This is a genomic window from Paenibacillus auburnensis (assembly GCF_927798115.1).
GTDB classification, from domain to species: Bacteria; Bacillota; Bacilli; order Paenibacillales; family Paenibacillaceae; genus Paenibacillus_AQ; species Paenibacillus_AQ auburnensis.
Window position 1 is genome coordinate 1 of record NZ_CAKMMG010000010.1, and the last position, 55408, is coordinate 55408.

The window sequence follows — 55408 nt, forward strand, 5'->3', positions numbered from 1 at the left end:
ATCTCATATGAATACGTTGTGAACTTTTGTCCTTTTTTCACCATAAAAAATGCACCCCTTAGATTTCATCGGATAAACCAGGGGTTTATTCCAATGTCTATTCTAAGGGGTGCACTTCACAGAGAAGGAGGGGCTTTGTTTGTCGTCCTGCCTGTAAGCCGGTCAGACGCTGCCTACCGCGGCAATCAGCACCGGGAGTACAAGGAAGGAAGCCAGCGTGGTCCAGACTATACAGCGCGAGACCAGCGAAGGCGAGCTGCCGAAGCGTTCAGCCAGCACGACGGAATTGACAGCGACCGGCATGGAAGCCAGGATGAGCAGCACCGAGAACAGTGTGCCGGTGATATTCAGCAGGAGCAGAACGAGCAAGGCGATTAGCGGAGCCAGCAGTAGCCGGACGGTCAAGCCCGTCCAGAAGGCGAGCTGCACATTGCGCTCCGTGTGGGCAGCCTTGACCTTGACCATCTGGGCACCGAGGATTGCCAGGACCACCGGCGAATACGCCCCGGCCACCATGGACACCCCTGTGGCCAGCTCATGCGGCAGCTGCAGGCCGAGCGCCCGCAGCAGAAAAGCCAGAATCGCCGCGTAGATGGCCGGCAGGGCGAACACCGATTTCACGGCGCTGCGGACGTTAAACTGCGACCTAGCCGCGAAATACACGCCGATCGTATTGACGATGACCATCTGGGCGATGACATAGACGGATGCCTTGTCGAGACCCAGCTGGCCGAAGGCCAGCAGTACGAGCGGCAGCCCGTAATTCACGCTGTTGGTAAAGGTGGAGATCAGGGTCAGTCCGGCTGCTTCCGGCGGGGCCAGTCTCAGGATCCGGCCGAGCAGTACCGCCACGATCCATAAGAACAGCAGGTTCAGCAGCGCAAAGGCAAGCGTTTTATACACATCATCAAGGGAAATCTCAGCCTTAGCCAGCGTATCCAGAATGATCGCGGGGCTCAAAAAATACAGATAAAGCGTCAGCAACGGCTTAGTGTCTAAATTCTTGTAACGGCCCAGCAGCGCACCGGCAGTGACGGGAATGGACAGCGGCACAATGACCTCTACTAAAGTTGACAACACAGTCTGAATCACGGCCAGGACTCCTCTGTTCTATAGTTAATCCTTACTATACCTCCGTGAACAGGAGCCGTCTAAGATATGGAAACAATATGCTTAATAGACACTGCCTATGGCCGCACATTACTTCCCATAAGATAGTATTGTGCTATGATAGACAAAAACATCGTTTCCAGGAGGAGACTGAATGAATATGAACGGACCAGAGCCTGTCATTCTGACCAAAGGCGTACCGGGCGAGCCCTGCCCCATTGCCAAGACACTTGATGTCATCGGCACTAAGTGGACCTTTCTGATAATCCGTGACCTGCTGATCGAAGGCACCCTGCGGTTCAGTGATCTGCTGAAATCGCTGGAGGGGATCAGCCCGAAGACACTGTCGCTGCGGCTCCGCGAGCTGGAGAACCACGGCATCGTTGAACGGACGGTGTATCCCGAGGTTCCGCCGCGCGTGGAATATACGTTGACCCCTAAAGGCATACAGCTGGAAGGGATTTTTATCGAGCTCAAAAGATACGGCCTGGCGCTCTAAGAAGAAACAGCTTCGCCTTCCGCTCAGACATTTAAAATTCCCTAAAAAAAGTTTTAGTCCGCAGCGCAGCGGCAGCACAAAACTAACCTTTCGGAAACTGTATGTCGAAAAGGTAACTACTTCCCTAAAGGAAGTTATGGGAATATACTCTCCTCAAAGAGCAGCACAAACTTATCTTTAGAGGAGGAATCATTATGTTAGCAGGACAAAAGATAGTTATTATCGGCGGGAGTTCGGGGATTGGACTGGAGACGGCAAAACGCGCGGCATCCCAAGGCGCGGAGCTTATTATCGCCAGCCGCTCCCGGCAGAAGCTGGAGCAGGCCAAGGCGGTAATCGGTGATAACGCGAAAGTCAGCACCTATACGCTGGATGTGACGGATGAGGAGCAGGTGCAGTCTTTTTTTGCGGAAACTGGAGTCTTCGATCATCTGGTTGTCAGCGCAGCGGAAACGGGCGGCGGGGCTTTTCTGACTACGCCTACGAGTGCTGCGCGCGGGCTGTTCGAGAATAAATTCTGGGGCCAGTATTATGCGGCCAAGTATGGAGCGCCGAAGCTGAACCCGCAGGGGTCCATTACCCTGTTCTCAGGTATTGTGGCCTTCAAGTCCATGTCCGGCTCATCAGTGCTTGGTGCGGTGAACGCCGCGGTTGCCAATCTGGGACAGACTTTGGCTCTGGAGCTGGCTCCGCTGCGGGTGAATGTGGTCTCCCCGGGAATTATCGATACCCCTTCCCGCGCAGGAATGGCGGAAGCAGCCCGCAGCGCGTTCTACAGCAGTACGGCTGCCAAGCTGCCGGTGCAGCGCATTGGTACAGCAGAGGATGTGGCGGAAGCGGTTCTTTATCTGATTCATAACGGCTTTGTAACAGGCACGGTACTCCATGCAGATGGCGGGCACCGCCTGATTTAAGACCATATATTTAGACAAAAATCCCTGTCCCCCGGCATGTAGTCAGGGAACAGGGATTTTTCATTACAGGGCTTTGATCTCCAGCAGCTCATATTTAATGACGCCCATTGGAGCATTCACGCTGATAATGTCGCCTACTTTTTTACCGATAAGCTCTTTGCCCAGCGGGCTTTCGTACGAAATCTTATTGTCCAGCACATCAGCCTCAGCCGGTCCGACCACTCTATATTCGATTCTTTCCGAGTATTCCACATCATTCAGAATCACGATGGAACCTACGCTTACTGCACTCAGATCCATGCTGCTGGCATCGACGATCTGGGCTTTGGTCAGCATTTTCTCCAGAATCATGATGCGGGTCTCCATGAATGACTGATCTTCCTTGGCCGAGTGATATTCACTGTTCTCCTTCAGGTCCCCATAGCTGATCGCCAGCTTAAGCCGGGCCGCAAGCTCTTTGCGCCCTACTTCCTTGAGTTCCCTAAGCTCTTCCTCGAGCTTGGCCAAACCTTCTTTGGTCAAGAATACTTCTTCATTGGACATGTCTCACAACTCCTATTTTTGCCTGCTTTATTGTATTCTACCCCATATTTCCTAAACATGCGAAATAATAAGTGGAGAACACACTACAGAGGCGTCCAATCCTTACACATTCACTTCCTGGTTGGCGGATGCAGATTTCACTGCGGCTGCGGAGGCTCCGCCCTGCCCTCCGCCAGTTCTGAGCAGGAAGGTCAGCGGAATGGCGAGCAGGCCGACTACGGTGGCAATGAGGAAGATGTCCTGCACGCTCATTGTCATTCCTTGTGCTTTCAGCAAGGAGCCGGCAGCAGAAGCCGATCCACCCGTCAGCTCCTTCAGATGCACAAGGGACCGCGAAGACAGCAGTGAGCTGAACACGGCTATGGATAGTGCCCCCGTCGCCTGGCGGACCCAGTTCGTAACGGAAGAGGCATGGCCGGTGATCTGTTTCGGCACGGCAGACATCCCGGCGTTAGTCACCGGCATAAAAGCCAGGGCAATCCCTATATTGCGCAGTGTCATCAGCAGGGCAATATACGTATGGGTAGCAGCCAGTGTAATGTGGCTGAGCTCCCAGGTCGAAATGCTAAGCAGCAGAATACCGCTGAGAATCAGCCAGAACGGGCCGACTTTGGAATACAGCTTGCCGACCACGGGCGACAATACCGCCATGACGATGGAACCGGGCAGCAGTACCAGTGCGGTCTTCAGCGGAGTAGACTGCTGGATATCCTGCAGGAATACCGGAATCAGGAACGTCCCCGAATAGAGGGCGACGGTGATGATGCAGTTAATGATCAGGCTGTACGTGAAGCGGTTCTGCCGGAAGACGGTCAGGTTCAGCAGCGGCTCCTTCAGGGACAGCTCTCTGCGGATGAAATAAGCCAGGGTGATGCACCCGGTAACCAGCAGCGAGAGCGTCTTCCAGGAGGTCCAGCCCCAGGCATTGCCTTTATTAAAGGCCAGAATAATGAAGGCACTGCTGAGAATAACTGTTACAAAGCCCGGCAGATCGAAGCTTCTGGAAACTCCGGCGCTCCGCTGGAAAGGCAGGCATTTAAGGGCTACTACAATGGCTATAATCCCTATAGGCAGGTTAATGAGGAACAGGGACTCCCAGCCGAAATAGCCGGTCAGCCAGCCGCCCAGCGTGGGTCCGAATGCCGGGGCCAGCATGGAGGAAAGACTCCACAGGCTCATGGCGAAGGCCTGCTTCTCCTTGGCGATGAACTGATAGATCATCGTCATGGTCGTAGGAATAATCAGCCCCCCGAAAACCCCCTGGAGAATCCGGAAGGTAATGAGTGAATGAATGCTCCAGGATACGGTACACAGTCCGGAGAACAGGGTAAAGCCCGACAACGCAAATACGTACAAATATTTGTAGCTCCACTTGTCGCCAAAATAGCCGACAACCGGAGCAACCACTCCGGTGGCCAGCAGGTAACCGGTAATCATCCACTGGACGGTGCTGATTTCCGCATGAAAATCCTTCAGGAATACCGGAAAAGCTACATTAATGGTCGTAGTGCTCAGGATCGCCATGAAATTGCCGAAAAATATCGCCAGTATAATAAGCCAGAACGATGAAGCATTTGCCTTTTGCTGATTCAATGGGTTCACTTCAGCTTTCTATAATAAAATAGGTGTATAATACAATTAATAATATATGTGTATTATACAACTATTGATTTGAAAGTCAATGTGACTTGTTTCATGGCACTTTCAAAACAGCCGGCCATTTTTAACCGTGCACCTGTATTTTCACTTATACTATGGAGAAGAGTATTGAACAAAGGACTGAATAATCCAATGGATGAAAAAAATCTTGATGCCCTTAACAATGAAATGATGACCCTGATACGCCGTTCCACGCTGGACAAGAAGCATGGCGGGCTGGACCGCTCGTCCTATACCCTGCTCCATTATCTCTCCAGGCACGATAAGGCCGGCGTTAAGGCGCTGGCCGAAGAGCTTGGACTGGACACCTCAACCATCAGCAGACAGACCGCTGTGCTGGAGAGCAAGGACTATGTCGTACGCATTCCTGATCCGCAGGACGGAAGATCAAGCTATTTTCAGATTACAGAGTTTGGGACGCAGACCCTAGCCAATGCCCGGCGGCTCCGCCTGCAGCGGTATGAGGAGATTTTCGAAGATTGGTCACCTGAGGAATGCCAAACATTCCGCATGTTGCTGGCCAAACTTAACCGTAAGCTGACGGAATAGTTCCTCTCCCTTAAAAGGATTGACGAAAGCAGATCCAGCTGGTAGATTAGATTAAATTAATCATACGATTCGACTCGGAATTACATTTTAGCCAAAGGGGCTGATCCCTATTAACTTTGTTTTCTTTTCCCCTCATTTCCCTAAGAACAGTGCCGACTTCTGTACCCAGCTGCAGCGCCAGGGGGTCATCGTGCTCGGGATTGGTGACGCCGAATACGCCCATTTAGAGGACAAGCTGCAGCTCGCGCTTACGGAATATTACAAGGTGTCAGATCTGGAGAATTATGAGGAGATTCTGCGGGCCGTCGGCTATTTCACACATAAATACGGCAAAATCGACCGCTTCGAGTCGCTGAACGAATACTGGCTGGAGCAGGACGCGAATATCCGGACCGACTTCAACATTTACGGCACGAAGAACGATTTCGTCGCTAACCTGAAGCAGAAGTCCAAGATGAAAGAGTTTTTCCGCAAAAGCGGGGTAAGCACCGTCCAGTTTTCGACCGGAACTACCCGCGACAGTGTAGATGAATTCATTCGCAGTGCCGGATTCCCGCTGGTGGTGAAGCCGGACCTCGGTTCCGGAGCCAGCAATACTTACAAAATCAGCAATGAGGATGAGCTGCAGCACTTTTTTGATACGAAGCCGGAGGGTGTTTCCTTTATTATCGAGGAATTCATTGACGGGGTAATCCTCACCTATGACGGGCTGGTGGATATCCACGGGGAAGTGCGGTTCGCCGTCAGCCATCTGTTCGAGAACAGCGTGATGGAGGTCGTCAACACCGATAACCATCTCTACTATTTCTGTCTGAAGGAGATCAGTCCTGAGGTCGAGGAGGCCGGACGGAGTATCCTGAAGGCTTTTGACATCCGGGAGCGCTTCTTCCATATTGAGCTGTTCAAGTCGAATAAAGACGGCCGGATCATCGCACTTGAGGTGAATATGCGTCCGCCCGGTGCGTGGATGACCGATGCCATTAACTTCTCATACGATATCGATGTGTATAAGGAATGGGCGGGTATGATCGCAAAGGATGAAGTCGGCGGCCCGTATGAAGGCAAATATTATACCGGCTATGCCAGCCGCAAGCGGCACAAGCATTACACGCACAGCCATGAAGACATTTACCGTACCTACGGCGATAAGATTGTGAATTACGCCGAGATCGAAGAGGTATTCAGCAGAGCGATGGGCAACAGCGCCTATCAGTTCCGTTCTCCATCCTTAGAGGATGTCAGGGAGATCGTAAGGTATATACAACAAGAAGAGGGATAGGATGTGTTAATGGATGAAGACAAGCTACCGCAAGGAATACAGCCGTCACCTGCAGAGGGACATGGAGTATAAAGTATACGGCCACGCCGGCAAACCGATGCTTGTCTTCCCTACCTCGCTCGGAAGATTCTATCAGTACGAGGATTCCGGGATGATCGAAACGCTCTCCGAATTTATCGAAGCCGGTAAGCTGCAGATCTGGGCCTGTGACAGCATTGATGAGGAGACCTTTTTCTCCTCCCACTGGAACCATGAGGACAAGGCCATCCGGCATGAGCAGTACGATAAGTATATTACGCAGGAGCTGATTCCAGGCATTCTGGGCGAGAGCAAATGGAACAATGGCGGGGACGACCAGAAAATCCTCATTTCCGGCTGCTCCATGGGCGCGTACTACAGCGCCAGCTTCTTTTTCCGTTATCCGCACTTTTTCGATACCTTAATTGCCCTGAGCGGCGTCTATTCCACCTATTATTTCTTCGGCGACTATATGAGCGAGAACGTCTACTTCAATTCTCCGCTCCACTACCTGCCCGGCCTGAATGATGAGCATTATCTCGGTCAATACCGCAGCAGCAATATCATCCTCTGTGTCGGACAAGGAGCCTATGAAGACGAGATGCTTCATGAGACGCGTCTGCTCCAGGACCTGCTGCAGCGCAAGGGCATTCCTGCACGGATTGACTATTGGGGCCATGATGTGAACCACGACTGGCCCTGGTGGAACAAGCAGATTCATTATTATGTCAGCAGTTGTCTCTGATCTTCGCTTATCGCAGCCAAAAAGCCCCGGGCTAGATGCCCGGGGCTTTCTTGTGTTCTGTTATTCCGGCAGATGCTCTTTGCAGAACTGAGCCAGCTCAGCTTCCTCGTCCTCTTCCAGATCGAACTCCAGCAGCTTGCCGGTGGTCGTTTCCAGCAGATCGCAGGAGACTACCTTAACGTCTCCCTCTTCGACTTTGATCACTGCCCGGGCAGATACGCCGTTCTCTTCGTATAACTCGTCCTCTTCCGGCACATCCAGATTGACGACGAACTCATATCGCTTGCCGCTCAGAATACCAAAAGGGTCTTTAATATTCTCAACGGTGTAACTCGTAAATGTCAGCACTGCGCATTCCTCTTTTCCTGAATCTCTGCTGAGGCTATTGTATCACAAAATCAGGAACGGGCAATGATGCCCGGGCAGAGCAGCTTCAGCTTACCCGACCACCGCTGTATCCGCTTTGGTCTTCCTGATCTGCTTGCTGCGCAGCTGGCCGCAGGCGGCGTCGATGTCTGTGCCATGCTCCAGCCGGGTGCTGACGCTGACGCCCTGCTTCTTCAAAGTGTCAAAAAAGGCCCGCACTGTCTCCCGCTCCGTCCGCTGGTATTGGCTGTGCTCATCCACCGGGTTGTACGGAATCAGGTTCACATTCACAAGCTGCCGGCGGCTGCCGATCAGTTCGGCCAGCTCCAGGGCATGCTCCTGGCGGTCATTGATATCCTTCAACAGAATATACTCCAGCGTAATCCGCCGGTTCGTCTTCTCCAGATAGTAATCAATAGCCGGCATTAACTTCTCTATAGGAATCGCGCGGTTGATCTTCATGATCCGGGTCCGCAGCTCATTATTCGGCGCATGTAAGGAAATCGCCAGATTCACCTGCATATTGGCATCGGCGAATTCTCTGATTTTGTCGGCCAGACCGCTCGTGGAGACGGTGATGCCTTTGCCGGCAATCGCCAGTCCTTTATGATCCTTAATTGTGGTCAGGAAGTTCAGCAAGTGCGTAAAATTATCGAACGGCTCGCCGATGCCCATTACCACGACATGGCTGACCCGTTGTCCAAGCCCGGCCTGATCCAGATGCTGCTGGACCTTCATAATCTGCTCCACAATTTCTCCGCTCGACAGGTCACGGCTCTTAGCCAAAAGCCCGCTGGCACAAAAGCTGCATCCGATATTACAGCCAACCTGAGTGGTCACGCAGACGGACAGGCCATACTTCTGGCGCATCAGTACGGTTTCTATCAGGTTGCCGTCATTCAAGCGGAACAGGAACTTGATCGTGCCGTCGGCCGATTCCTGCTTCACATGCTCTTCCATGGTATGAAACACAAAATGCTCCGACAGCAGCCGGACGCAGTCCTGATTCATCTCCGACATCTCTTCAAAGCCGTTGACCCGCTTGCGATACAGAAACTCCCATACTTGTGAGGCGCGTGACTTTTTATGCCCGTGCTCCAGCAGCCATGACGCCAGTTGCTCCAGGGTTAATCCATAAATGGATTGTTTATTCATTATTTATCCTCTTTTCAAAACATTAAAGTTCGGTCTATAATACTCATTCTCTCAAATTTATTTTATTAAAACAAGGGGAATTACCGCCTGCGGCCCCGGTATATGACAATTTCAGGCCCGCAAACCGTCCACATACAGCCGCCGCAGTCCTGCATGGATCTGTTCCAGTGAAAATCCGTGATCCAGCGTATGAAAATCAATATTGTTCACCGTCGCCAGCAGCGTTTCCACCGTAAAGGCCGTGTCCACATTCACGACCTCCCCCTGCTCCAGCGCTTGCTCCAGCAGGCCTCTGCATGCGCTCCGCATGGACTGATAGAGAGGGGACTGCAGCGGACGATAACCCGAGGAAGCCCGGCTGACCGCACAGAGCCAGGATGATTTCTGCGCCAGATAATCGACATATTTGAGGATGACGCCATAAAATTGTTCAAGCGGAGAAATATCCGCTGCCGATGCCTGCTCCAAATATGCCTGCACCTCCGAGAAAAGCGGCACGCATTCCTCCCGGATAATATCGAGGCAGATGTCCCCCTTCTCCGAATAACGGCGGTATACACTGGCCTGGCCGACTCCGGCGTGCTTAACGATCTGATGAATATTGACATTCTCCACCCCATGCCGGGTAAAAAGCTCTTTGGCCGCGGCCAGAATCCGCTGCCTGGTTACCTCTTCCCGCGGAAGCTTGGCAGCAGCCGGCGTTGTCTCTGTTTTCATGGGAATCTCCCTCCATTACAGCCTGAATAAAGTTCTATTTGACATTCGGACAATTTGTCCGTTATATTATTTTTGTCAAACGGACAAATTGTCCGATATTCTTTTTTATTATAAAAGACTTTACTGTACAATACAACCGCGGCCTGCAGCCGCAGTTCACAGGAGGAGATTCCCCATGCAAGAACAAAACGCAATATTGGTCATTGTAGCCCATCCGGAGCTTGAAGCCTCCCGGATCAACAAACGTCTGGCGGCCGCCCTTGAGCATCAGGAGAACATTACGGTACACAAGCTATATGAGGTCTATCCGGAAGGGAAGATTGATATATTGCGCGAGCAGCAGCTTCTGCTGGAGCACCAGCGGGTCGTGCTGCAGTTCCCGCTCTTCTGGTACAGCTCTCCACCGCTGCTCAAGGCCTGGATGGATGAGACATTCCAGCGCGGCTGGGCCCACGGCACCGGGGGCGATAAGCTGCACGGCAAAGAGCTGATGCTGGCTGTCTCCTCGGGAAGTCCGGATTATATGTACCAGGCCGGAGGCGTGCACAACTTCTCCTATAGCGAGCTTCTGCGACCCTTCCAGCAGACTGCCAACCGACTCGGTATGGCCTACCTCCCGCCTTATATCGTCAGTGGCATTCGTGAAGTGACCGATGATCAGCTAGAGCAGTATGCGGACGGTTATATCACTTATGTCCGGAGCGCCGCACCCGCCGCAATGATCCGTTAATTCTGCTGACAGGCGGTGCTGCAACGCCATTTCTACACACAAAAAGCGCACCCCGGCCAAGAGTACGCTCTTCCTGCTGATCTTATTTGAAAATAGCGAATTTCAGCCCTTTTCCCTTTAGGTAAGCAATAATTTCGGGAAGCACTTGAACCGTAATGCTCTTCTCATGCAGCAGATAAATGCCGCCGGAAGGATCGGTGTCATGGAAATAGTCCACGATCTTTTCCGGGCTGTCCGCCTTCCAGTCCTCCGGATCACGGTTCCAGAGAAGCACCTTCAGATGCTGTCTCCCGGCCTCTTCCGCCAGCTGCTGATTCACCGCTCCATAAGGAGGACGGAAGATCGTGACCGGACCGGTAATCAGCTGCTCCAGTGACTGGTTCGCCCGGGCCAGATTATCCCGGTTCTCCTCTGCACTGTTTGCCGTCAGATCGCTGTGGTCCCAGGAATGGTTGCCGACCGGCATCCCATGCAGATCCGCATAACGGACCGCCCCCGGGTAACGGCTGACATTCTGGCCAATGAACAGAAAATTCGCTGCTACGCCTTCCTTCACTAGAATATCCACGAGCTGTTCAGTGTAGCGCGACGGGCCGTCATCGAAGGATAAAGCAACATAGCCTTCCGGCAGACTATATTCATAGCTGTCTCCGGTAAGCTCAATCGCCTCATAGGACAGCTCCGGCTGTTCAGGGACTGCCACAGGTACCGGGGCTGCCTCCGTTTGTCCGCTCTGGAGAGCAGCCAGCCGGACATCCGGGATATAAGCGGCTGGCACTATTTCCTCTACTTCTGATCCGGCCGCTTCCAGGGAGGCATCCTGCTTCGCTTCCGCGCTGTTCGTAAACAGCTCCACCTCGCCATCCATGCGCAGCAGGAACACCGCAAGCAGAAGGCTGAATACGAGGCCCCGCAGGAGGATAGGCCGGCTCCACAGCGCGGTCCGTTCGCGCTTCTGCCGTGGAGATGCTGCCGGAACAGTCACTTCAGCCACTTGCGGAGCGGGTTCAGCGGAAGGCGTTTCTTCTGGCTGCTTAAGCAGGGACAGCAGCGATTTATAGCTATCCGAACAGGCAAAATACAGCGTTTCGCTGAATGTCCTGTTCATTTTGACCAGGCTGCTAAATTGGGTTCCGCGAAACGGGTCCCACTTCGTGTAGAGGGACAGCCTTACTCTTTGCCCTTCAAATGGGCCTAATGCAAGGAGTTGCAGGTATGTATATTCATCGATGCTTATTATTTGTCTCTTATGTGATCCGCCGCCGCGGGTTAGACCTACCTCCATCTGACAGCCATCCGCACTGTGCTCAAGCGATAGCAGCTCAACCATCAGAGTGGCGCTTATGTCATGAACCGGCATAGGCTCTAGGTATCCCCGTTTCCTTCATTGCGCTCTGCAGCAGGCATGTTGCCGCCAAAAGGAACCGTCATCCGGTTGGTGAAATCGCTGATCATGCTGGAGAGGTAGGCTTTCTCCTGCCGGACCGTTTCGTACTTCTGTCTTAAATGGCTGTTTTCCGTTTCCAGCCTTCCGATCTTTTCTTCCAGCTCGTTCATCTTTTTCAGCTTTTCCGCATGGGCCTCGTTATGCTTCTGCACCAGATTGGCGTACTTTTGCTGCTCCAGATCAATCGTGCTCTTCAGTTCATCCATTTCGCCTGACAAGGACGCATGCAGCTCGCGGTAGTCCTCAAGCACCTGGTCGACCTTCAGATTCCTCTCCACCAGCTTCTGCTCAAGCTCCATAATGTTCTTTTCCCGGTCTTCAATCACCTTATTCAGGTTCTTCAGATCCTTATTCAGCCGCTCCACATGTCCGCTGGAATGGGTCAGCCGGTCCTGCAGCTCATGATTATTGGTCTCGGTATGTGCTCTGGCCTGGATCATCTGCTCCACGGCAAAGATCAGATCGAGCGATTTCTTGTCCAGCTGCGCTTTGCCTGTAGAGATCAGGCCGGCCGGACTCTCACTCTTCTCATAGCTGTCCAGGACTTCCGGAGGGGCTTCCTCTACTTGCATCTTTGGAACCATGCCCGGCCTCAGCGTTTTATCCACCGCATCTCTTTTCTTGAAAAAAGGAGCAGCCATCTATAAATCACCTCATTATAATGTCAAAAAATGTCGAGCATATACGAGATTATTATAGATGATTTGCCCGGTGTATAAGTGAGCCTTAATGTCTAACTTTGTTAAATATATCCTAAGGCCCAGTTTATCTATGAAGGAAGGATTACCCAAGTCTTTGGAACGACTTATGAACACAAACACAGCAAAAAGCGCAGCCCCAAAGGACTACGCTTATGCATCGACAGCTTATTTATACAGTACTTTATCTACATTGTATTTCGCCTTGAGCTTGTTCACGATGTACGTTTCATAAATCTCCCGGTCTACCGGATCTTCGACGATGCAGACTTCAATCTTGGTGACCTCATCGCGGTGCCCCTTCATTACCGATACAGTGTCTTCAAAATGCTTTTTGATCCGGGGTCTAAGCTTTCTGGCTTTGCCCACAAACAGCAGCTCATCCTGATCATTGTAGAACATGAAGATGCCGCCAGCTTCCCGTGTGATCAGGTGAAAGTCCGTAAACCCGTAAATATGGCTTAGTTCAGGGTTCTCCTGTTTGAATATGGTTACATCCGGTGCAGGAATTGTAATGCTGATCATTCGTGCTCACTTCCCTCTTATATATAGAAATAAATAGTATCACAGATCAAAGGGCCTGACTATTTCTATCTTCCGCCGGAAAGGTTGTTTTTAGTCCCCGGTTCACAAAGATTTCGCCTGCCGCTCCATAATCGAGCGGACGGTATCCCGGATGCCCTGCTCAAACGGTGTGGCCGGAATCCTGCCAGCGAGCTGCTTATATTTATCCCCGCTTAGGACAAGCGGCTCCTTCGGTGCCGCTGGCCTTGCTTGCTCCCCGCTGCGCCGGACTTTGCTACTCCAGCTTCAGATGCTTCGGCTTAAGCGAAGGCATTTCCAGCACCATCGCGATATTGCAGAGCATGCCGTTGGCCATAAAGGTGCTTACTTCCACTTCGGGATTCGCTATTCCCGCTGCTATAAACTTCCCTTCGACCAGTGAGGTTACCTCCTGCATACCTTTCTGCACCGCCTGGCGGATCGCCTCATCGCGGATACCGAAGGCCTGCACCTGCAGCACAATCTCGCTCGGATGTGTTTCCATCAGCTGTTCATACACACGGATGGTTTCATTAAGAAGTTCCCCGGCCGGAGCCGTAACACTCTGAAAGCTGCGGATAATCCGTTCAAAAGCCCGATCCAGCGCCGCCACAAACAGCTCCTCCTTGTTCTTGAACAGCTTGAAGATATAAGGCTGGGATATACCAACCTTCTCCGCCACCTGCGCCGTCGTCGCCCGGAAATAGCCATGTTCCGCAAAAACTACAACCGCCGCCTCTAAAATCTGCTCCCGCCGGTTCACGCTGGTTGCTTCTGCCGTCTTGAGCCGGGTCGTGCCTGACTGTCCGCTTGTCATGTCTCTGCCTCCTGTTCCTGTTCATTTGGTTGGTTATTGATCAATCACTTTCTTGATTGAAGTATACCCCGTGCCATTTCAATAATCAACCCTCAATTTAGGATTCCGCAAGAATCGGGCGGGGCGGCACCCGGACTTATCTTTTATTCACTACAAATGCAGCCGCGATCAAGGAAAAGACGGAGCAGCTGTTGAATATAGAAACCTGAGGTCTTCCTGTTAAAATAGGGAAGAGACCGGATCAGAAGTCCAGTATAGGAGGAATTTGCAGTGAGTACGATTATTCAGTTTCCTGAAGATTTTGTCTGGGGCGTCTCCACCTCTGCTTATCAGATTGAAGGTTCCCTGGACAAGGATGGCCGCGGGCCAAGCATATGGGACGAGCTCGCCGCCATTCCAGGCCGTATTTATAACGGCGATGATGCCAGTGTGGCCTGCGACAGCTATGAGCGCTATGAGGAGGATATCCGGCTGATGAAGGAGCTGGGTGTCAAAGCCTACCGCTTCTCCGTCTCCTGGCCGCGCATTTATCCAACCGGTAGCGGTGAAGTGAATCCAAAAGGGATAGCATATTACAAAAAACTCGTCACAGCGCTGCTCGATAGCGGCATTGAGCCCTTCTGCACGCTCTATCACTGGGAGCTGCCTCAGGCGCTGCAGGAGCAGGGCGGCTGGGAGAACCGGAAAACCATCGATGCTTTTGTCCAGTTTGCCGAAACCATGTTCCGGGAATTTGACGGCCTGATTAAGCACTGGATTACGTTCAACGAGCCTTGGTGCATCGCCATTAACGGCCATCTGCTGGGCAGACATGCGCCGGGCATCCAGAGCTGGCAGTCGGCCATCCAGGTTGCTCACAATGTCCTGGTAGCGCACGGGGCTACAGTACACAAGTTCCGCAAACTCGGAACCGCAGGAGTCATCGGCTATGCGCCGGACATTTACTGGTACGAGCCGTTCTCGCAGAAGCAGGAAGATGTGGATGCGGCCTACCGTGCTTTTTCCATCTATACCTGGTTTGTAACGCCGGTCTTTACCGGCAAATATCCCGAAGCCATGGCGGAATGGTTCAAAACCAAAGGTGCTGAACCGGTGATTGAAGCAGGGGACATGGAGCTGATTTCGCAGAAGCTTGATTTCCTGGGCCTTAATTTCTACGGCGGAAACATCGTGCGGTACAAAGCGGGGAATAACTATCTGGACCTCGAGCATGTGGACATCGGCTACGACAAATCCGACAAGGGCTGGTTTATTTTCCCGGAAGGGCTGTATTTGACCTTGAACTGGTTAAAAGAGCTGTGCGGTCCGCTGCCGATCTATATTACCGAAAATGGCGCCTGCTACAATGACGAGGTTATTGACGGACGGGTGCCGGATGAGCGGAGAATCCGCTTTTTGCAGAGCCATATTACTGAGCTGGGCCGGGCCATCGATTCCGGGGTCAACGTTAAAGGGTATCTGACCTGGTCGCTGATGGACAATTTCGAATGGGCCTTCGGCTACTCCTGCCGCTTCGGGCTGGTGCATGTCGATTTCCGCACCCAAAAACGGACGCCAAAGGAAAGCTATTACTGGTACCAGAAGCTGATCCGCAAAAACTGGCTGGAAATCGAGAGCAGATAAGGCGCATATATAGTTTTAAAAAAGGCGGGTTCCGCGGCATCCCTCGATCTTGGATAGCATGCCTGGAATCCGCCTTTATTATCCTGATATACACTTAGGAGCGTGAACCATGAGCAAATTCGGAATGTATGCTAAATTCACTGCCAAACCGGGCCAGCGCGATGCCCTGGCGGCCATTCTGCTGGAAAGTGCAGCTGCTGCCGAGGCTGTAGACGAATGTGAGCTGTACATTATCAATATCTCCGATACTGAGCCCGATATCCTCTGGGTAACAGAGGTGTGGAGCAGCCCGGAGGACCATGCAGCCTCACTGACCCTTGAAGACACCCAAGCTGCGATCCGGCGTGCCATGCCGCTGATTGCCGGTGTCGAGTCTACGAAGATCAAGCCGGTAGGCGGCAAAGGGCTGTTATTCAGCTGAAGCCGGGTATAACCCTGGCTGGCCTGGCTATTCGCTGTCTAATTCGGCCAGCCGGGCCATAATTCTCCGTTTGCGGTAGAGCATCTGTGCCGCTTCCGCCACATCCTCCAGCGCCTTGCGGTTGATAAAAGCGCCGAAAAACATCCCGGCCACCGGAACGGTCTGCAGCAGCTTCTTCCAGCCCCAGTTGTCGCGGTAGACGGTGATGACCTCGCGCCAGCCCTGGATGGAGGAGACGGCGGCGTTTGCACCGGCTGTAATATCTCCATCGCCTCCGGCCTGCAAATTCAGCTCCCGGAGAATCGTCCGCTTACCCACAATGTCGGAAGAAGCAAACTGCATCACCTTCACTGTAAAGATCCGCTCAGCTTTCTCTGTAGGATTATAGCCGTAGCATAACCCGATCTCCTGAATGACCTTCAGCGACAGGCCCAGAACAGCAGGAATATCGGCAGCCAGCGTGAATACACCGCCGAAGCCTGTAGTCGCTCCCTGCGCTGTTGCAACATTGCGGCTGCTCTGACTAAGCCTCTGTGCAGCGGCATCCATAACGGCCAGCGGGAACGGACCTTTCTCCGGGGCTCCCGCAGCCTTGCTTGCAGCTTCCATCAGCAGTCCCACCTTGCGGCCGGCCACCAGATAGTTGCCCCCGTTCTGAATATAGCTGCCCAGCTCGTCCAGCAGCTTGCCCACCTTCTCGTGAATCACCTTCGGGGTGACCATGTCGAGCAGTTTGAACGGCAGCCGGGTGATCCGGTCCCAGATCATCAGCTTATTCTGTTCCTTTTCCCACCTGGCAATTCCGGCAAGCGCAGCCTGCAGCTCCTCCCGTGTTTCCAGATGTGCGAATGGTTCCGCGGGTTCCAGCATATAATCGCCTCCTCATACCTCTTACTTCTATAACCCGAAACGGGCGTTTTGAATGCGGTAGTCCGCGTTTAGCTCAGGAATTAACCAAAGGAACCACAGAAAAAAGGCATTCCCGGCCATTGCCGGAAACGCCGAGACCCTGCTGCCTATGACTTGCCTATTCTTCGAATCGGTATGCTTGCTCTTGCAGGCCGGCCAATCTTTCTTTTTCGTCAGCCAGCCGTTCCTCGGTCAGCTCCACACCGTGTCTGCCGACCGAGCCCTCCGGGGCATGCCGTACAGCTTCCTCGGCATGCTCCAGACTATTCTCTGCCTGGGTTAGGGTCTGCTCGTTCGGATGGCTCAGCGCCTGGGATACAGCATTATGCAGCTTCGTTACCGAGTCCTGCGCCTGATCCACTGTACTATTCGTGCGCAGACTGGATTCATAATGTTTCATACTAAGAACACTCCCCCTTCTCACGCTTTCGTTCCCCATTAGCATGGATAGGGAGAGCATTTCTTATGCACCGCAGCTCCGGCAAGAGAATTCTATACCAGGAACATGGCGACCACTGTCATCGCAGCGAGGCCCATAAGGACCGGCTTCAGATTGCGCCGGGCCAGTTCGAACGGGCTGACGCCGCAAATGGCGGCAGCCGGAATGAGTGCCCACGGAATCAGTGTGCCGCCGCCAACCCAGATGGCGGTCACCTGGCCAAGGGCAGTCAGCGTTGCGGCGCCGGAGTGAATCGCCGCCGCAAACATCTGGGCAATCGAGCCGGCCAGCGAGATGCCCGAGAAGCCGGAGCCGTCGAGACCGGTGATCGCCCCGATCACCGTCAGCGTTACGGCTCCGACCGCGCCGTTAAGCGGCACATGGTCCGCCAGGGCGACACCCAGGTCGTTCACGATGCCGTGGGAACCGGCCGGCAGCGTGCTGCCGAACAGTTCGGTAAAGGCGGAATCGCCGAGATAAAAGAAGGCGGCAATCGGAATCACCGGACCGAACACCTTGAAGCCGAACACAAACCCTTCGATCAGGTAGGAAGTAACTTTCTCCAGGCCTTGATTCCTGTGTGCAAGCAGTGTAATGACAATTAGAATGAATACCGCTGTCCCACCTACAAGGGCTGTCGCATCTCCACCCTGCAGGTTAAGGGCGAACATCCCCGCCAGATCCAGCAGGAATAGCAGCGGGATGGCGATCGCCAGCCCTTTTCTAAGATTCGCGCTCATGAACACCGGGGCTGTATCCTCCGCCTCAGCTGCTGTAAGCGGGCCTGCTCCGCCTTTAAGAGACACGAGTCCGTCTCTCCAGGTCCCGTTCTTCTGATCCCTGCGCATCATCCAGAAGGCGGAGACCGTTGTCACCAGGCCCATAACAATAACCAGCGGAATGCTCGCCTCCATCACACTGGATACCGGAAGTCCGGCAGCATCCGCTGTCAGCTTCGGAGCTCCCTGGATAATATAATCACCGGATAATGCGATGCCGTGGCCGAACAGGTTCATTGCCATCGCCGCGCCAAGTGCGGGCAGGCCGACCCGCAGCGCCACCGGCAGCAGCACTGCACCAACCAGCGCAACTGCAGGCGAAGGCCAGAAGAAGAGCGAGGTCACCATCATAATCAGCCCGATGCCCCAGTAGGCCATCGCCGGTGTACGCAGGAAGCGGGTAAGCGGAGCGACCATCGCCTCATTGATGCCTGTGATGATCAGAATCCGGCTCATCGCCACAATGATGGAGATAATCATAATCGTGCCCAGCAGCTCTTTGGTCGCGTAGACAAAAGAGTTGAAGATCCCCGACACCGAACCGCTAAGCGTTTCTGTAGCCAGCAGCCCCAGGGCGAAGATCCCGGCCACACAGATCATGGTCGTGTCACGCCGCCGGATCAGCAGCGCCAGGATGAACACAATAAACACCAGATATACATAGTGGATCGCACCTAAATGGATGTCCATTATAGATAGCGCCTCCTTTCCTTTATAGCAAGATGGTGCTATATGCTATGCATCGGGTTAGGCGTTTGTTCACGGTGTCCGGCGGGAAATGACAGTATCCGTCAGCCTCATGAAAAGCGGTATTGGCTGGAGCAGCAGACAGCAAAAACCACCCCGGCAAGCCGGAGTGGCAACTCTAGTTAAGCTTTTATAGCGATGATAAAAAACCTGTGCTCCATACTCCCGATATAACCTGGTTGGGCAAGCTGCTCCTGCAGCAGGCACAGCCGGTCATAACACTTCTCCACCGAGAAGCCGGGGAACTCCCATTCAATAATCTTTGCAAAGTACACCAGTGCCCCTATATCCCTGAACTTCAGCAAGGGAAAGGCTTCACCGGCCTGAACAATCGTAAAGCCGCTGCTCCGCAGCTCATCGCTGACCTGCTCCACGTTGAAGGCTTCATCGACTGGTGCGGCTTCGCCCCCGAGCAGAAACTCCGATAAGGCCCGGTTGTTCCGTCCGCCCACCTGCTGGGTAACAAAGACCCCTCCAGGCTTCAATATCCGCTTTACCTCCCGAATGGAGAATGCCTCGTGCCGGTTTATGATCAGATCCATGCTGATGTCTTCAAACGGAAGGGAATCATCGCTAAACACCTGTCTCAGCTCGATTCCATGCGGCGGGAACAGCTCCCTGCAGAGCTCCACATTGGGCGGATACGCCTCTGTAGCGTACGTCCGCCCCGGCGGGGGCGAGAGCGACAAGAGAAACTCTCCTCCACCTGTTCCCATATCGAGCAGGGCACCCTTATTCTTATTCATATATGTTCTAACTGCTGCTTCATAATCCCACGGCAGACCGTCGTCCTCCATCCGCCCGGATAGCGAGGAGAAATCCCATCCCTTGAAGGAACGCCGTTCCTCCTGCAGCCAGCTTTGCTTCCATTCGCTGCTTCCTGTACCGTGTCTTCTTAAATTGTCCGTTCCCATAACTATACCCCTCTCGCATGTGTATGATTGTACGCTCTGCGGAAAGGTGCAGCTGAGATCTTCACCTGATAACCTGTTTATTTCAAAACGCCCGGCACTATCCTGTTATCAGATTAGTCTGGCTGCACCGGGCAGTTACCTCGCGCCATCACCATAAGTATCAGCCTCACTTTCGGAATAGATGAAATACCTTTACATAGTAGCATGGCGACAGAGGAAAGAGGAAGCCTGACGGCTCCTCCTTCCTTCCTGCTTCTAACCAAAGCGTAAAACGTTATTGTGCCAAAGCACCCGCTTGTCGTTCAGGATCTGGATTCCCGGCATCCAAATCATCGAAGTAACGATAATTGTTATGATGATCCTTCACCGGCCTGACAATATCATGCTTTCATACAGCCGCAGTGTATACGCTGTGATTCCAAGAATCGATGCGAACTCCCCGATAGAATATTTCATATAAAAGCCCCCCAGCTCTGGCGAAACTCATGTATTTCATATCCATAATGATACGGGGTTCCGGCAGGGGCTTTTGTGGTCTTTATCACACGGAGAACGCTCCTATTGGGAGCGTCCCTCGCTCAGATTAAGGACTGCCTTGCTGATGCGCCGCTGCCGCGTTTCGGCAGTCTTAGCCTCTTCAATGGACAGCACAAACCTCCGCTTATTGCTGTAGGATAACCCGTCAAAAAAACTCCGGGCCGCCGGTTCCCGGTCAAGCGCCTCCGCAAAATCAGGCGGCACTGCTACTTCCCTGGGCTCGTTATCGAGTTCAAGCTCTACCTCAATCTCCTCTCCGGCGCTGACGCCGGCGCCTTTGCGGTGCTCCGCACTAAGCGGAATGAGAAACTGCCCGCCCATAACAGCCACCGTGCTGGGATATGTATAGCCGCCAATTGTAACCTTGACCGCCGGCTTCTTGCTTGTGCCCAGGCTGGCCACAACCTCTGCCGGAACCGGTATCCCCGTTGCCGTCTTGCCGCCAAGTATTACAGTTGTCCGGAATTTCATCGGTCTACCCCCTGTCAGAATGCCACTCTATTAATACTCCCATTGTAGAGCGAAGCCTTGTACTTTTCCAGTCGCTTGTAGGTGCAGCTCTCGTATATACTTAAATATATCAATAAACGCTATGCGCGGAGGTGACTCCCTATGAATCTAGCCGAAAAAGTGCAAAGCCTCCCCTTAACGCCGGGTGTCTATCTGATGAAGGACAGCCTCGGCCACATCATTTATGTCGGCAAGGCGAAGCAGCTGCGGAAACGGGTTCAGTCTTATTTTTACAATAACAAAGGCCACTCCCCGAAGGTAGTTCAGCTCGTCCGCAATATCAGAGACCTTGAGTACAGGCTGACCGATACGGAATTTGAAGCCTTCATGCTGGAATGCCAGCTCATCAAAGAAATCAAACCAATGTACAATAAAAAAATGAAGAATCCGCTGGCCTACAGCTACATCTCCATCCGCGCGGACAGGACCGGGCGACGCCAGATTGAAGTGGGCTATGATCCCGGCCCTCCCGGACAGCAGCTGCATTTCGGTCCCTATACGAGCAGAAGCACTGTCGAGCGGGCGGTACAGGGGATCAAAGAAAGCCAGCGGATTCTCTGCAGCAGCCCCCACACCGGGCATTCGCTCTGCCTCAACCACTCGCTTGGCCTCTGTATCGGAATGTGCGGCGGCGGCGAAGCACTGGATACCTATAATATAATTATGGACCGGATCATCGCTCTTCTGGACGGAAGTGACAGGGGGATACTGAACGACCTGGAACAACGTATGGGCGAGGCTGCGGAGCGGTTTGATTTCGAGGCGGCTGCCAAATACCGCGATTATGCAGGAGCAGTCCAAGCGCTGCTCCAGAAGGAGCAGGTCTCCCGGTTCACCGGGGAGAACAAAAACATCGCGGTGCTGGAGCCGGTGGACGAGCATACCCTTAAGCTGATCCTGATCAAAGGCGCAAGGATTCTTTTCCGAACCAAGCTGGATATAAGCCAGCCGGATATGAAACAGCTGCACCGCACGGTACTGGCGGCAGTCACCGCGCATTTCGCTACTGCAGCCTCTGAGCTGGCCGAAGAGATCAGCCGCCATACCATTGATGAAGCCCAGATCATCTATAGCTATCTGAAGAGCAGCTCCGGCAGCTATCTGATAGTTCCGCAGGAATGGCTTGGCGGGAAGCCTGAGCCCTTACTGGAGGAAGCTGTTCACAGGCTTCTGGAAGATTATTTTGATCAATAGAAAAAAGAGGCTGCCCTCCGGTCAACGACCCTGAGTGCAGCCTCTTTCGTGTTGCGGCCGAGCTGGACGGATATATCCGGCTCTGGCCGCTTTTTATAGATGTATGGCTAAGGTTTATTACGCCTTAGCCCCGTTCAGGATTGCACTTACACCCTCACTAAGCGGCGTAAGCGGACGCTGCAGCAACTTCTCCAGATCGCTGCTCTCGATGTTTAGTGCCCCTTCACGGATTGCTGCCTGGATGGCTACTACGATCGGCAGTGCCGCTTCCGGTACACCCGCGCCAGCCATCACACTGGAATATGTAGCATCATCCACCTGCTGCACGGGTACTTCCTTGCCGAGCACGCTGCCGACAACCGACGCCAGTTCCCCTTGGGTAGCCGGTTTGCCGGATAATTCGTAGACCGAATTCTGATGGCCTTCACCGGCGAGAACAGCGGCCGCAGCCTCTGCATAATCACGGCGGGTTGCCCAGCCAACCTTGCCTTCTCCGGCGGATGTCAGCCAAGGCGCTCCAGCTGCAGCAGCTTGAATCGAGCCGGCCTCATTCTCCAAATACCAGTTGTTGCGCAGGAAGGAGTACGGAATGCCGGATTCCCGAATGAACTGTTCGGTAGCACGGTGTACCGGAGCAAGGAACAACGAGCTGGAATCGGCATGCCCAACGCTGGTATAGACGATGAAGCCTACGCCTGCACGTACTGCAGCGTCTACAGCCGCCTTATGCTGGCGGATACGTGTATCATTGTCGCCGTCTGCCGAGACAATCAGCAGCCGCTCCACACCGGCAAACGCCGCATCCAAAGTCTCCGGCTGATCGAAATCGCCGTGGCGGACGTCAACACCGCGGGCCCGCAGGCTATCTGCCTTCTCCGGGTTTCTTACACTGGCCACAAGACTGCCTGCTGGCACAGATTTCAGCAAAGCTTCTGCCACGATAGAACCAAAATGTCCGGTTGCACCTGTTAATCCGATCTTCATCTCAATTTCCTCCATTTAAGAACTATTTATTTGTGTTGCTGTGTATTTCGTGTTGTATTCAAGGATTCGCGCTTCCTGTAACTATTGTAGTTACAAGTTAGCCGGTTGTCAAATCCTTTGTTTTTCGTGACGTAAAAAACGGCCCCGCCCATAGCCCGGGGAGCCCGCCGTCAGTCCATTTATTTGTTAGCCTTCCCGCATAGTGCTATTCTTAACAGCATAAGAATACCATTATCGTTACTCAGAAAGGTTCTGTATTATGTCTAAACCAAGAGCTTCTGTTTATCAGCGTTATCTTCCGTCCGTTAATCCAGACCCGGAATACAGCGGATCTGCCTATTGGCTCATCACCCATTCCGGCAAGCTGCTGGTAACGGAAACTCCCGGACAAGCAGATATCCCGCAGCTGGAATCGCCGGAGCTGCTTGCGGCCGCCCCTATCCGGACACTTTATCTTGGCCTGTTCGCCGGCACACCCTGCTTCGCGGGAGAGGTTCCGTCAGATATGCCTGAACCTGCCGGTATGGCCTTCCATCCTCTGCGCACCTTGTATGATGTGCTCGATGAGGATGTATTCCATCTGGCGGGAAGGGCCCTGCAGCTGCTGGCCTGGGATGAGACCCATCAATTCTGTGGCAAGTGCGGCACAGCAACCGTCCTCTCCGGAGCAGAGCATGCCCGGGTCTGCCCGGCATGCGGACAGGTCAGTTATCCGCGGATCGCACCGGCGGTGATCACCGCGATCCTGAAGGATGGCCAGATTCTGCTCGCTCATGCACCGCATTTCCAGAATAATATGTACGGGCTGATTGCCGGCTTCGTCGAGCCGGGCGAGACGCTGGAGGACTGCGTGCAGCGTGAAATCAGCGAGGAAGTGGGCATCAAGGTCAAGAACATCCAATATTTCGGCAGCCAGCAATGGCCCTTCCCCCACTCGCTAATGGTCGGCTTCCTGGCCGAATACGAGAGTGGAGAAATTACCGTAGACGGGGTAGAGCTGGACCATGCCGCCTGGTTCACCCCGTACAGTCTGCCGAATATTCCGCCACATGTCAGTATAGCCCGCAAAATCATAGACTGGTACGTGGAGCAATACAGCTGACCGGCTGCTCCTATCCCCTTACCGTCTTGAAATAGCGGTATACCTGCTGAAGCTTGCGTTCATGCTTGCCGCGCGGACTCTCCATGCTGCCGAACTCAAAAAATTTCACCTTGCGGATTCCGACATAGTTGAACAATGCTTTACGCATCAGGATCTTGTGCGCATTACCCAGCCACAGCAGCGGATAATGCGCCGGTCCCTTCATGACAGAGATGCACACTACAGACTTCCCCTTCAGCAGCCCCTCCGGCAGCATCCCGCCCTTATCCCTGTAAGCGAAGCCTGAAGCAAACATCTGATCAATATACCCCATGAGCATCGCTGGAGGCCGGCCCCACCAGATCGGATAGACCAGTACAATCCGGTCGGCCCAGATCAGCTGCTCCCTGTAAACGGCCAGCCTCGGATCGCTGTGCATATCTCTGCGGCGTTTCTGTTCATTAAACACCAGCACCGGATCAAAGCCCTCCTCATATAAATCCAGTACTTTAATTTCTGTTACTTCAGCATTTTCCCGGCTGCCCCGCAGCACTTCCTGTAAAAAAGCATAGCTGAGGCTCTGATGATTCGGATGAGTATAGATAACCAGTGTGTTCATGTCGGCACCCCTTTACTTATCATTTGATAACCAAAGGGTAGCACACCTGTAATTTAGTTGTCAAATGATAATTGTTTTTTGATAATTATTTTGCTATGGTGTCCTCTAGAGGTGATCCTATGGACAACAATACTTTATTTCAGAAATTCGTGACCTTCACCACCGCCGTCCATCAAATAACCAGTGAAATATCCAAAGATGTGAAATCCGAGGCGCTAACGCCTTTGCAATATAAAATTCTCGAATATATTGCGGTAAGCCAGCCGGTGACACTGAGCGAAATCAGCGATTGCATGCATATGTCTATGCCTAATACTAGCCGCGAGCTGAAGAAATTAACGGAGAAGCAGCTGTGTGAGCGGGTCACCGATCCCGGGGACCGGCGCAAGCAGGGCATCACGCTGTCCGCAGCAGGCGAGCACATGATGAACGAAGCGTTCCGGCACATCGGGATCCGGTTCGCCGAGCGCACCGGACATCTGAGTGAAGCCGAACGCCAGGAGATCATTCGGGCGCTTGATCTGCTGCAGGAAAAAGTATTTTATTGAGCGCTGCCCTACTCTCCCCAATAAGCCAAGCTGCTTAGCAGATGCAATGAGCAAATGAAAAGGCGCCCATACACGGGCGCCATTATAAGTGCAGTATACGATTCTTTTTTAGAAGGAATAGCCGGCGAATTTCTCCGCATTGCTTATGCTGGTCCAAATATCAGGACTCTCCCCGCCTATATGCCAGTAGGCAATTCCCGCCAGCTTGTGCTTCACTGCCAGATTGTATTTTGCCGTAAGGGACCGTCCGTCCTCCAGCCAGAGGGTATGCTTCAGTGACTGCTTGGTATAGCTGGCCACATATTGCCCCAGTGTGCTGTTCCATACAGGGTGCAGGGAATAGCTGCTCAAGAGCTGGTTCTGCTGGGTAAGCGAAAGTTCAGCGGACGATGCAGTGATGCCGTTCTGCTTGAGCGTCCAGTCACGGGTGTATAGGGGCATTGCCAAAATCACCTTTTCGGCAGATACCGATTTCAGCAGTGTGCTTACCGCGTGCTGAACATAGGGCAGTGAAGCGTTAGAGCCGGGACTCATACTCCCGCTGTAGTGCTCGTCATATCCCATCATCACCAGATAATCAGCCTGCCTGCCAAGTGCCGCATAATCAAAAGCCTCCGTCCAGTCTGTCCCGAGATCGGGCGACACATCCATCGACAGTACTGCGCCGAGCGCATGCAGCCTCCCGGCCAGCTGTGTAATGAAGGCGGTCAGCGAAGCCCGGTCTACCGCTGCCACATTCTCAAAATCAATATTCAGCCCATCCAGGCCGTATGTACTGACTAATCCCGCCAGTTGATTAACCGCCGTATTCCTCGCTGCTGCACTGGACAGCATTTGATGTGTCGCCGCCTGATCAAACCGGTTACCGACCAGCGGCCACACCTGCTTGCCGTTCTTCTTCGCCCAGGTTACCAGTGAAGCCACCGTTGAATCCGGGACTACACCCGTACTCCCTACAAAATACCAGCGCGGAGATAAGGTATTCACATTCGACTGCAGAATATTACCCTCATACTCCGCGGCCGTCTGGCCATACTGCCATCCCAGCACAATGTGCGGGTCCTTCGCACCTGCCAGCTCTGTAGTCCATTTTTCTTGCTGAAGCACCCGGTACAGAAGCACCGCCGTTTCCTGCCTTGTCATCGGGGCGGCCGGGCGGAAAGCGCCTGTTTCGTCGCCTTTCATCAAGCCTAAGCGGTTTACAGCTTCCACGGCACTGTCTGCCCAGGCAGCGATGGTGCTTGTGTCGGTAAACACCGTTGCCCCGCCCGCTGTCCCCGTTTGTTTGAACGCTTTGGTTAACCAGACGGCAGCTTCCTGGCGCGTTACCGGCTTCGCCGGTGCAAAGGTGGAAGCCGAGGTACCGCCCACCAGGCCCAGCTGAACCGCTGCCTGTATCCAGCCGTAATACCATGCGCCCTTCCCGGTATCTGTATAGGGAGAGACTGGACTTGCCACAGGCTCAAGCTTCAGCAGCCGGCCGAGCATAGTAATGAACTCCGCTCTCGTCACCTTACCCTCCGGCGAGAAGCTGGTCTCCGAGATGCCGGTTAATATCTTCCGGTTATACAAGTCTATGATCTCATTCTTGGCATAGCTGGCTGCTATATCGTCAAAAGGCAGCGTATCCTCAGCGGAGGCAGACTGGCCATACGGAATAAACAGCCCGGCTGCGCACAAGACGGCGGCTGCACCGGCTGCTAATCTTCCCACCATACTCTTCATGATATTAAAGAAGCCTCCTTCGGTGTTCAATTTGCCGAAAGTATACCAGAGACAGAGTCTATTATCATCGCAAAAATACTGGAAGGAAAATGAATAGTGGCAGATTTCGTGGCAGCCGGGGTTTAATTAAAAACCCGCGTGGTTATGAATGTGGATAGAGCAAAACTTATAGGAGGTCATTCCATTATGAAAGATTCCGGTTCACCTGGCGGAATTCCCGCTGCTGCGGGCGGTTCCGGCCTCACTTCGCAAGCGGTAGATGCTATTGAGGATCTGTCCGGCGTCCATCCCGGCTACCGCCGTGCACATGCCAAGGGGATTTGCTGCCGCGCCGTCTTCCGCCCGAACGGACTTGCCGTCCCTTTCACTACTGCCGCACATCTTCAGGAACAGGAGGTTGAGGCGGTTGTCCGTTTCTCCGGCAGCTCTACCGATCCGGCACTGGCTGATCTCCTCTCCCCGGCCAAAGGGATGGCCGTGCAGTTCAGCTTGCCGGATGGCAGCATTACGAATTTGGTCGGGGTGACGCTGCCGGTTTTTTTCGCCCGTACCCCTGAATCCTTTGTTGACATCGTTCGTTTCGTGCACCGGGCTCGCGCAGGCAATCTCGGTCCGCTGGAGCTGATCAAGGAGATTTCGGCCCACTTCACCGAGAGTAAGTCCAGCTTCCTGGCCCTCAAAAAGCTGCAGCCGCCGGCCAGCTATGCCGAATCTCGTTATTACTGTATTCATACTTATTTCTTGGTAGATGCTGAGGGAAACAAGCGGCCGGTAAAATTCGAATGGACCCCGGTTACCGGAGTCCGTGCCCTGTCCCTGGAGGACGCCTCACAGCAGCCTGACCACTATCTGGAGGATGAGCTGGCGCTGCGCCTGCAGGATGAGTCCCCCGTGTTTCAGCTCGCTGTTATTTTCGGTGAGGAGGACGACCCAACCGATGATCCGACCCATGCCTGGCCCGACGAGCGGAGACGGATTGAAATCGGGAACCTGCACCTTACAGAAATTATAGACGAGCCGGACGGGCTGCTAATGGACCCGGCCGTAGTTCCGGCCGGCATAGCCTTGTCTGAGGATCCTATCCTTCATTTCCGCCACAGCGCCTACGGGGAATCCTTCCGCAGGCGGCGTGAAGAACACTAACCTGAGCACGAGAGGACGAGGTTACCGATGGAACAAGCAATGATTATTATCAATCCTACTTCCGGCAAAGAAGAGGGACCTGCATATATCACCATGGTGGAAGAGATTCTGAGTGCGCAGGGGTACGAAATTACCGTTAATGAGACGCAAAAGGCGGGGGATGCGACGTCGTTCTGCATCGCGGCATGTGAAGAGGGCTATGAACTGGTGGTTTCGATAGGCGGGGATGGTACACTGCACGAGGTGATCAACGGACTGGGCGACCAGCCGCACCGCCCGAAGCTGGGGATTATCCCGCTTGGAACGGTTAATGATTTCGCCCGGGCTATCGGGCTTCCCCTTGTTCCGGAGGAAGCGATTAAGGCGCTCGCCTCCTCAAGCACCCGCGCAGTGGATGCCGGCCGGTTAAATGACCGCTTATTCATCAATGTGGTGGCCGCCGGAGCTATTGCTGAATCGGTCTCTTCTGTATCTTCGGAGGATAAGTCGAAGCTGGGAGCACTGGCTTATTTCAAGGAGGGAATTAAGGAGCTGACCGGCAATACCGCTCATCACCTGAGCATTACCCATGACGGTGAGGTCTGGGAAGGGGACTCTCCGCTGTTTATTGCCGCCTTAACGAATTCGGTCGGAGGCTTCGAACGGCTGGCACCCGGTGCCGCTGTTGACGACGGCCTGATCCACTGCTTCATCCTCAAAGACCTCACGATCCTGAGCACCCTGACCGTCAGCCTCTCCCTCCTGCTCGGCAACCTTAATCATCATAAGGATGTAATTTACTTTACGGCCCGCAGTGTAACCGTGGAATCGTCTGACATTATGCGGACCAATGTTGACGGTGAAGAAGGACCGGCGCTGCCGATCCGGCTCAGCCTGCTTCCCCGTTATATCGAGGTCATCGTACCGGAGCCATGATCCTCCGGCTTGCCAAGTATTCAGGTTAAGTGTCTCCGCAGCTTGCGGATATAGACAATCTGACCGATATGATAAGCATTATGCGTCGCTGCATTGCTGATGACCTCCCACCACCGGGCCGGCTCAGGGAAGCCGATCACCTGTGCTTCCAGGCTGTCTTCCGCAAGGATGGCCTGCCATCGCAGCAGCACCTCCAGCAGAGCTGTGCTCAACTCACTGTAAGAGGAATTCTCCGGCAGGATAAAGCTGGCGTTGTTGTCTCCGATCGGCGGCACCGCATCCACCCGGCCTTCGGTATACCGGATCTGCCAGGTTTCATTCCAATAACGTAAATGCTGCGTCAGCTCGGCAATACTGTTACTGCCATCTCCCGGCTTCCAAAAGGCCTCCTCTTCCGTAATCCCCTGAACCGCCTGCATGAACGGCAGGTGCCAGCTGGGATCATTGGCACCCGCGAGCAATTGATTGGCCAGCACCTCTTTGGCATGAACCATGGTTCTCACTCCTCCGGCTTATATTCACTTAATTTCCCTTGATAGATTAATTCCAGCCTTCCGCTCTGGCGGAAATCATCCGGCGTCACGAGCGCAGGCAGCTTATTCCACAACTTAATTCCGGAACGGTCCAGTATTTCCGCAACGAATTGCGAGCAAAAGTAAGAGTTGCTGAATTCAACCGGCTCTTTCAGCGCGATTCCGATTACACCGAGAATGTTGTACAGGTACTTCTGCTGGCTGCGGATAAAAATATGCAGGACCCGCTTCATTTTCTCCACTTCACGCTCCGTGACTTGAAGCTTGTAGATGACACAGGTCGTATTCGGATATTTGCTGTAGGTGCCTGTCTGAATGTCCTCCTTCACAAAGCCCCCGTTCAGGGGATTGCTGGGATGCTTTCTCCCGAAGCTGTACATCTCTGACAGATCACGGGTAAATGAGATTGAGGCATGGTTATACGGGGCCTTCGTGTAGCCCTGAATAAGCCGGGTAAACAGTGTGCCTGTATTCGTAAGCAAAATAAAGACCGATTGATCACCTGTCATTTTACAAATTTTCCCCTTATCATGTTCGGAGTTTTCCTCCATAATAACATATGATTCCTTTAATGGAATCCTATCCTGCAACAGGCTGGTGATTGCTGGTGAACAGCTCCTTATTCACGCTACTCCTTATTTTTGCCGGCCTATCGGCCGTCCATCTGATTTATCTGGCCGTGAGCAGACTTCAGAAGGACAAGGACTATACAGGCATCGGCTTCCGCATCAAAACCTGGTGGGGCATGCTGTTTATTTTCTGCCTGGCAACTCTCTTCAATTCCGTAGTTTCCCTGCTCTCTCTGATGGTGCTCTGCTTCTTCGCGCTAAAAGAATACTTCTCTATGATCCGCACGCGGAAGGCCGACCGCAGGCTGTTCCTGTGGGCTTATCTGGCTATCCCGCTGCAGTTCTACTGGATTTATATCGAGTGGTACGGGATGTTTATCGTCTTTATTCCGGTCTATGTCTTCCTGCTCCTGCCGCTCCCCCGGCTCCTTAACAAAGGAACTCTCGGATTTCTGCGCAGCGTCAGCTCGACCCAGTGGGGGATGATGCTGATGGTATTCGGGCTTAGCCATCTGGCCTATTTCCAGTTTGCCACCCCGGAATATGGAGCAGGACTGGTACTGTTTCTGGTGGTGCTCACCCAGCTGAATGATGTGGTTCACTATCTGGCCTCGCTCTATTTCGGCAAACGCAAGGTGGTTCCGACCGCCAACCCGAATCTCACCTGGGAAGGCTTTATCTGCGGATTTGTGGCAACGACCGCCGTGTCCTATCTGATCTATCCCTACCTGACACCACTCACTCCGCTGTTCGGACTGCTGTCCGGGATGCTGATCAGCCTGAGCGGCTATTTCGGCAGCTTGACCGTCTCCGTCCTGAAGCGTGACCTGCTGATCGGTGACGACGACAAGTTCGCCGCACTCCAAAAAAGCTATCTGAGCCGGGTCGACAGCCTGGCATATACCTCGCCGATCTTCTTCCACGTGATCCGTTACTTTTTCGATTTCATGTAAACCCGACCGGTGGACAGCGGGCCCTTCTTGGGTTACCGTTGCCCGCCTTTGGCGAATTCAACGGTATTTTGGACCTCCGTCAAGAAAGTGGACACCAAAAGACAAAATTAAGCTGCTTTTCGCTTGAATTTTGCTGCGAACTGGACCGGAGATATGTAGCCCAAGGCGCCGTGGATTCGTTTACGGTTATAGAAAAATTCAATGTACTGGTAGATTTCATCATAGGCTTGTTTCTTAGTTTTAAATCGGGTGCAGTACACAAACTCTTTTTTCAACAGGCTATGAAAAGATTCAATACAGGCATTGTCGTAACAGTTGCCTTTACGGCTCATACTGGCCCGCATTTGGTATGTTTCCAAGCGCTCACGGTAGTCGGCAGAGGCATACTGTGATCCGCGGTCCGAATGGTGTATGAGGTCTTTCTTCGGGCATTTAGCCTTGTAGGCGTCATCCAGGGCACCTAAAACGAGATCGGTGGTCATACGGTCGCCCAGCCTCCAACCTACGATTTCCCGGGTGCATAGGTCAAGTACGCTGGCGAGATACATCCGCCCTTCCCGGCAAGGAATATAAGTGATGTCTGCGACCCAAGTCTGATTCGGTTTTTCGCTGAAAAATTGCTGGTTTAGTAGATTCGGTGTAACAGGCAAGTCGTGGTTGGAGTCGGTTGTATTCACGCGGAACTTTTTTGCTACACAGGAGCGGAAACCCAGTTCTCTCATGTACTTCCCTACGGTGCGCTCGCTGACTACATGGCCTTCACGCTGCAGGAGAATCGTGATTTTGGGACTGCCATAGCGGCCCTTTGTATCGTGAAAATAATAGGTAATCCGCTGGCACTGCAAAGCTTTCCGGGCTGCCTGTAGGCTTGGTTTTGCGATTCTCCACTTGTAATAGCCGCTCCTTGATACCTCGAGGGTGCTGCACATCTTCTCCACAGAATACCGGGAGCGGTGATCTTCGATAAACTGAAATCTCAGTTCTTTGGATTGCTGAAGATGTGCACTGCTTTTTTTAGAATTTCCATTTCCTCGGCCAAGTCGGCCAGTTGCCGATCTCGTTCTTTCAATTGGCGTTCGAGCTCTTTAACCTTTTCCGGACTGGACACAGGCTCGCTTTGAAACTGCCGGTATTTGCCCAGCCATTGATGTAGGGTTTTTGCAGGGATATCCAATTCTTGGGCCAGTTCCGCCACCGTCTTGGTCTGCTCTTGGATATACTTTACCGTCTGCTTTTTAAACTCGTCGTTGTAGCTTTTTCGTGTTCCACTCATGTGGACACCTCCTCGTTAATCTCATTATCTCTGGGCTTTTAACGGGTGTCCACTTTTAAGACTAACAGCATTTATACCGTTCATTTCGCCCCGTTGCCCGCTTTCGGCAGATTCAACGGTATTTATACCGTTCATTTCGTCACGTTGTCCGCTTTCGGGGGATTCAACGGTATTTATACCGTTCATTTCGTCCCGTTGCCCGCTTTCGGCGGATTCAACGGTATTTATACCGTTCATTTCGCCCTGTTGCCCGCTTTCGGCGGATTCAACGGTATTTATACCGTTCATTTCGCCCCGTTGTCCGCTCAACCAAGAACAAACAAGCTGGCGATTTTCGCACCAGCTTGTGTTCTTCCTTCATTATTGTGCGTCATCGCCGGCTGGCGGAGTGCCTCCCGCTGTTCCGCGGTCAGGTCTTGCTCCGCCCCCAAAGCCGCCCCGGCCTCCGCCCATGCCGCCGCCCATACCTTGTGTGGCAGTCGTTACGCCTGATTCATTCAACCAGGTTACGCTATCGGAGATGTCGAAGGATACCACCTTGGTGCCGCCGCTATAAGCACCGTCTGCATACAGGCCGTCCACTGCTGTACCTGTTGAAGTTCCGCCGGTGGAGAGGGTGTACGATCCGCCTTCCTTAAGATCCGGCGAGCTAATGACAACCGCCCGGTAGCTCTTCGCCGGAGCAAAGGTGGCAATCGTGTTGCCGTCACTGTCCTGCAGGTTCACCAGCTGTCCGGCCTCCTGCGAATCGGTGAATGTCATAGCAACCGAGTATTGGCTGGATGTATCTGTTGGAGCCTGAAGCATACCCGCACTCCCCGCTACCACCAGATAACCGCCGGTGATCTCGAAGGTTCCATCGTAATCCAAGGAGCCGTTGTTATCGGCGGTAGGGCCATTGACAACTACAGTTCCTCCGCTCATGACGACCGATCCGTTCGAATCCAGTCCGTCACCTATGGAATCGACTGTTAATGTACCTCCGCTGATCATCAGCAGGCCGCTGCCGGAGCCGCTGAACTGATCCTGTCCGCCAGTGGTTTGTGCGGCATTATCATCATTACCTCCTGATACGTTAACACCATCGTCGGATGCTACTACATGAGTATCGCCTCCGGAGATGGTAATATCGCCGCCTTCAATCCCTTCATAACTCTTCGTAATGTTCATGGTTCCACCAGCAATGGCTGTCAGGCTGTCAGCATGCACGCCATCATCGCCCGCCTTAATCTCGAATTCTCCATTTGTGATGGAGACGTTGCTATTGCTGTGCAGCGCATCATCTGCAGAGTCCAGGGTGAAGCTGCCGCCGTTAACTGTGATGTCGCTTCCGGCTTTCAGGCCTTTTGCACTGGCCGATTCCGTCTCTGTTGCTGTTGTTGTGTCAGCAGATGCCTTCGCACTACTGTCAGCAGGTGCAGCTCCAGGCTCAGCTTCTGCCGTAGCGCCTGCTACTCCGTCAGCTGCCGGCATTTCCGGTGGTGCAGCCTGATCCGCCCCGCCGCCGGATGCCGGAGCCTGACCGCGCATTCCGCCGCCTTCGCCCATTCCGGCAAAGCCGCCTTCATCATTGGTCTTCACTTCAGCATTGGCACTGCCTCCACCTGTCACCAGACTATACGTTCCGCCGTCAATGACAAGAGAAGTCTCACCTTGAATCCCATCGTTTACAGCTGTAATATCAAAGGTTCCTCCGGATATAGCGATGATGCCTTTGTCTGCCTCTTCATCATTGGTCGACTTAATGCCGTCGCCTTTTGCCTTGATGGTAATATTTCCGTCCTGTACAGCTACCAGATCCTTGCCGACCATTCCGTCATCAGCAGCCTGTACTTCAATGGTGCCGGAGACAATTTTCAGATCGTCTTTGCTTGAAATCCCGTCTTTGTAATTGCCGGTAACCTTCAGCGTGCCCGTTCCATTAATCGTCAGATCTGCCTTACTGAAGATTGCTGCGCCAGGCTCCTCGGCCGCGGCATCAGCAAATACGTAGACTTCTCCGTCTGTTACCGTGTTCTCTGTGCCAGCCTCCAGCGTCATAATCACTTTGCCGGCTTCTTTAACGTAGACCGGTGCGCTGTCATTGTTCGCAAGCTCCACTCCATTCAGCACGAGATGAACGCTGCTGTCATCCTGAACATCGACGATAATCTGGCCGTCACTCAGCGTTCCACTCAGGACATAAGTCCCTCCGGCCGAGATCGCCACGGTGCCGCCGGAAGCTGTTGCTCCGGTACCGGTCACCGTAGCTGCGGTTCCATTCAGCGCAACCGTTGTTGCACTATCAGCATTCCAGCCCACTGCGGTATCCTCTTCGTCAAAGGTCACGAGGTCGGCCGCCTTCACATTTGCCAGTTGTACATTTGCTGTAGTCCCGCTCTGGGCTGCCGCTGTTGTAACAGCTGCTGTACCGGTGGAAGCCGGTGTCGATGCAGTATTGCTTGTGCCGCAGGCGGACATAACCGCTGCCAGCAGCAGAATCAGCCCCGCCTTACTTGCCATAATAAATTTATTCATATGTGATCCATCCTTTCATTCCATCGTTTTAGTATTCCGTAGTAGTAGGACTCATGGTCAGCGACAGATCGAGATTGCCGTTCCGGGTACGGATGGCATCGAGGAATTCCTTCTGGCTGGTAGTTTCGTTAAGCGTAACGGAGTAGACCAGTTCATACAGGCTGCCAAGCTCGGTAGTCCGGATCTTTTTCAGCTCATAAGCGACATTGAATTTGTTAAATACTTCGGCAAAAGCCTCTTCGTAGCCCAGATTCTCAGGAATCGTAACCTTGAGTGTTTTCTGCATCGATTTTCGAACGCCAAAGCCTGTACGGTTCAGGATCACCATGATAATGCAGAGAATAATGGTGAACAGGACCGCGTAACCGTAGGCGCCGACGCCGCAGGCAAGGCCTGAAGCCATGGTGAACAGTACAAAGGTGATATCTTTAGGATCGCCAGGTGCGCTTCTGAAGCGGATAATCGAGAACGCCCCGGCCAAACTGAAGGCTCTCGCTACGTTGCTGCCGATTAAGAGAATGATGATGGCTACAATGACCGGCAGCAGCACCATCGTAAGGGTGAAGCTCTGCGTATAACCGGCAGGACTGGTCTTCATATAAGTCAGGCTGATGAGCGCCCCCAGAGCCAGGGAGATCAGAATAGTCAGCACTGCATTGCCAAAGGTTAGCTCCGTGGAATCAGAGACGGCGGCGAAGATGGAATCAAGCATAGAGTACACTCTCACTTTCTACTTTGCTGTTTCTCAGCATTTTTTTATATTCATTGCCGTATTTGGAGAAGCTGGTGCGGTACATTTGATGCTCTGAGAGCATTTTGGACAGCCAGACCGGAATCGTCTTCTCGGCTTTGACTTCCATCAGCCATTGGCCCGGCTCCATCAGCAGCTCACCATGCGTGCCGTGCTCCATCTTGAGATCGTACCGCCGGCTTCTGATATTCGTATCAAAGGTGATTCTGAGATCACGGTTATTTTTGCAGAACAGCGCTTTACGGTCGTACGAGAGGTACACCATCGGCTTAAGATCATAACAGCTCAGGAAGTACTTGATTTCCTCAATTACCTGCTTGTTCATGTAGTCCTTATATTCCGGCGGGTTGCCGGTGCGGACAAAATCATAAGCCTCATGCAGCCTGAGCGGGGTTCTTCTTTTATTGACGAGACCGAATACCTTTTTCTTGATTTCCAGGTAGACCTTAGAGTCTTCGTTCGGAACACCGTATGCTCTGAGGCGGAGCTTCTCTTTGTATTTCGGCTTGGACAGGCTGTTGCGGATCAGCGTGTTGCTCGGTGTATCGTAGTACAGATTAGTTATGGAATAAAACTCATGCTGTTTGTTGTAATCATCCGGTTCCATATATTCGAGCAGTTCATTATAGAGCTGGTGGTAGGCTGTAGTATCGAACAAGTATTTGTTCTCATATCGGTTGAATACTTCGATAGCCATCGGGATCAGTTCCTTTCTCATTGGAGTCGTTCGCGTGTCTCGCTTGCTTATGAATGTATCTTAGCGGCTAAACCTTTAATGAATCTTAAATGCTTTTACACTGCGTTGATTCATTTACACTCGCTTAACAATTGTGTTTTGGGCTACCGCGGATATATAGTAGAGGCTTTATCTTTTGTTGCCGCGGTTAAGGTTGGTTAAAGGTAATCTTGATATAATAGCGGAAGTTAAGCAGTACACATCAAAGCACATAGAGGATGACAAACCTATGAGAATATTAATCGTCGAAGATGAGGTGCATCTGGCCGAGGCCGTAACCCAAATCTTGAAAAAACATAATTATTCGGTCGACGCGGTGCATGACGGCAGATCGGGCATGGACTACGCACTGAGCGGGATCTATGATCTCCTGCTGCTCGACATCATGATGCCGGAGCTGGATGGAATCAGCCTGCTGCGGGCACTCCGTACCAAGGGTGTAGCCACTCCTGTCATCTTCCTGACTGCAAAAGGAGAAATTACCGATATGGTGACCGGGCTGGACTACGGGGCTGATGACTATATTGCCAAGCCTTTTTCGTCGGAGGAGCTGCTGGCGAGAATCCGTGCAGTGCTGCGGCGTAAAGGCGAGATTCTGCCGGATGATGCGCTGAAGTTCGGGGATCTGGAGCTGAATACAACCAATCTGCGGCTTACAGTAAGCGGTAAGGAAATGAAGCTGAACCTGAAGGAGAGCGAGCTGCTGGAGCTGCTGATTCTGCGTAAGCAGTCCGTAACCTCCAAGGAGCAGATTATCGAGAAGCTGTGGGGGTTCGATTCGGAAGCAGAGCATAACAATGTGGAGGTGTACATCTCTTTTCTGCGTAAAAAGCTGACGTTCCTCGGCTCGGGAACACGGATCAGCACGATACGGAATGTAGGCTATGTATTAGAGGTGAATGCCTGATGTTCACAAAGCTTAGAAACCGCTTCTTGATTGTGAATCTGGTGACGATCTCCGTAATGATGCTGGTCGCCTTTGCTACCATCTATGTTATTAACTACTTCGATGTTCATAATGATATCAACAGGGACCTGCAGCGGAGCGTGGAATTGTACCAGAAGCCCGGCAACGGGGAACATCACGGCGGGATTACCGGTGGATTTGATGGCGGCGCGGATGGCGGGATTGACGACGGAATGCAGCGTCAGGACGGCGGTTCGTTCGGCAAGATGGGCGATCCTCCGCCGGAGCGTCTGATTTCCTTCATGATTGAAACGGATGCCGAGTGGAACCAGATAGGGACACCTGCATCACAGCTAACCATGGATGACGAATTTTATGCACAGGCGCTGCAGGAAGCCGTGGACATGGATACCACCCGGGGACAATTTGAGCTGGACGGCAGTCTATGGATCTTTGAGATCAAACCGACCACTGACGGGCATAAGCTCGTATTCCTTGACATTACCGCCAGGCAGAAGATTCTTACAAACCTGATCTATACTTTCTCTCTTGTCGGTGTCGTGATGCTCATTATCCTGTATTTCACCAGCCGCTACTTTGCGAACCGTTCTATCAAGCCGGTAAAGGAGGCCTTCGATAAGCAAAAGCAGTTCATCGCCGACGCCTCCCATGAGCTGAAAACACCTCTGGCCATCATCAATACCAATACCGATGTGCTGTTAGCCAATGAGGAAGACACGATTTTCAACCAGTCCAAGTGGCTGCATTACATCAAATCTGAGACGGAGCGGATGGCAAAGCTGACCAATGATCTGCTCTATTTGACGGAAATGGATGATTCCCGCACCGGCATGGTTCACGCTCCCTTCAACATCAGCGAAGCGGTTGAGAATATCATCCTGACCATGGAAGCCGTCATCTTCGAGAAGAATGTCGCGCTGGAGTATGACATTGAGCCTAATCTGACCGTTCAAGGCAACAGTGAGCAGATTAAGCAGGTTGTTATGATTCTGCTGGACAATGCCGTGAAATATACGGGGCCTAAAGGCGAGGTGACCCTGTCTCTGCGCAGACAGTATAACGATGTAGTGTTGGCCGTCACCAACACCGGAGAGGGAATCGCTCCAGAGCATCTCACCCGGATCTTCGACCGGTTCTACCGGACCGATACCTCCCGGGCGCGCAAGCAAGGCGGCTACGGCCTCGGTCTCGCAATCGCCAAATCGATCGTTGAGCAGCAGCATAAAGGCAAGATCTACGCGAAAAGTGTGGCCGGTGAATCCACCACGTTCTATGTGCAGTTGTCCCAATAGGCTCGCAGCAATCCGCAGACACGCTTAATTGTAGCGATAAGCCATATAAAGTGAAAAAAAGAGCTGTCCCTTTAGCGGGCAGCTCTTTTGCTCTATAAATTCAACTATGCAGAATTTCCTGCAGATAGGCGCTTAACACCCTGGCTGCCTGCTCGTGGGCTAATCTTCCCGGATGGCTCCTTGCGCCTACGCTTTCCTCTGTAATATTGGGCAGCTGGAAGACTGAGACCTTCCGGTCCCCTGATTTCGCCGTGTAGCTATTTACTGCGCGGTAGATAGCCGGCATCATCGGGAGTCCCAGCATACCATACACCCACACTATATGCGCCTCCGGGTTATATTGTCTGAGCTTCCCAAGGAATGACTCCGCCGCGGCCTCGAAGGCCTGCAGATCCTCTGCGTTGAAGGTGCCGTCGTCGTTCAACCGCTGTTTATAAACTTGGCCGGTGGCCGGATCAGTCCATTCCGGGGAATTAAAAGCCCCACCGTCATTAGTGCCCAGATTAACAATCACCGCATCCGGCTGCCACGCTTCAAAGTCATTCGCCTGAGAGGCTCCCAGCGCTTCGTTCCGTTCCCCGCCGAGAACCCCGCAGACCTGCCCGTAATAATCCGGCAGATTGCGGTTCGGATTATTATCCCAGCTTGTCAGCACGCCCCATCCGCTCTGGGACAGCACCCGGTAATCCGCCTTTAGCGCTTCCGCAGTCATGGCCGTATAATTGCCGGTTGCGCTGAACCACATCGGAATCCAGTCTTCTTCCGCCTTCGCGCCGACCACGCCTTCACCTGAGGTGATGCTGTCCCCGATGAACTCAAGCTTGAGCGCCCGGTCTGGAACCGGCAGGAACTCCCCGTCGAACCTGACGGCGTGTATCTGCAGACAGCACCGCGGATCGTCGCTCATGGCCTGCAGCTCTCTGACAATTCGGACATTCTTCACCGCCTCTTCATTCATGCCTCTGAATACACAGACCCAATACCTGCCTGCCGTTAACATCTGTCTGCTGACAGGGAATGAGTTAATCTCTATGCTGATCCACGGTTCATAGACATCGTAATCCGCCTCTACCTCCACCCACAGCTCTGAGCCCTTGGCATTGAATTCAACCGCGCTCCCTGTCCAGAACAGGGTGAGGGGAGCAAGACTCCCCGTGGTTCTGCCGTGAACCTTCACATGTGCAACTTCGGATAAAGCCGCTTCCTTTAGCTTCCCGTTTTCTTTCATCCCATGTTCCTCCCGGATTTCCCCTTATAAGAGCACTTATCCTTGCTTGATCGGTGCCGCCAGCACAATCTGTCCTCTGGGGGTTACTCCGCCGCCATCCGGCTCCAGCGTGATTGCCACGGTGTCGTATTCCTGCGGCTCAAAGGTATAATACAGCGCCCCGTTGCCGGCCTGTGACACGAAGGTGCCCGCATTCTGCGGGACGTCGCCCTTGATCAGCCAGACCTGATAGACCTCTGTACCCTTAAGCTCCGGCAGCTGCTCAGCCTGGACCACGAGATGCGTCCCGCTCTTGTCTGCGATAATGGTTGCCAGGCCTTTCGCCGCAATATCCGCGGCAGCCGGACTGAGCGCCACCGCCTCATTCACCTTGAGGCCCTGCAGCGGCTCTGTACTGACAGCTACCTGCTGCTTCAGCCGGCCGACATCCTCGCGCAGCTGGCCGGTATAAACGAGCAGCACCACAACCGCTGCCGCGAGCCCAGTGCTGAGATAGCGCCACACGGGCAATCTTCTGGCCGCTGGTGCAGCAGCTTCCACTGTGATCTCCCGCTCCACCACAGGTGCCTTAGGCGCCTCCGTTACAGGCTTACGCTCTACTTGAACCGGTGCATCTGCTTGGAATACAGAAGACATAATCCGCTTTTTCATCCCCAGCGGCGGTGCAACAGGCTCAGAGGCAAGAGGGAGCATGCCGATTACCTGGCGGTATTCCTTTACCAGTTTCTCACATTCCGGACATTCCTGTAAATGAACCTCGAACCGCTCCATTTCATCATCCTGAAGTGCGCCCAGCGCATACAATTCAGCCCATTCGCATAAGTCATTTCTCTCTTCAGTCATGGACATGATCCCTCCTTCCCCAGTGGATTAACCGCTTCTGCAGCTGCTTCATAGCCAGCCTGACCCTGCTTTTGACCGTACCCAGCGGCACGGCAACACGAATGGCTACCTCCTGCTGCGTCAGACCCTGGTAATAGATCAGATCCACTACCTGCTGCTGGTCCCTGCTCAGCTCCTGCAGAGCCTCTCTTACCTGCTCCCCGACCATCATCAGCTCGACCATATCCTCGGTCATGGTTCCGGTATCGCGGATCTCCTGCAATTCCTCAGAACCGGCAGGCTGCTGCGGCACTCCTGAGTTCTTTTTTCGGAGCTGGTCGATTGCAATATTCCGTGTAACCGTAAACATCCAGGTTGAAAGCTTGCCCCTGCCGGAGTCATACTGCTCCGCGTTCTTCCATATACGCATAAATAATTCCTGCATTACTTCCTCGGCCGCCATCGAATCCTTCACAATCCGGTACGCAAAGCTATAGATCATCCCTTCGTACCGGTCGTAGAGCATTTCTAGGGCAGCCGGGTCTTTTTGCCTGATAAGCTCCATCAACTGCCCGTCGTCAGCGACATCGTACAATCCTAAGCCCCCCATTTCCCCTGCATAACCTCTAAGATGGATTTTTCGCATGAGCCTCTAAGTTGGATAGATTTATACTTCAAATTTAATTTACTAAAAAGTGATCCAACTCCAAGTTTCTTACGTTCCACTGAGTATAACCGCTTTTGATTAGCGGCTCAACTTTGAATGAAGGAGTGAATGAATTTGAAAAAACTGCAAAGTAAGCTGGCCATCCTGATGCTGTGTCTGAGTTTATTTATACCTGTGCTTGCCAGTGCCCATGAAGTGGATACGAACGGGGCCGCACCAAGTTTACAGGCAACACTGGGTGAGCTGCTCGGGGAGCATGCCCTGCTGGCTGTAATTGCGATGCAAAAAGGCTATGACGGTGCCGCAGACTTCGGGAATGCCGCCGCCGCTCTGGGTAAGAATACAGATGACCTCAGTGCAGCGATCGCTTCCGTCTACGGGCAGGCCGCAGGCGATGCCTTCAAACCGGTCTGGTCCTCCCATATCGGCTACTTCGTAGACTATGTGAAAGCCACAGCCGCTAAAGACGAAGCCGGCCGTCAAAAAGCCGTTGCTGAACTGGAAGGATACCGGATGAAGCAGGCGGAGTTCTTCCACAATGCCAACCCGGAGTATTTCCAGACGGCTGCCATTGCAGACGGTCTGAAAATGCATATTGGCCACCTGCTGGATGCCTTCAACAGCTACGTAAATAAAGATTATGCCGGTGCTTATGCGGACACCCGGACAGCTTATGCACATATGTTCATGACCGCCGCTGCACTGTCCGCCGGAATTGAGGCCCAGTTCCCTGCTAAATTCCCTGCGGAGTCTGTAGCCTCACCGGGAATCGACCTGCGTGCCGGGCTTGGACAATTGCTTGGTGAGCATGCCACCCTGGCTGCACTTGCTATGCAAAAAGGCATCGACGGCGCACCTGACTTTACCGCTGCGGCAGGTGCCCTGAACAGCAACACTGAGGACCTGTCTGCAGCAATTGCCTCCGTATACGGCAAGGCTGCAGGCGATGCCTTTAAGACGGTCTGGACATCCCATATCGGATATTTTGTGGATTATGTAAAGGCTACTGCGGCGGGTGATGAAGCCGGACGGCAGAAGGCGGTTGCTGAGCTGGAAGACTACCGGATGAAGCAGGCCGCGTTCTTCCATAGCGCAAATCCCGCTTACTTTGAAACAGCAGCCATCGCCGAAGGCCTGAAAATGCACATCGGCCACCTGCTGGACACGTTCAACAGCTATGTAAATAAAGACTTCGCTAACGCGTATACCTTCGAACGCACCGCCTATGCCCATATGTTCATGACGGCAAGTGAACTGACCGGCGGCATCGTCGCCCAGTTCCCGGACAAGTTCCACGGGAAAACTGCAGCACCGGCGGCAAGCATGACAACCATCTCGATGATGACAGGCAGCACAGCTGTAACCGTTAACGGTAAAACCAGCAAGATGGATGTCACACCGGTCATGAAAAAAGGCAGCATCTTCATCCCGCTCCGTTACCTCGGCGAAGCCATTGGCGTCGACGTTACCTGGGACAACACTAAGAAAACGCTCTGGATTAAAGACGGCAACAATACCGCAGTGTTCTGGGCCGGACAGTCCTACATGGAGCTGAACGGGCAGCGCAAGAACATCGGGGCTCCTGTCTTCCTGGATAAGGGCCGCGTTCAGGTTCCCGTGCGCTTCATTGCCGAGCTGCTCGGCTGGGATGTGAAGTGGACTCAGAGTAATGGGGCGATTACGCTGACTAAGTCAATGCCGGCAGCAACGGCAACATCAATGGAGCACAGCCACTAATTGCTTGAAGCTTGTAAAAGAGGAGGCCATCCCGCCAAGGGATGGCCTCTATTGTCTAATAATTCTCCCCGCGGTAATACCGCTCCAGCTTATGCTCCAAGTGAACAAGCTGCGCTTTCTTCTTCTCGATATCGTCCAGCAGTGCCTGCTTCTGGTCCTCAATAAGCTTCGTCCGCTCCGGCAGGGTAGATGTTCCCGTCTTGACCATGTCGTAGTACCTCTTAACCTCTTCCACACTCATTCCCGTCTCACGCAGGCATTTCAGAAATTCCAGCCAGCCGATCACATCCTCACTGTACAGCCGGTTGTTCTGTTCATTGCGGACCGCTGGCTCCAGTAAGCCTTTGCGTTCATAGAACCGGATCGCTCCTATGTTCAGCCCTACCTGCTTAGCAACCTGTCCAATCGTAAACATCTTCATCACGTCCTGAACTTTAGTGTTGACCTACACTAAGTGTAGCATAGTAAGCTTCGGATTATTAATAGATTTTACTCTGAGGAAAGAGGGATAAAGATGACGAAGACAGCTTTGGTAACAGGTGCAAATAAGGGGATTGGACTGGAGATCGCAAGACAGCTCGGGGCAGCGGGCTGGAAGGTATTGCTCGGCGCACGCAGCATGGAGCGGGGAGAGGCTGCAGTTGCCGAATTAACCGGCCAGGGCCTGGATGTGGAGTTTCTGCAGCTGGATATGACGAATCTGGACAGTATTGAACAGGCCGCTGCCGCCATTCAGACACGCTACTCCGATCTGACGCTTTTGATTAACAATGCCGGCATGCCGGGGGCGTTCTCCAGCTCGTTCAGCACGACCCGGGAAGAGGATTTGCGGAACGCTTTTGAAGTGAATTTCTTCGGAACCTTCCGGTTGAACCAGCGTCTGTTCCCGCTCATGAAGCAGAATGAAGGCACGATTGTGAATGTTTCGACGGATATGGCGTCACTTCACTTCATGCAGCATGCGGAGTATGCGCTGAATGCATTCGACTACAACGCCTCCAAAACAGCCAACAATGCCATGACCGTCGCGATGGCCATCGAACTGGGCAACAGCAACGCCCAAGTATTCGCCGTCACCCCCGGGTTCACGAAGACCGATCTGAACGGCAATGCCGAAGGCGGAAAATCCAAGGAAGACGGGGCAGCGATCATCGTGGGCTACGCCACAGACGGCAAGCGCCATAACGGAGAGTTCCTGGATCTGAATGGCGTTTACGCCTGGTAAAAAGAATACGGTCGCCAAAAAACCGGGGAGGCCTCTGCTTTCCCGGTTTTTGTGCATCAGCAGCAGCCTCATAAGCCGTGACTTGCGGCTGCCCTGCTGTCCTGCTTACTCCTGATCGAGCGGCTGACGGATACCGTCCTCATAGAAATCGAATACCAGCTGCTGCTGTGTGCCTTTTACCGCATAGAACACATCTGCCAGCGTCTTTCCCTTCCGTTTCTTCCCAAGCTCACTCTCCAGCCACTCCCGGGTCAGTCCGTGCAGCTTCAAATTATCCTCCACCAGCATACCATCCATAATCAGCTCCACAGGAAAATCCTGCGCATGCTGAGGAATTCCCATATCCTTTTTGGTGACAAATTGGTAGGCTTCCTTCTTCAATACAGAGACCTCTCCATTGTCTTCAAGCACAGCGTAGTCCACTTCTTCGATGTTGAAGATTCCCTTTTCCCTTAAAGATTGGTCCAGCGAATCCAGGGTATAGCGGATCTTTTTCATGTTGTTTTCCATGATCTTGCCATCTTCAATGAGTACGGTAGGAGAGCCGGAGATCCAGCTTCTCATCTTGCGGTTTTTTAGAGCCAGGACCGACAGCAGAAAAGCGGTAGCCGTAAACACCACAAGAGCCAAAACTAAATATGAGGCTTTCAGGCTGACATTAAACGCAAGGTTGGCCGCAAGAGAGCCCAGCGTAATACTGGTCACAAAATCATGAAAGGTCATATTGGAAATCGTCTGCTTGCCCAGTATTTTGGGAATGAACAGCAGCAGTACAACCGATAGAATTGCCCGGATCAAAATTTCAGTATAGGTCATCCTTACCTCCTCCTCTCCCCATTATCCCCAAACGCAAACCACAACATATCCTCCAGAATAAATTCTCCGGTACGTATCCGGAACTAATTGCCCCGTTGCAATCTTCTAACAAACCAGATGATCATCAACCCGCCGATAACAAGCCCCAGCAGGCCTTCTCCGTTAATCAGAATCAGCCTGCCCCCGACTATACCTTGCTGATTCGTATAAATATCGCCGAGCACTGCCGTATTTACAACATTCCAGACCGAATGAAAGAACAACACCGGCACCAGGCTGCCCGATAAATAGTAGCAATAGGAGAATGCAAAATTAACCGTAAACACAACACAAGCCTGAATGGCACACAGCAGCAGCGGATGACTCATTCCGGTTGCCTGGGCCAGGAGAAAAACGGCTGGAACATGATACAACGCCCATACTGCCCCCACAATAAGCGTCGCCTTTATCTTTCCGTGTTGCACAGTGAGCTTCGGAAGCAGGTACCCCCGCCAGCCATATTCTTCCCCTAACACCGCGAACAGATTGACGATAATCATGATCACCATTTTTATGATTCCTCCGGTATCGGGGAGTTCATCAAACTTAAACGTTCCGATCCCGAGCAGCTGCGACACAACCGCACACAGCAGCACTAAGCCTATAGGATAACCAATGCCAAATAACAGAGCTTTGAGGTTTCCTTTGTTGTTGCCAGTGACCCGTTCTTTCAACAGAAATTTTCTAAAGCCCACAGCGATAAGCGCCGGAATAAACATAATGATTGAAAAATATTTCACACCTACTGCCGGGTCAATGAATAAAACTGCAGTCACGAGCCAGGCGGTCAATAGTACGGTAATTGAATACAGAGTTTCAGCTTTAAGCCGCGATAGACCATTTCTAATCATAAGTGAGCACTCCCATTAATATATATTTCCCTCTCATCACCCTCTCATTGTATTGCCGTAAGCGATTTGCAGAAACAGACTTTAGTAAGCATTGTGATTATGACTTTAGTAATCTATTACTCCTCTTGAAGAAACAGGTATAATGTAAAAGGATGGAATTCAATAAGGCGGATGTGATCTGTTGTGGATGTATATGAGCCCCTAAAAAACAAACCGGCAATTCTGATGTTGGTCTTCCGGATCGCAATTACTCTACTGGTATTATATGAGATCCTGATGCAGCCCCATCTTTCCACAGAAGCGCAGGCTGCTTACACTGCCGGTATTCTGCTTATTCAAGTGAATGATTATTTTCGGATTCGCCTCTATCTTTTCTTTAGAAACAACCGGATGCTGTACTTCGGATCTATGGCTGCGAGCATCGCCGGAATCGGCATATACATGGTGCAGTTCGACAGCTTGGCTACAGATGTCTATTTTATCTTCCCGGTTATCGAAATGTTCCTGTACAACAGCAAGATTCAGCCTGGTTTATTGGTTGTTCATATGGCCGTATTCCTATATACGCTAATACAGCTTAAGGCTGATGTTACACATTCCCTCTTCGCCTATCTGGCCATGCTGCTGCTCGCCTATCTGTTCCGCAGCAACAGTCTGCAGAAGAAGAAAGGCGAAGCCTTAAATGTTGAGCTGTCTGAAGCCAATGCCAAGCTTAAAGAGATTACCATCGCCCAGGAACGAACGCGGATTGCCCAGGAGCTGCATGATTCCATCGGACATGGACTTGTCTCACTAAAAATGCATCTGGAGTATGCCGGGAATATAGCGGACGCTAACCCGCAAAAAACGAAGGAGGTTATCACCAAAGCTCTCGCCATTTCACAGGCAAGCATTGATGATCTCCGGAAGGCTGTCGCCGTGCTGAAATCGAGCGCCTTAAATGAACGGATGGAGCTTCAGAAGTCCCTGAACCAGATGATCAACAGTATACAAGTGAAGGGTCGGCTGGCGTTTACATTTGATTTTGACGAAGCTGTGGAAGTTGCCACCCCGGATATTAAACATGCGATCTACAGTACGGTGCGGGAAGCGGTAACCAACGGGTTGAAACACGGCAAGGCTCAAACCTTTTATATTGAAATAAAAAAATCCAGGAGCGTTATCCAAGTGGTTGTACAAAATGATGGCGAGGCCTGTAATCATCTGCGGAAGTCGCACGGCATCCGTGGTATAGAGGAACGGATACACTCCCTGGAGGGAACCGTCCAATTCTCCTCTGCCCATGACCGCAGCTTTGCAGTCACCGCCGAAATTCCATATGTCGCAGCCAAGGAGCTGGTATAGGTGATTGAGATCCTGATTGTAGATGACCAAGGGATCGTAAGAGACGGATTAAAAATGATTTTGAGCTTATATGAGGAGATTGCCATCGTCGGAGAGGCGGCTAACGGAGAAGAGCTTCTTACCCTTTTGCAGAGCAAGGTTCCTGACGTTATTCTGATGGACATCCGAATGCCTGTTATGAACGGTATCGAGGCTACGGCAATCGTGAAACAGCTCTATCCTGGGGTGAAGGTTATCATCCTGACCACCTTTGATGAAGATGAGTATATCTTCGACGGTCTGAGAAGCGGTGCTGACGGCTATATCCTCAAAGACTCTGATTCAAAGGAAATCATCAAATGTATCCGGGCCGCGAACGAAGGCAATCTCCTGCTCCATCCGCAGGTAACCACAAGAATTGTGAATGCCCTGCATGCCATACCTCCCAAGCCGGCAGAGCAAGCCGCAGCAAAACCAGATATACGCCAGCTGCTGACACCGCGGGAAATGGATGTAGCCGAACAAGTCATGCAGGGAAAGAGTAATAAGGCGATCGGGCAGGCTCTATTCGTAACGGAGGGTACCGTTAAAAATTATGTATCCCATATCCTCGACAAGCTTCAGCTGAGCAGCCGCAGCGAACTGATCCTCTATCTCCAGGGAAAATAGACCTTACCGGCTTATGTATTTCTAATCCAATCAAAGGGTGATCTTGCTATGCCAATTCAAGCGGTATTATTTGATTTCGACGGTACGCTTGCCGATACGCTGCCGTTATCATTCACTGCTTTTAAAGCCGTGTTCAGACAATACGAGAATCGGGATGTAACCAATGATGAGCTGGTGGCGATGTTCGGCCCGACGGAGGAAGAGATTATTGAAGCTAACTTTAGCAATAAAGCTGCTGTGCCGCAGGCTGTTCAGGATTATTTCTCGATCTATGAAACAGGCCACGCCGGAGAATCGGTCCGAAATCAGGAGATTGCCGGTTTGCTGCAATGGCTGAAGGATCAGGGCATCAAGACCGCGGTGATTACCGGCAAAGGAAAACGCGCTTACCGGATCTCCTCTGAGGCGCTGAACATGCGGGGAATCTTCCAGCTCGCGATTACAGGTGATGACGTGGAGAAACCCAAGCCTGACCCGGAGGGCATCCACAAAGCGCTGGACATCCTGGGCATAGACCCGGCAGACGCTGTGTTCATTGGCGACAGCAATGCGGATATCCTCGCCGGCAAAGCCGCCGGGCTGCGTACCTACGGCGTACGCTGGCTGTCTACTTATCAGAGCCAGACTTATGATGTGGAGCCGGATGGAGTGTTTAGCCACGTCTCTGAATTTCTTGAGGTGCTGGCGGAGGAACGCAGGTAGGGCAGACACACAATGTATGGAAGAGACCGCAGCCACGCTGGCTGCGGTCTCTTTGCTGCCCAGAAAAAAGTAAAATCCGGCCTGTTTATGTAGAACAATAGTTCACTGCTCCACTCACCTTTACTCGCAATAACACTTTGTTTAGCGAATGGGCACCACCTTTGTCACCCGTGCAGGGAGTCGCTTTCGAAGGGCGAATTGTTAATAGCAAAATACCCCAAGCGGAGGAATCAAAATGGAAATGTACAAGACCAAGGAAGTTGCAGAGCTGCTGTCCGTCAGCCAGACCACGATTAAACGTTGGGCCGCCATGTTCCCTAATGTCTTTCCAAAGGACCGGTTTGGGCACTATATCTTCTCTCAGCAGGAAGTCAGTCTGCTAAAGTCTATTAAAACCCGCATCGATCAGGGGGAAACCCTGGACCGCATTACGCTGACGGGCCACAACCAGCCTGCAGGGCCGCTGCAGAGCATACGGCCCGTGCAGACAGAGGATAAACCCATGCATGAAATGTGGTCCCGCATCACGCAAATCGAACACTCGCTTGACCAGAAAGCGGACGAGGTGGTCTCCGTACAGCTGCTCCGCCAGCGCGAGGAGCTTGAAGACCTGCGCCAGATGATTCAGCAGCTGGCATTATCCATAGAAACGATACAACAGCCGGGACTCCAGGCAGCCGCAGCCCATGAAGAGCTGCACCCCGTTGCCGCCGCCAAGCTGAAGGCCCCGCCTAAGAAACGCAGCCTGCTGCGTACTTTATTCTCTCTGTGAAACGCAATCAGCCCAGGCCCCATGAATACGGGGTCTGGGCTGATTCTATGTTACTCCTGCTGCTGCAATAAGCTCTTGGCTGCCTCCACTAACTGCTCTTTGGTCATCGACACGGAGTCCGTCTGGACATGATAAGCCACGGCCTTGTCTCCGGTTTGACTTAGCCAGGTCACGTCCTGATGAACAGGGCTCTGCCCGAACAGCGACTGATCATTCTTCAAATAATGTGCGGTTATTCCGCCGATCTGGGCATCTTCAGAAGTAATCCCGGGAGGACTTAACTGAAAGATCACGGGATTACTATCACTGCCGGCAATTTGCCAGGTTAAATAAAGCGTGTCACCAGCTGCATTGCGGTAAACAGAGGTATAGGTAGCCACAATATCATCGGTTGCACCGGTCTTGCGCCACAGCATCTCACTCCCCGATGTCTTGCCCTCGGCCTTCAGCTCATCCAGAATAGCGTAAGCATCCTTCCCTAAAGTAGCCTGGAAAGGTGATGTCTCCATACCTTCAGCCAGATTATAGCTCCCCAGCAGGGTATCGGGAAGCTTCTCCTGGACACCCTGCTGCTGCAGTGCAGTTTTCCATGCCTCTAACGGAATAAGCAGCGGATTAGTGATGCCGAAGACAACAGGTGTCCCCTCTACCTCCAGGTCATAATCCCGAAGATATACAACGGCTGATTCCCCTGGACTTAATTGTGCTTTTACTTGCTGCAGGGAACCACGGATCTTCGCCACATCCTCTTGCTTGAACTCCAGCTGCTGCTCTGTCCGGTTGCTGATAGACAGCTTGCCGTGATCAGAGAACAGCTGCCTGCCCCCGGCATAGCCAAATCCGCACACCAAGATAAGGATAAGTGTAACCAAGACGAACTTGGGCATTTTACTTTTTTTGAACATCAATGATTTTCCCCCTTGTTGCATCACCTGCTGCCTGTATTCCGCCGTTATCCGGACATCCAGATCGGAAGGACACATCCGGGAATCCCGTTCGAACTCCTCTGCCAGCCGCTTCTCAATAGACAAAGCCATCCCCCTCCTTTCGTACATCCTGCCCGTCAAACCTGCGGCGTAATTGCTTAAGCGCATGATGATGCCTGGATTTTACAGTGCCTAACGGAATCTTCAAGAGCCTGGAAATCTCCTCTAGAGAGCAATCCTGATAATAGCGGAGGACAATAACCTCCCTCAGCTTGAGCGGTAGTGTCTGCAGGAGCGGAAGCAATTCCAGCTGGTCATCCAGCGCCGTAAACTGGATCTCTGCGGCAGAACCTGCTGACTTCGGAGTGCTGAGCTTCACCTTCTCAGTAATCCGAAAGAGACGCCATTCCTTCCGCTTCCAGCCCCGTACCTGCCTGACAATCAAACCGCTGAACCATGAGCCAAAGTTCTGCTGCGGATCATACTTATGCACACTTCTAAAGAGCTCAAGATACACCTCGCTCATAATATCACCGGCATCCTGCGGACGTGGGGCGAGATAGCTGATGAAGCGGTAAGCATGATCCCGTGTAGCTTCGTAAACGATCTGGAACGCTTGTTCATCTCCCTGGCTCATCCGGATAAGCCACGGGGTTAAATCTAAGTCCTTCATAAGGCCGGCCTCCATTCAGGTGTTACAACGGATATTGGCTCGATGGGGTAGAAAGGTTCAAATGGGAAAGTAATACTTTCAATAAGCGCCCTTTGTAGCACTCCACTCCCCCAAAATGCCTAATAGCCGTCCCTTTGTTCAACATTTCTATTGAAATTGAAATCACTCCTGTATATAGTGGGAAAACCTCCACCTAAACCTTTCAGTTTCACCGTAAATCAGAATTTAAATGGAAAACCTCCATCTAATTTCCTGGAAAATGCTCATTTGGAGATGTATGTAAGGAATTAGCGGGATAATTTCCCACTAGTATCTCTCTCTGTCCCTTCTCGTGATAATTAGATGGAGAAAATCCCACTACTATGCCTGCACAGAGTTCAACAAGCCTGTGCCTCTCAAGGAGTACCTTTGGGACAATCCACACTGCTTCCATGCTTAAATTTAGTTAGTTTATTCTATACATCACAGCTTGCCGCAGGCAGGCCAAGAAGGAGCCACCTATGTCCGTCCTTGAAATCATTCCCTGGATTGTCGCTTCCGTAGTTTTGCTGTCCGTGGTGTGGATTGTGCTCATAAGCTGGAGGAATGGGATCTCGCCGATGCCTACCTCCAAATCTGTCCGGCTGGTAGTTTCCGCAGAGGTGAACCGGATTCCGGGGTACGGCAATATTATTGAGGCGGGGTCTGGCTGGGGGACGCTGGGGCTGGACGTCATCCGTCATTGTCCCGGCAAAAGGCTGACCGGTATTGAGAATTCCAGCCTGCCTTTGTGGTTTTCTCAGCTGCATACTATACTGCTGACCCGGTTCCTGCCGGTAGCCGGCAGCCAGGAAAGTCTATGTAAGAGGGTTTATTTTAAACGGGGAGATATCTATAAAAGCTCCTATAGCGATGCCGATATTGTGCTCTGTTATTTGTTCCCTGGCGCAATGGTACGGCTGGCGGAGAAATTCAAGCAGGAGCTGCCTCCCGGCGCAGTGGTGATCAGCGTCTGTTTTGCCCTGCCGGGCAGGCAGCCTATCCGTACTATAACCTGCAAGGACCGTCTGCGGACTAAGGTGTATGTGTATCACTACTAAGCTTCACTCTGTCCTTTATGTGATAATACATATTTCCTGAAATAATAGACAAAGGGGGCATATAACCATCGCGCCTCTTCTATTTCTTCCTTAAAGTCTTTTTGAAGCATCTCCGCCTGACGATATTCCAAATCGGCGGAGTATTCGCTGTGTACATACATATCCAGCATATCATAGAAGAATCCGCATCCATTTTTTACGATTTGATAGCCGTCTGCAAAATCACCGGAGGCCTTCAAAAAAGCAGACCAGGACATTTCCCTCCGCTCATACCTCAAAAACAAACAACCGATATGGAGATCAAATAATGAATCCTCGAAAGCTTCGAACGGCTCAGAAAAGGCGTAGGTATTCACAATCCTCTCCGCGTCTTTATTATAGCTGGTTACCGCAAGGTCAATAATCCAATAGGGTGGTTTATCTAACTTTTCAATGATTTCGTCGCAGAACATGAAATAGTGCTCATACCAAATCAGCCCCGATTCAAGCATGATCGCTAATCTTCTTGCGAATTGTTTGTCCAATCCTATCATCATATAAGAAAATCCGCCGAAGCCAGAACTACAGAGGTCTCGATTTGCCGCTCAGGGACATCCCAGTACTTTTGCAGGAGCATCTTCTTCTCATTCGCGGTAACCAGAGCAAATCCGTTCTTAACATAAAAAGAGATCGCCCAGGACGCAGCTTCCCAGGTGCCGATCAGGATAGGCTTCTCCGTAAGGGAAATAATATGTTTTAATAGGGACGACCCGATGCCGCCTTGACGCCGGGCTGTTCGGACATACGCATGCCGGATCAATGCCACCTCGCCTTTATCCTGAATGCCCATCACCCCCACAAGCTCTCCGTCCTCTTCGATCCCCCAGAAAACAACCCCATTCTCAATCTCATGGCCCAGCTCCTCCCGGCTCATATACGGCTCGTGATACCGGTCAGCTGGAATAACCCCCTCGTATGCCTTGGCTGCATCGTTAATAATCCGGTACATGGTATCCTCATCTTGTTTCCCGCATAATCGAATCATTCTAGCCCTCCTCTGTGTGGGTTTGACTTATCCTTTAGCTAACTGAAGTTTTGCTGGACAACTATATTCCCCTTATTTTATCAGATACCCTCACTCCAGGAAAATAATTCTAAATCTGACACATAGACTTGTCTCCGGGGTAGGCTCAAGGCATTTCCGGCAAAAAACCTCCGCCCATATGGGCGGAGGCTCTCGTAGCTATTGCGGTCTATTGCTTAATGTTCTTTATTTCTTATTCGCCAGGAAAGCGTCGATCTGCGCTTGCAGCTCGGTCTGGATTTTCTCAACGCCTGCCGCTTTCAGCTGCTTGTTCAGGTCTGCAAGGCCTTTGTCGATATTGTCGATTACGCCGTATTCGAGCGGAATAGCGTAGCGGAGCATTACATTGCCGACATTGGCAATTTCCGTTTTCACTTTGCTGTTGTCGAATACGAATGTTTCAAGATCATAGTGGTAAACTTCAGCTTCCCATTTTTTTACGAAGTCGGAAGCTTCCTGCGGGAAAGCTTCATTGTCGCGGTTAAGCGGCGAGTTGAAGTTCCAGTTCGAGAAGCCGGTATAGTTCGGGTTCTTGTCGAGCGCTTTGTATTTGTCATCGCCAACCGGTTCATAGTGTACGCCGCTGATACCGTACATCATCAGGTCATGCAGCTGTTTATCGTTCTGCATCAGGTTGATGAACATCAGGGAACGTTCTACATTCTTCGAAGTGGCATGGATCGATGTACCGTTCTGTGTCGAGATCGCTACCGATTTCTTCTTGCCTTGGTTGATGTCAGCCAGCGCTACTTCATAAGGCGAATTTTCCTGGCGCATCAACGCCATCAGTGCACCAAGGGTACCGTTGTTGTGCGTAATCGATGCGGTTTTGCCTGCTTTGAAGTCTGCCTGATGGTCGTTTTTGCTGTTCAGCACGTTTTTCGACCAGGCATTGTTATCCGCAAGATCCTTGTAATAAACCAGCAGATCCTTGAATTCCTGTGTTTCATAAACGTTGAATACTTTGCCTGTCGGATCGTCTAATTTGAAGGCAAACGGAAGGTCAAGGTCGAACATATTCCATTCATTCTGCTGCTTCAGCAGTACACGGTCCAGGTTATGATATTTCCAGTCGCCTGTTTCCGGTGTGAACGGGGTAACACCTTTCTCTTTTTCAGCGATCGTCTTCAAGTACGTAGCATACGATTCCGGGCTGTTGATTTCAGGAAGATTGTATTTTTTGCGCAAATCCTCACGATACAGGATCATCTTCTCTACCGACTCGCCTCTGTTTTGCGGAACCATGTACAGCTTACCGTTAACCTTGGCCTGATCCCAGCTTACATCGGACATAGCTGCTACCGTTTCCGGCATGTATTTATTAAGCATCTCATCCGTCAATTCCAGGAATCCGCCCTTCAGCGCCTGGTCATTGTAGCCGGCCCAGTTCGCCGAATAGATGAGGTCGAAATCTTCATTAGCCGCGAGCTTCAGCGGATATTTCTGTGCCCAGTCGGACCAGTCCAGGAACTCGCCTTCTACAGTCGCATTGATCTTTTCTTTCAATACTTTGTTGATTTCTGCAAAAACACTATCATAATCTACCGGCTTAGGTCCCACAAAAATCATTTTCAGCTTCACTTCTTTGGATGTATCGATGGCATCTGAAGCTGCAGGATCTGCCGCATTCCCGGTGTCTGTAGCGGTATTTGCTGCATTATTGGTAGCCTCTGCCGGTGCATTGGCATTGTTATTACCGCCGCCGCATGCACTCAGAATCATAACGAAGGTTAAAACGAGCGCCAGCAACATCATTCTATTTCTTTTTAGCATCTCAAGCCTTCCCCCTTGTAGTTAGATATGAAATCTATTGATAAACCGGGTATACCCGGGTTCATCCTTTCACCGCGCCAATCGTTAAACCTTGGACAAAGTATCTCTGCACGAATGGATAAGCCAGCAGAATCGGCCCCGTTGCCACGACGGTCATAGCCATCTTGAGACTCTCGGTCGGAATTGCAGTGGTTACTACAGCTCCGGCACCCATCATTGCTTTACGCATACCATCCATATTGCCCAGCATCTTGTACAAATAATACTGAAGCGGCATCAGCTTCTCATCGGATATAAACAGCAGGGCATTGTACCAGTCATTCCAGTAAGCCAGGGCAAGGAATAATCCGATGGTAGCAAGCGCCGGCTTCGAGAGCGGCAGGATCAGGCGGAGGTAAATCTTGAAATCGCCCGCACCGTCAATTTTAGCCGATTCGACAATCGCTTCCGGAATGCTGCTCATAAACGACTTCATAACAATGATGTAGAAGACGTTAAGCATCATCGGCACGATTAAGGCCATTGGCGTATCCTTCAGGTTGAGGTAGTTGACAATGAGCAGGTACCACGGAACCAGCCCGCCGCTAAACAGCGTTGTAAAGAAGAAGAAGAAT

The 55408-nt window shown here is 52.2% G+C and carries 62 protein-coding genes (1 of these 62 cut by a window edge); 23 read left to right on the forward strand and 39 right to left on the reverse strand.

What is annotated here, in order from left to right:
* Nucleotides 1-162: 162 nt before the first annotated feature.
* Nucleotides 163-1092, reverse strand: a complete 930-nt coding sequence (locus L6H70_RS23755) for an AEC family transporter (RefSeq protein ID WP_236336644.1) — start codon at nt 1090-1092, stop codon at nt 163-165.
* Between the two features lie 178 nt (nt 1093-1270).
* Between L6H70_RS23755 and L6H70_RS23760 the strand changes: the two genes are divergently transcribed.
* The gene (locus L6H70_RS23760; protein ID WP_236336847.1) at nt 1271-1609 is read left to right on the forward strand and encodes a winged helix-turn-helix transcriptional regulator; all 339 of its coding nucleotides are present in this window, start codon (nt 1271-1273) and stop codon (nt 1607-1609) included.
* A gap of 194 nt (nt 1610-1803) precedes the next feature.
* Nucleotides 1804-2523, forward strand: a complete 720-nt coding sequence (locus tag L6H70_RS23765; protein ID WP_236336646.1) for an SDR family oxidoreductase — start codon at nt 1804-1806, stop codon at nt 2521-2523.
* A gap of 63 nt (nt 2524-2586) precedes the next feature.
* Here L6H70_RS23765 and greA read toward each other — a convergent pair whose 3' ends face one another.
* Together greA and L6H70_RS23775 are read right to left on the reverse strand one after the other, a co-directional pair.
* Complete coding sequence (gene greA / locus L6H70_RS23770; RefSeq protein WP_206102467.1) at nt 2587-3066, reverse strand: transcription elongation factor GreA; 480 nt, start codon at nt 3064-3066, stop codon at nt 2587-2589.
* Nucleotides 3067-3168: 102 nt separating this feature from the next.
* Nucleotides 3169-4659, reverse strand: coding sequence for an MDR family MFS transporter (locus L6H70_RS23775; RefSeq protein WP_236336648.1), 1491 nt, complete (start codon nt 4657-4659; stop codon nt 3169-3171).
* Nucleotides 4660-4833: 174 nt separating this feature from the next.
* Here L6H70_RS23775 and L6H70_RS23780 point away from each other — a divergent pair, with 174 nt between their 5' ends.
* The 3 genes from L6H70_RS23780 (at nt 4834) to L6H70_RS23790 (ending at nt 7316) form a co-directional block, all read left to right on the forward strand.
* Nucleotides 4834-5274, forward strand: coding sequence for a MarR family winged helix-turn-helix transcriptional regulator (locus L6H70_RS23780; protein WP_236336650.1), 441 nt, complete (start codon nt 4834-4836; stop codon nt 5272-5274).
* Nucleotides 5275-5464: 190 nt separating this feature from the next.
* Nucleotides 5465-6553, forward strand: coding sequence for an ATP-grasp domain-containing protein (locus tag L6H70_RS23785; protein WP_236336652.1), 1089 nt, complete (start codon nt 5465-5467; stop codon nt 6551-6553).
* 13 nt (nt 6554-6566) lie between these two features.
* Nucleotides 6567-7316: an esterase family protein gene (locus L6H70_RS23790; RefSeq protein ID WP_236336653.1), complete on the forward strand. Its 750-nt coding sequence runs from the start codon at nt 6567-6569 to the stop codon at nt 7314-7316.
* Nucleotides 7317-7376: 60 nt separating this feature from the next.
* Here the strand turns inward: L6H70_RS23790 and L6H70_RS23795 are convergent, their stop codons facing one another.
* From L6H70_RS23795 to L6H70_RS23805, 3 genes are all read right to left on the reverse strand, one after another.
* Entirely contained in the window at nt 7377-7664 is a 288-nt protein-coding gene (locus tag L6H70_RS23795; protein ID WP_236336655.1) for a DUF6509 family protein, read from the reverse strand.
* Nucleotides 7665-7754: 90 nt separating this feature from the next.
* Complete coding sequence (rlmN, locus tag L6H70_RS23800) at nt 7755-8837, reverse strand: dual-specificity RNA methyltransferase RlmN (protein WP_236336656.1); 1083 nt, start codon at nt 8835-8837, stop codon at nt 7755-7757.
* Nucleotides 8838-8948: 111 nt separating this feature from the next.
* Nucleotides 8949-9554 carry a TetR/AcrR family transcriptional regulator gene (locus L6H70_RS23805; protein WP_236336657.1) on the reverse strand — a complete coding sequence of 202 codons (606 nt, stop codon included), beginning with the start codon at nt 9552-9554 and terminating at the stop codon, nt 8949-8951.
* 175 nt (nt 9555-9729) lie between these two features.
* Here L6H70_RS23805 and L6H70_RS23810 point away from each other — a divergent pair, with 175 nt between their 5' ends.
* Nucleotides 9730-10284: an NAD(P)H-dependent oxidoreductase gene (locus tag L6H70_RS23810; protein ID WP_236336658.1), complete on the forward strand. Its 555-nt coding sequence runs from the start codon at nt 9730-9732 to the stop codon at nt 10282-10284.
* A gap of 82 nt (nt 10285-10366) precedes the next feature.
* Here the strand turns inward: L6H70_RS23810 and L6H70_RS23815 are convergent, their stop codons facing one another.
* From L6H70_RS23815 to L6H70_RS23830, 4 genes are all read right to left on the reverse strand, one after another.
* Nucleotides 10367-11644, reverse strand: a complete 1278-nt coding sequence (locus L6H70_RS23815) for a polysaccharide deacetylase family protein (protein WP_236336659.1) — start codon at nt 11642-11644, stop codon at nt 10367-10369.
* A 5-nt stretch (nt 11645-11649) separates the two neighbouring features.
* Nucleotides 11650-12372: a hypothetical protein gene (locus L6H70_RS23820; RefSeq protein ID WP_236336660.1), complete on the reverse strand. Its 723-nt coding sequence runs from the start codon at nt 12370-12372 to the stop codon at nt 11650-11652.
* A gap of 225 nt (nt 12373-12597) precedes the next feature.
* Complete coding sequence (locus L6H70_RS23825) at nt 12598-12954, reverse strand: nucleotide excision repair endonuclease (protein WP_236336661.1); 357 nt, start codon at nt 12952-12954, stop codon at nt 12598-12600.
* A gap of 274 nt (nt 12955-13228) precedes the next feature.
* On the reverse strand, nt 13229-13789 hold the full coding sequence (locus L6H70_RS23830) for a TetR/AcrR family transcriptional regulator (protein ID WP_236336662.1): 561 nt from the start codon (nt 13787-13789) through the stop codon (nt 13229-13231).
* Between the two features lie 270 nt (nt 13790-14059).
* Between L6H70_RS23830 and L6H70_RS23835 the strand changes: the two genes are divergently transcribed.
* Nucleotides 14060-15412: a GH1 family beta-glucosidase gene (locus L6H70_RS23835; RefSeq protein ID WP_236336663.1), complete on the forward strand. Its 1353-nt coding sequence runs from the start codon at nt 14060-14062 to the stop codon at nt 15410-15412.
* Between the two features lie 109 nt (nt 15413-15521).
* Nucleotides 15522-15833 (forward strand): putative quinol monooxygenase, encoded by a 312-nt coding sequence (locus L6H70_RS23840; RefSeq protein ID WP_236336664.1) that lies wholly within the window; start codon nt 15522-15524, stop codon nt 15831-15833.
* Nucleotides 15834-15860: 27 nt separating this feature from the next.
* On the opposite strand, the gene L6H70_RS23845 is transcribed toward L6H70_RS23840, so the two are convergent.
* The 6 genes from L6H70_RS23845 to L6H70_RS23870 all read right to left on the reverse strand — a co-directional run bounded on the left by L6H70_RS23845 (nt 15861) and on the right by L6H70_RS23870 (nt 20629).
* On the reverse strand, nt 15861-16703 hold the full coding sequence (locus L6H70_RS23845) for an EcsC family protein (RefSeq protein ID WP_236336665.1): 843 nt from the start codon (nt 16701-16703) through the stop codon (nt 15861-15863).
* 157 nt (nt 16704-16860) lie between these two features.
* Nucleotides 16861-17142 carry a hypothetical protein gene (locus tag L6H70_RS23850; protein WP_236336666.1) on the reverse strand — a complete coding sequence of 94 codons (282 nt, stop codon included), beginning with the start codon at nt 17140-17142 and terminating at the stop codon, nt 16861-16863.
* Nucleotides 17143-17234: 92 nt separating this feature from the next.
* Nucleotides 17235-18650: a hypothetical protein gene (locus L6H70_RS23855; RefSeq protein ID WP_236336667.1), complete on the reverse strand. Its 1416-nt coding sequence runs from the start codon at nt 18648-18650 to the stop codon at nt 17235-17237.
* Between the two features lie 179 nt (nt 18651-18829).
* Nucleotides 18830-19621 carry a class I SAM-dependent methyltransferase gene (locus L6H70_RS23860; RefSeq protein WP_236336668.1) on the reverse strand — a complete coding sequence of 264 codons (792 nt, stop codon included), beginning with the start codon at nt 19619-19621 and terminating at the stop codon, nt 18830-18832.
* Nucleotides 19622-19984: 363 nt separating this feature from the next.
* A complete protein-coding gene (locus L6H70_RS23865; protein WP_236336669.1) occupies nt 19985-20077 on the reverse strand; it encodes a MerR family transcriptional regulator in 93 nt (30 codons plus the stop codon).
* A 102-nt stretch (nt 20078-20179) separates the two neighbouring features.
* Nucleotides 20180-20629 carry a YdeI/OmpD-associated family protein gene (locus tag L6H70_RS23870; RefSeq protein WP_236336670.1) on the reverse strand — a complete coding sequence of 150 codons (450 nt, stop codon included), beginning with the start codon at nt 20627-20629 and terminating at the stop codon, nt 20180-20182.
* Nucleotides 20630-20770: 141 nt separating this feature from the next.
* Between L6H70_RS23870 and L6H70_RS23875 the strand changes: the two genes are divergently transcribed.
* Entirely contained in the window at nt 20771-21862 is a 1092-nt protein-coding gene (locus L6H70_RS23875; protein ID WP_236336671.1) for a UvrB/UvrC motif-containing protein, read from the forward strand.
* A gap of 117 nt (nt 21863-21979) precedes the next feature.
* On the opposite strand, the gene L6H70_RS23880 is transcribed toward L6H70_RS23875, so the two are convergent.
* Nucleotides 21980-22846, reverse strand: a complete 867-nt coding sequence (locus L6H70_RS23880) for an SDR family oxidoreductase (protein WP_236336673.1) — start codon at nt 22844-22846, stop codon at nt 21980-21982.
* Between the two features lie 259 nt (nt 22847-23105).
* On the opposite strand from L6H70_RS23880, the gene nudC reads away from it, so the two are divergent.
* Nucleotides 23106-23948: an NAD(+) diphosphatase gene (nudC, locus tag L6H70_RS23885; protein ID WP_236336676.1), complete on the forward strand. Its 843-nt coding sequence runs from the start codon at nt 23106-23108 to the stop codon at nt 23946-23948.
* A gap of 10 nt (nt 23949-23958) precedes the next feature.
* Here nudC and L6H70_RS23890 read toward each other — a convergent pair whose 3' ends face one another.
* Nucleotides 23959-24546: an NAD(P)H-dependent oxidoreductase gene (locus L6H70_RS23890; RefSeq protein WP_236336678.1), complete on the reverse strand. Its 588-nt coding sequence runs from the start codon at nt 24544-24546 to the stop codon at nt 23959-23961.
* A gap of 119 nt (nt 24547-24665) precedes the next feature.
* On the opposite strand from L6H70_RS23890, the gene L6H70_RS23895 reads away from it, so the two are divergent.
* Nucleotides 24666-25094 carry a MarR family winged helix-turn-helix transcriptional regulator gene (locus L6H70_RS23895; RefSeq protein WP_236336680.1) on the forward strand — a complete coding sequence of 143 codons (429 nt, stop codon included), beginning with the start codon at nt 24666-24668 and terminating at the stop codon, nt 25092-25094.
* A 108-nt stretch (nt 25095-25202) separates the two neighbouring features.
* Here L6H70_RS23895 and L6H70_RS23900 read toward each other — a convergent pair whose 3' ends face one another.
* The gene (locus tag L6H70_RS23900; RefSeq protein ID WP_236336681.1) at nt 25203-26819 is read right to left on the reverse strand and encodes an S-layer homology domain-containing protein; all 1617 of its coding nucleotides are present in this window, start codon (nt 26817-26819) and stop codon (nt 25203-25205) included.
* Nucleotides 26820-27005: 186 nt separating this feature from the next.
* Here L6H70_RS23900 and L6H70_RS23905 point away from each other — a divergent pair, with 186 nt between their 5' ends.
* Both L6H70_RS23905 and L6H70_RS23910 read left to right on the forward strand, forming a co-directional pair.
* Nucleotides 27006-27962, forward strand: a complete 957-nt coding sequence (locus tag L6H70_RS23905) for a catalase family peroxidase (protein WP_236336682.1) — start codon at nt 27006-27008, stop codon at nt 27960-27962.
* A 27-nt stretch (nt 27963-27989) separates the two neighbouring features.
* Nucleotides 27990-28877, forward strand: a complete 888-nt coding sequence (locus L6H70_RS23910; protein ID WP_236336683.1) for a diacylglycerol/lipid kinase family protein — start codon at nt 27990-27992, stop codon at nt 28875-28877.
* Nucleotides 28878-28897: 20 nt separating this feature from the next.
* Here the strand turns inward: L6H70_RS23910 and L6H70_RS23915 are convergent, their stop codons facing one another.
* Nucleotides 28898-29371, reverse strand: coding sequence for a DinB family protein (locus tag L6H70_RS23915; RefSeq protein ID WP_236336848.1), 474 nt, complete (start codon nt 29369-29371; stop codon nt 28898-28900).
* A gap of 5 nt (nt 29372-29376) precedes the next feature.
* Complete coding sequence (locus tag L6H70_RS23920) at nt 29377-29919, reverse strand: hypothetical protein (RefSeq protein WP_206102492.1); 543 nt, start codon at nt 29917-29919, stop codon at nt 29377-29379.
* Between the two features lie 98 nt (nt 29920-30017).
* Between L6H70_RS23920 and L6H70_RS23925 the strand changes: the two genes are divergently transcribed.
* A complete protein-coding gene (locus L6H70_RS23925) occupies nt 30018-30932 on the forward strand; it encodes a phosphatidate cytidylyltransferase (protein WP_236336684.1) in 915 nt (304 codons plus the stop codon).
* A 107-nt stretch (nt 30933-31039) separates the two neighbouring features.
* Here L6H70_RS23925 and L6H70_RS23930 read toward each other — a convergent pair whose 3' ends face one another.
* The 6 genes from L6H70_RS23930 to L6H70_RS23955 are packed head-to-tail and all read right to left on the reverse strand — an operon-like array spanning nt 31040 to nt 36170.
* Nucleotides 31040-32002, reverse strand: a complete 963-nt coding sequence (locus L6H70_RS23930) for an IS3 family transposase (RefSeq protein WP_341482763.1) — start codon at nt 32000-32002, stop codon at nt 31040-31042.
* Nucleotides 31909-32205: a transposase gene (locus L6H70_RS23935; protein ID WP_206100472.1), complete on the reverse strand. Its 297-nt coding sequence runs from the start codon at nt 32203-32205 to the stop codon at nt 31909-31911. Before L6H70_RS23935 ends, L6H70_RS23930 begins: the two co-directional genes overlap by 94 nt.
* Nucleotides 32206-32229: 24 nt before the next feature.
* Nucleotides 32230-32514 (reverse strand): hypothetical protein, encoded by a 285-nt coding sequence (locus tag L6H70_RS23940; RefSeq protein ID WP_236336685.1) that lies wholly within the window; start codon nt 32512-32514, stop codon nt 32230-32232.
* Nucleotides 32515-32565: 51 nt separating this feature from the next.
* The gene (locus tag L6H70_RS23945; protein ID WP_236336686.1) at nt 32566-34722 is read right to left on the reverse strand and encodes a carbohydrate-binding domain-containing protein; all 2157 of its coding nucleotides are present in this window, start codon (nt 34720-34722) and stop codon (nt 32566-32568) included.
* A 28-nt stretch (nt 34723-34750) separates the two neighbouring features.
* On the reverse strand, nt 34751-35434 hold the full coding sequence (locus tag L6H70_RS23950; protein WP_236336687.1) for a DUF4956 domain-containing protein: 684 nt from the start codon (nt 35432-35434) through the stop codon (nt 34751-34753).
* Nucleotides 35427-36170, reverse strand: coding sequence for a polyphosphate polymerase domain-containing protein (locus L6H70_RS23955; protein WP_236336851.1), 744 nt, complete (start codon nt 36168-36170; stop codon nt 35427-35429). Before L6H70_RS23955 ends, L6H70_RS23950 begins: the two co-directional genes overlap by 8 nt.
* 268 nt (nt 36171-36438) lie before the next feature.
* Here L6H70_RS23955 and L6H70_RS23960 point away from each other — a divergent pair, with 268 nt between their 5' ends.
* Nucleotides 36439-37116 (forward strand): response regulator transcription factor, encoded by a 678-nt coding sequence (locus tag L6H70_RS23960; protein WP_054942503.1) that lies wholly within the window; start codon nt 36439-36441, stop codon nt 37114-37116.
* Nucleotides 37116-38429 carry a sensor histidine kinase gene (locus L6H70_RS23965; protein WP_236336688.1) on the forward strand — a complete coding sequence of 438 codons (1314 nt, stop codon included), beginning with the start codon at nt 37116-37118 and terminating at the stop codon, nt 38427-38429. Before L6H70_RS23960 ends, L6H70_RS23965 begins: the two co-directional genes overlap by 1 nt.
* A 100-nt stretch (nt 38430-38529) precedes the next feature.
* Here L6H70_RS23965 and L6H70_RS23970 read toward each other — a convergent pair whose 3' ends face one another.
* Genes L6H70_RS23970 through L6H70_RS23980 form a run of 3 tightly spaced genes read right to left on the reverse strand, consistent with a single transcriptional unit; the run spans nt 38530 to nt 41074 of the window.
* Entirely contained in the window at nt 38530-39657 is a 1128-nt protein-coding gene (locus L6H70_RS23970; RefSeq protein ID WP_236336690.1) for an SGNH/GDSL hydrolase family protein, read from the reverse strand.
* Between the two features lie 36 nt (nt 39658-39693).
* Complete coding sequence (locus L6H70_RS23975; protein WP_236336692.1) at nt 39694-40500, reverse strand: anti-sigma factor; 807 nt, start codon at nt 40498-40500, stop codon at nt 39694-39696.
* Nucleotides 40493-41074 carry an RNA polymerase sigma factor gene (locus L6H70_RS23980; protein ID WP_236336693.1) on the reverse strand — a complete coding sequence of 194 codons (582 nt, stop codon included), beginning with the start codon at nt 41072-41074 and terminating at the stop codon, nt 40493-40495. Before L6H70_RS23980 ends, L6H70_RS23975 begins: the two co-directional genes overlap by 8 nt.
* 180 nt (nt 41075-41254) lie before the next feature.
* Between L6H70_RS23980 and L6H70_RS23985 the strand changes: the two genes are divergently transcribed.
* Entirely contained in the window at nt 41255-42883 is a 1629-nt protein-coding gene (locus L6H70_RS23985) for a copper amine oxidase N-terminal domain-containing protein (RefSeq protein ID WP_236336694.1), read from the forward strand.
* Nucleotides 42884-42938: 55 nt separating this feature from the next.
* Here L6H70_RS23985 and L6H70_RS23990 read toward each other — a convergent pair whose 3' ends face one another.
* Nucleotides 42939-43298 (reverse strand): MerR family transcriptional regulator, encoded by a 360-nt coding sequence (locus L6H70_RS23990; RefSeq protein ID WP_236336695.1) that lies wholly within the window; start codon nt 43296-43298, stop codon nt 42939-42941.
* Nucleotides 43299-43397: 99 nt separating this feature from the next.
* On the opposite strand from L6H70_RS23990, the gene L6H70_RS23995 reads away from it, so the two are divergent.
* On the forward strand, nt 43398-44108 hold the full coding sequence (locus L6H70_RS23995; protein WP_236336696.1) for an SDR family NAD(P)-dependent oxidoreductase: 711 nt from the start codon (nt 43398-43400) through the stop codon (nt 44106-44108).
* A gap of 105 nt (nt 44109-44213) precedes the next feature.
* Here L6H70_RS23995 and L6H70_RS24000 read toward each other — a convergent pair whose 3' ends face one another.
* Together L6H70_RS24000 and L6H70_RS24005 are read right to left on the reverse strand one after the other, a co-directional pair.
* Nucleotides 44214-44924: a DUF421 domain-containing protein gene (locus L6H70_RS24000; protein WP_236336697.1), complete on the reverse strand. Its 711-nt coding sequence runs from the start codon at nt 44922-44924 to the stop codon at nt 44214-44216.
* Between the two features lie 83 nt (nt 44925-45007).
* Entirely contained in the window at nt 45008-45814 is an 807-nt protein-coding gene (locus L6H70_RS24005; RefSeq protein WP_236336698.1) for a CPBP family intramembrane glutamic endopeptidase, read from the reverse strand.
* Between the two features lie 183 nt (nt 45815-45997).
* Between L6H70_RS24005 and L6H70_RS24010 the strand changes: the two genes are divergently transcribed.
* The 4 genes from L6H70_RS24010 (at nt 45998) to L6H70_RS24025 (ending at nt 49280) form a co-directional block, all read left to right on the forward strand.
* Nucleotides 45998-47158: a sensor histidine kinase gene (locus tag L6H70_RS24010; RefSeq protein WP_236336699.1), complete on the forward strand. Its 1161-nt coding sequence runs from the start codon at nt 45998-46000 to the stop codon at nt 47156-47158.
* A 3-nt stretch (nt 47159-47161) separates the two neighbouring features.
* On the forward strand, nt 47162-47806 hold the full coding sequence (locus L6H70_RS24015) for a response regulator (RefSeq protein ID WP_236336852.1): 645 nt from the start codon (nt 47162-47164) through the stop codon (nt 47804-47806).
* Nucleotides 47807-47854: 48 nt separating this feature from the next.
* The gene (locus tag L6H70_RS24020) at nt 47855-48508 is read left to right on the forward strand and encodes an HAD family hydrolase (RefSeq protein ID WP_236336701.1); all 654 of its coding nucleotides are present in this window, start codon (nt 47855-47857) and stop codon (nt 48506-48508) included.
* Between the two features lie 235 nt (nt 48509-48743).
* Complete coding sequence (locus tag L6H70_RS24025) at nt 48744-49280, forward strand: MerR family transcriptional regulator (protein WP_236336703.1); 537 nt, start codon at nt 48744-48746, stop codon at nt 49278-49280.
* 50 nt (nt 49281-49330) lie between these two features.
* On the opposite strand, the gene L6H70_RS24030 is transcribed toward L6H70_RS24025, so the two are convergent.
* Nucleotides 49331-50311, reverse strand: a complete 981-nt coding sequence (locus tag L6H70_RS24030) for a hypothetical protein (RefSeq protein WP_236336704.1) — start codon at nt 50309-50311, stop codon at nt 49331-49333.
* Nucleotides 50301-50879, reverse strand: a complete 579-nt coding sequence (locus L6H70_RS24035; protein ID WP_236336705.1) for a sigma-70 family RNA polymerase sigma factor — start codon at nt 50877-50879, stop codon at nt 50301-50303. Before L6H70_RS24035 ends, L6H70_RS24030 begins: the two co-directional genes overlap by 11 nt.
* A 500-nt stretch (nt 50880-51379) precedes the next feature.
* Here L6H70_RS24035 and L6H70_RS24040 point away from each other — a divergent pair, with 500 nt between their 5' ends.
* On the forward strand, nt 51380-51958 hold the full coding sequence (locus tag L6H70_RS24040; protein ID WP_236336706.1) for a class I SAM-dependent methyltransferase: 579 nt from the start codon (nt 51380-51382) through the stop codon (nt 51956-51958).
* On the opposite strand, the gene L6H70_RS24045 is transcribed toward L6H70_RS24040, so the two are convergent.
* The 4 genes from L6H70_RS24045 to L6H70_RS24060 form a co-directional block, all read right to left on the reverse strand.
* Nucleotides 51955-52482, reverse strand: coding sequence for a hypothetical protein (locus L6H70_RS24045; protein WP_236336707.1), 528 nt, complete (start codon nt 52480-52482; stop codon nt 51955-51957). The genes L6H70_RS24040 and L6H70_RS24045 overlap by 4 nt on opposite strands.
* Before the next feature lie 8 nt (nt 52483-52490).
* A complete protein-coding gene (locus L6H70_RS24050; protein ID WP_236336708.1) occupies nt 52491-52982 on the reverse strand; it encodes a GNAT family N-acetyltransferase in 492 nt (163 codons plus the stop codon).
* A gap of 225 nt (nt 52983-53207) precedes the next feature.
* Entirely contained in the window at nt 53208-54794 is a 1587-nt protein-coding gene (locus tag L6H70_RS24055) for an ABC transporter substrate-binding protein (protein ID WP_236336709.1), read from the reverse strand.
* Nucleotides 54795-54855: 61 nt separating this feature from the next.
* Nucleotides 54856-55408: the 3' portion of a carbohydrate ABC transporter permease gene (locus L6H70_RS24060; protein WP_236336710.1), read on the reverse strand. Its footprint extends 329 nt past the window's final position; the window shows 553 of its 882 coding nt (coding positions 330-882); its start codon lies off the right edge, out of view — the gene reads right to left on this strand; it ends in the stop codon at nt 54856-54858.

Coding starts and splice junctions, on each gene's coding strand:
- L6H70_RS23880 (WP_236336673.1), bottom strand. CDS start 22,846: ATGAAGATCGGATTAACAGGTGCAACCGGACATTTTGGTTCTATCGTG.
- L6H70_RS24055 (WP_236336709.1), bottom strand. CDS start 54,794: ATGCTAAAAAGAAATAGAATGATGTTGCTGGCGCTCGTTTTAACCTTC.
- L6H70_RS23865 (WP_236336669.1), bottom strand. CDS start 20,077: ATGAAATATTCTATCGGGGAGTTCGCATCGATTCTTGGAATCACAGCG.
- L6H70_RS23765 (WP_236336646.1), top strand. CDS start 1,804: ATGTTAGCAGGACAAAAGATAGTTATTATCGGCGGGAGTTCGGGGATT.
- L6H70_RS23890 (WP_236336678.1), bottom strand. CDS start 24,546: ATGAACACACTGGTTATCTATACTCATCCGAATCATCAGAGCCTCAGC.
- L6H70_RS23935 (WP_206100472.1), bottom strand. CDS start 32,205: ATGAGTGGAACACGAAAAAGCTACAACGACGAGTTTAAAAAGCAGACG.
- rlmN (WP_236336656.1), bottom strand. CDS start 8,837: ATGAATAAACAATCCATTTATGGATTAACCCTGGAGCAACTGGCGTCA.
- L6H70_RS23790 (WP_236336653.1), top strand. CDS start 6,567: ATGAAGACAAGCTACCGCAAGGAATACAGCCGTCACCTGCAGAGGGAC.
- L6H70_RS23845 (WP_236336665.1), bottom strand. CDS start 16,703: ATGCTGGAACCCGCGGAACCATTCGCACATCTGGAAACACGGGAGGAG.
- L6H70_RS24005 (WP_236336698.1), bottom strand. CDS start 45,814: ATGATTAGAAATGGTCTATCGCGGCTTAAAGCTGAAACTCTGTATTCA.
- greA (WP_206102467.1), bottom strand. CDS start 3,066: ATGTCCAATGAAGAAGTATTCTTGACCAAAGAAGGTTTGGCCAAGCTC.
- L6H70_RS23820 (WP_236336660.1), bottom strand. CDS start 12,372: ATGGCTGCTCCTTTTTTCAAGAAAAGAGATGCGGTGGATAAAACGCTG.
- L6H70_RS23805 (WP_236336657.1), bottom strand. CDS start 9,554: ATGAAAACAGAGACAACGCCGGCTGCTGCCAAGCTTCCGCGGGAAGAG.
- L6H70_RS23915 (WP_236336848.1), bottom strand. CDS start 29,371: ATGGTTCATGCCAAAGAGGTGCTGGCCAATCAATTGCTCGCGGGTGCC.
- L6H70_RS24040 (WP_236336706.1), top strand. CDS start 51,380: ATGTCCGTCCTTGAAATCATTCCCTGGATTGTCGCTTCCGTAGTTTTG.
- L6H70_RS23985 (WP_236336694.1), top strand. CDS start 41,255: ATGAATTTGAAAAAACTGCAAAGTAAGCTGGCCATCCTGATGCTGTGT.
- L6H70_RS23905 (WP_236336682.1), top strand. CDS start 27,006: ATGAAAGATTCCGGTTCACCTGGCGGAATTCCCGCTGCTGCGGGCGGT.
- L6H70_RS23860 (WP_236336668.1), bottom strand. CDS start 19,621: ATGGGAACGGACAATTTAAGAAGACACGGTACAGGAAGCAGCGAATGG.
- L6H70_RS23810 (WP_236336658.1), top strand. CDS start 9,730: ATGCAAGAACAAAACGCAATATTGGTCATTGTAGCCCATCCGGAGCTT.
- L6H70_RS23895 (WP_236336680.1), top strand. CDS start 24,666: ATGGACAACAATACTTTATTTCAGAAATTCGTGACCTTCACCACCGCC.
- L6H70_RS23760 (WP_236336847.1), top strand. CDS start 1,271: ATGAACGGACCAGAGCCTGTCATTCTGACCAAAGGCGTACCGGGCGAG.
- L6H70_RS24025 (WP_236336703.1), top strand. CDS start 48,744: ATGGAAATGTACAAGACCAAGGAAGTTGCAGAGCTGCTGTCCGTCAGC.
- L6H70_RS23995 (WP_236336696.1), top strand. CDS start 43,398: ATGACGAAGACAGCTTTGGTAACAGGTGCAAATAAGGGGATTGGACTG.
- L6H70_RS24020 (WP_236336701.1), top strand. CDS start 47,855: ATGCCAATTCAAGCGGTATTATTTGATTTCGACGGTACGCTTGCCGAT.
- L6H70_RS23970 (WP_236336690.1), bottom strand. CDS start 39,657: ATGAAAGAAAACGGGAAGCTAAAGGAAGCGGCTTTATCCGAAGTTGCA.
- L6H70_RS23955 (WP_236336851.1), bottom strand. CDS start 36,170: ATGGCTATCGAAGTATTCAACCGATATGAGAACAAATACTTGTTCGAT.
- L6H70_RS23950 (WP_236336687.1), bottom strand. CDS start 35,434: ATGCTTGATTCCATCTTCGCCGCCGTCTCTGATTCCACGGAGCTAACC.
- L6H70_RS23830 (WP_236336662.1), bottom strand. CDS start 13,789: ATGACAAGCGGACAGTCAGGCACGACCCGGCTCAAGACGGCAGAAGCA.
- L6H70_RS23815 (WP_236336659.1), bottom strand. CDS start 11,644: ATGCCGGTTCATGACATAAGCGCCACTCTGATGGTTGAGCTGCTATCG.
- nudC (WP_236336676.1), top strand. CDS start 23,106: ATGTCTAAACCAAGAGCTTCTGTTTATCAGCGTTATCTTCCGTCCGTT.
- L6H70_RS23910 (WP_236336683.1), top strand. CDS start 27,990: ATGGAACAAGCAATGATTATTATCAATCCTACTTCCGGCAAAGAAGAG.
- L6H70_RS24050 (WP_236336708.1), bottom strand. CDS start 52,982: ATGATTCGATTATGCGGGAAACAAGATGAGGATACCATGTACCGGATT.
- L6H70_RS23825 (WP_236336661.1), bottom strand. CDS start 12,954: ATGATCAGCATTACAATTCCTGCACCGGATGTAACCATATTCAAACAG.
- L6H70_RS23945 (WP_236336686.1), bottom strand. CDS start 34,722: ATGAATAAATTTATTATGGCAAGTAAGGCGGGGCTGATTCTGCTGCTG.
- L6H70_RS23960 (WP_054942503.1), top strand. CDS start 36,439: ATGAGAATATTAATCGTCGAAGATGAGGTGCATCTGGCCGAGGCCGTA.
- L6H70_RS23875 (WP_236336671.1), top strand. CDS start 20,771: ATGAATCTAGCCGAAAAAGTGCAAAGCCTCCCCTTAACGCCGGGTGTC.
- L6H70_RS23870 (WP_236336670.1), bottom strand. CDS start 20,629: ATGAAATTCCGGACAACTGTAATACTTGGCGGCAAGACGGCAACGGGG.
- L6H70_RS23900 (WP_236336681.1), bottom strand. CDS start 26,819: ATGAAGAGTATGGTGGGAAGATTAGCAGCCGGTGCAGCCGCCGTCTTG.
- L6H70_RS23975 (WP_236336692.1), bottom strand. CDS start 40,500: ATGACTGAAGAGAGAAATGACTTATGCGAATGGGCTGAATTGTATGCG.
- L6H70_RS24035 (WP_236336705.1), bottom strand. CDS start 50,879: ATGAAGGACTTAGATTTAACCCCGTGGCTTATCCGGATGAGCCAGGGA.
- L6H70_RS23920 (WP_206102492.1), bottom strand. CDS start 29,919: ATGACAGGTGATCAATCGGTCTTTATTTTGCTTACGAATACAGGCACA.
- L6H70_RS23840 (WP_236336664.1), top strand. CDS start 15,522: ATGAGCAAATTCGGAATGTATGCTAAATTCACTGCCAAACCGGGCCAG.
- L6H70_RS23965 (WP_236336688.1), top strand. CDS start 37,116: ATGTTCACAAAGCTTAGAAACCGCTTCTTGATTGTGAATCTGGTGACG.
- L6H70_RS24000 (WP_236336697.1), bottom strand. CDS start 44,924: ATGACCTATACTGAAATTTTGATCCGGGCAATTCTATCGGTTGTACTG.
- L6H70_RS23990 (WP_236336695.1), bottom strand. CDS start 43,298: ATGTTTACGATTGGACAGGTTGCTAAGCAGGTAGGGCTGAACATAGGA.
- L6H70_RS23850 (WP_236336666.1), bottom strand. CDS start 17,142: ATGAAACATTATGAATCCAGTCTGCGCACGAATAGTACAGTGGATCAG.
- L6H70_RS23855 (WP_236336667.1), bottom strand. CDS start 18,650: ATGGACATCCATTTAGGTGCGATCCACTATGTATATCTGGTGTTTATT.